General features: G+C 46.4%; 56 protein-coding genes and 1 tRNA gene (1 of these 57 only partly in view). 19 read left to right on the forward strand and 38 right to left on the reverse strand.

What is annotated here, in order from left to right:
• The 4 genes from ABF87_RS05575 to ABF87_RS05590 form a co-directional block, all read right to left on the reverse strand.
• Nucleotides 1–579, reverse strand: the 5' portion of a protein-coding gene (locus ABF87_RS05575; RefSeq protein WP_160828150.1) for an efflux RND transporter periplasmic adaptor subunit. It extends 921 nt beyond the left edge of the window; the window shows 579 of its 1500 coding nt (coding positions 1–579); it begins with the start codon at nt 577–579; the stop codon falls past the left edge of the window.
• A 29-nt stretch (nt 580–608) separates the two neighbouring features.
• Nucleotides 609–2033 carry a TolC family protein gene (locus ABF87_RS05580; protein ID WP_160828151.1) on the reverse strand — a complete coding sequence of 475 codons (1425 nt, stop codon included), beginning with the start codon at nt 2031–2033 and terminating at the stop codon, nt 609–611.
• 127 nt (nt 2034–2160) lie between these two features.
• Nucleotides 2161–2508, reverse strand: a complete 348-nt coding sequence (locus ABF87_RS05585; RefSeq protein ID WP_240143541.1) for a hypothetical protein — start codon at nt 2506–2508, stop codon at nt 2161–2163.
• A gap of 124 nt (nt 2509–2632) precedes the next feature.
• Complete coding sequence (locus ABF87_RS05590) at nt 2633–3223, reverse strand: Maf family nucleotide pyrophosphatase (RefSeq protein ID WP_160828153.1); 591 nt, start codon at nt 3221–3223, stop codon at nt 2633–2635.
• Nucleotides 3224–3291: 68 nt separating this feature from the next.
• Here ABF87_RS05590 and ABF87_RS05595 point away from each other — a divergent pair, with 68 nt between their 5' ends.
• The 10 genes from ABF87_RS05595 to ABF87_RS05640 all read left to right on the forward strand — a co-directional run bounded on the left by ABF87_RS05595 (nt 3292) and on the right by ABF87_RS05640 (nt 13106).
• Nucleotides 3292–3801, forward strand: coding sequence for a YceD family protein (locus ABF87_RS05595; RefSeq protein ID WP_160828154.1), 510 nt, complete (start codon nt 3292–3294; stop codon nt 3799–3801).
• Between the two features lie 18 nt (nt 3802–3819).
• A complete protein-coding gene (rpmF, locus tag ABF87_RS05600) occupies nt 3820–3999 on the forward strand; it encodes a 50S ribosomal protein L32 (RefSeq protein ID WP_090719637.1) in 180 nt (59 codons plus the stop codon).
• A 66-nt stretch (nt 4000–4065) separates the two neighbouring features.
• Nucleotides 4066–5106: a phosphate acyltransferase PlsX gene (gene plsX, locus ABF87_RS05605; RefSeq protein ID WP_160828155.1), complete on the forward strand. Its 1041-nt coding sequence runs from the start codon at nt 4066–4068 to the stop codon at nt 5104–5106.
• Nucleotides 5106–6062, forward strand: a complete 957-nt coding sequence (locus ABF87_RS05610; protein ID WP_160828156.1) for a beta-ketoacyl-ACP synthase III — start codon at nt 5106–5108, stop codon at nt 6060–6062. The genes plsX and ABF87_RS05610 overlap by 1 nt, the downstream gene beginning before the upstream one ends.
• Nucleotides 6063–6065: 3 nt before the next feature.
• Nucleotides 6066–7013: an ACP S-malonyltransferase gene (fabD, locus tag ABF87_RS05615; RefSeq protein WP_160828157.1), complete on the forward strand. Its 948-nt coding sequence runs from the start codon at nt 6066–6068 to the stop codon at nt 7011–7013.
• A 48-nt stretch (nt 7014–7061) separates the two neighbouring features.
• Nucleotides 7062–7802 (forward strand): 3-oxoacyl-ACP reductase FabG, encoded by a 741-nt coding sequence (gene fabG, locus ABF87_RS05620; RefSeq protein WP_160828158.1) that lies wholly within the window; start codon nt 7062–7064, stop codon nt 7800–7802.
• A gap of 139 nt (nt 7803–7941) precedes the next feature.
• Complete coding sequence (acpP, locus tag ABF87_RS05625) at nt 7942–8178, forward strand: acyl carrier protein (RefSeq protein WP_013967091.1); 237 nt, start codon at nt 7942–7944, stop codon at nt 8176–8178.
• 28 nt (nt 8179–8206) lie between these two features.
• Entirely contained in the window at nt 8207–9448 is a 1242-nt protein-coding gene (gene fabF / locus ABF87_RS05630; protein ID WP_160828159.1) for a beta-ketoacyl-ACP synthase II, read from the forward strand.
• A 17-nt stretch (nt 9449–9465) separates the two neighbouring features.
• Complete coding sequence (mltG, locus tag ABF87_RS05635) at nt 9466–10461, forward strand: endolytic transglycosylase MltG (RefSeq protein ID WP_160828160.1); 996 nt, start codon at nt 9466–9468, stop codon at nt 10459–10461.
• A gap of 47 nt (nt 10462–10508) precedes the next feature.
• A complete protein-coding gene (locus ABF87_RS05640; RefSeq protein ID WP_160828161.1) occupies nt 10509–13106 on the forward strand; it encodes a glycosyltransferase family 39 protein in 2598 nt (865 codons plus the stop codon).
• 134 nt (nt 13107–13240) lie between these two features.
• Here ABF87_RS05640 and ABF87_RS05645 read toward each other — a convergent pair whose 3' ends face one another.
• The 3 genes from ABF87_RS05645 to pgeF form a co-directional block, all read right to left on the reverse strand.
• Nucleotides 13241–13657 carry a DUF4019 domain-containing protein gene (locus tag ABF87_RS05645; protein WP_160828162.1) on the reverse strand — a complete coding sequence of 139 codons (417 nt, stop codon included), beginning with the start codon at nt 13655–13657 and terminating at the stop codon, nt 13241–13243.
• A 14-nt stretch (nt 13658–13671) separates the two neighbouring features.
• The gene (locus ABF87_RS05650) at nt 13672–14466 is read right to left on the reverse strand and encodes a ZIP family metal transporter (protein WP_160828163.1); all 795 of its coding nucleotides are present in this window, start codon (nt 14464–14466) and stop codon (nt 13672–13674) included.
• 75 nt (nt 14467–14541) lie between these two features.
• Complete coding sequence (gene pgeF, locus ABF87_RS05655; RefSeq protein ID WP_160828164.1) at nt 14542–15291, reverse strand: peptidoglycan editing factor PgeF; 750 nt, start codon at nt 15289–15291, stop codon at nt 14542–14544.
• A gap of 343 nt (nt 15292–15634) precedes the next feature.
• Between pgeF and ABF87_RS05660 the strand changes: the two genes are divergently transcribed.
• The 4 genes from ABF87_RS05660 to ABF87_RS05675 are packed head-to-tail and all read left to right on the forward strand — an operon-like array spanning nt 15635 to nt 20569.
• Complete coding sequence (locus ABF87_RS05660) at nt 15635–16786, forward strand: ankyrin repeat domain-containing protein (RefSeq protein WP_160828165.1); 1152 nt, start codon at nt 15635–15637, stop codon at nt 16784–16786.
• Nucleotides 16787–16842: 56 nt separating this feature from the next.
• Nucleotides 16843–17595 carry a glycerophosphodiester phosphodiesterase gene (locus tag ABF87_RS05665; protein ID WP_240143542.1) on the forward strand — a complete coding sequence of 251 codons (753 nt, stop codon included), beginning with the start codon at nt 16843–16845 and terminating at the stop codon, nt 17593–17595.
• A complete protein-coding gene (locus tag ABF87_RS05670) occupies nt 17592–19181 on the forward strand; it encodes a glycerol-3-phosphate dehydrogenase/oxidase (RefSeq protein WP_160828166.1) in 1590 nt (529 codons plus the stop codon). Before ABF87_RS05665 ends, ABF87_RS05670 begins: the two co-directional genes overlap by 4 nt.
• On the forward strand, nt 19166–20569 hold the full coding sequence (locus ABF87_RS05675; RefSeq protein WP_160828167.1) for an FGGY family carbohydrate kinase: 1404 nt from the start codon (nt 19166–19168) through the stop codon (nt 20567–20569). Before ABF87_RS05670 ends, ABF87_RS05675 begins: the two co-directional genes overlap by 16 nt.
• Nucleotides 20570–20849: 280 nt before the next feature.
• On the opposite strand, the gene ABF87_RS05680 is transcribed toward ABF87_RS05675, so the two are convergent.
• From ABF87_RS05680 to ABF87_RS05695, 4 genes are all read right to left on the reverse strand, one after another.
• Nucleotides 20850–21086, reverse strand: coding sequence for a thioredoxin family protein (locus ABF87_RS05680; protein WP_160828168.1), 237 nt, complete (start codon nt 21084–21086; stop codon nt 20850–20852).
• A gap of 1025 nt (nt 21087–22111) precedes the next feature.
• Complete coding sequence (locus tag ABF87_RS05685; protein ID WP_240143543.1) at nt 22112–23227, reverse strand: carotenoid 1,2-hydratase; 1116 nt, start codon at nt 23225–23227, stop codon at nt 22112–22114.
• Entirely contained in the window at nt 23227–25776 is a 2550-nt protein-coding gene (locus ABF87_RS05690; protein WP_160828169.1) for an ABC transporter permease, read from the reverse strand. Before ABF87_RS05690 ends, ABF87_RS05685 begins: the two co-directional genes overlap by 1 nt.
• Entirely contained in the window at nt 25773–26435 is a 663-nt protein-coding gene (locus ABF87_RS05695) for an ABC transporter ATP-binding protein (RefSeq protein ID WP_160828170.1), read from the reverse strand. The genes ABF87_RS05690 and ABF87_RS05695 overlap by 4 nt, the downstream gene beginning before the upstream one ends.
• 289 nt (nt 26436–26724) lie before the next feature.
• Here ABF87_RS05695 and ABF87_RS05700 point away from each other — a divergent pair, with 289 nt between their 5' ends.
• Nucleotides 26725–27006 carry a peptidylprolyl isomerase gene (locus ABF87_RS05700; RefSeq protein WP_160828171.1) on the forward strand — a complete coding sequence of 94 codons (282 nt, stop codon included), beginning with the start codon at nt 26725–26727 and terminating at the stop codon, nt 27004–27006.
• A gap of 313 nt (nt 27007–27319) precedes the next feature.
• On the opposite strand, the gene ABF87_RS05705 is transcribed toward ABF87_RS05700, so the two are convergent.
• On the reverse strand, nt 27320–27649 hold the full coding sequence (locus ABF87_RS05705) for a DUF4156 domain-containing protein (protein WP_160828172.1): 330 nt from the start codon (nt 27647–27649) through the stop codon (nt 27320–27322).
• An 85-nt stretch (nt 27650–27734) separates the two neighbouring features.
• On the opposite strand from ABF87_RS05705, the gene ABF87_RS05710 reads away from it, so the two are divergent.
• The gene (locus ABF87_RS05710) at nt 27735–29501 is read left to right on the forward strand and encodes an ABC transporter transmembrane domain-containing protein (RefSeq protein WP_160828173.1); all 1767 of its coding nucleotides are present in this window, start codon (nt 27735–27737) and stop codon (nt 29499–29501) included.
• On the opposite strand, the gene ABF87_RS05715 is transcribed toward ABF87_RS05710, so the two are convergent.
• The 5 genes from ABF87_RS05715 to ABF87_RS05740 form a co-directional block, all read right to left on the reverse strand.
• The gene (locus ABF87_RS05715) at nt 29486–30241 is read right to left on the reverse strand and encodes a phosphorylase (protein ID WP_160828174.1); all 756 of its coding nucleotides are present in this window, start codon (nt 30239–30241) and stop codon (nt 29486–29488) included. The two genes, ABF87_RS05710 and ABF87_RS05715, sit on opposite strands and share 16 nt — an antisense overlap.
• Nucleotides 30238–32235: a squalene--hopene cyclase gene (shc, locus tag ABF87_RS05720; protein WP_160828175.1), complete on the reverse strand. Its 1998-nt coding sequence runs from the start codon at nt 32233–32235 to the stop codon at nt 30238–30240. The genes ABF87_RS05715 and shc overlap by 4 nt, the downstream gene beginning before the upstream one ends.
• A gap of 146 nt (nt 32236–32381) precedes the next feature.
• Nucleotides 32382–33230, reverse strand: coding sequence for a VacJ family lipoprotein (locus ABF87_RS05725; RefSeq protein ID WP_160828176.1), 849 nt, complete (start codon nt 33228–33230; stop codon nt 32382–32384).
• A 62-nt stretch (nt 33231–33292) separates the two neighbouring features.
• Nucleotides 33293–33541 (reverse strand): hypothetical protein, encoded by a 249-nt coding sequence (locus tag ABF87_RS05730; protein ID WP_160828177.1) that lies wholly within the window; start codon nt 33539–33541, stop codon nt 33293–33295.
• A 510-nt stretch (nt 33542–34051) separates the two neighbouring features.
• Nucleotides 34052–34660, reverse strand: a complete 609-nt coding sequence (locus tag ABF87_RS05740; RefSeq protein WP_160828178.1) for a MotA/TolQ/ExbB proton channel family protein — start codon at nt 34658–34660, stop codon at nt 34052–34054.
• Between the two features lie 365 nt (nt 34661–35025).
• Here ABF87_RS05740 and xseA point away from each other — a divergent pair, with 365 nt between their 5' ends.
• Together xseA and ABF87_RS05750 are read left to right on the forward strand one after the other, a co-directional pair.
• Entirely contained in the window at nt 35026–36375 is a 1350-nt protein-coding gene (gene xseA / locus ABF87_RS05745; protein WP_160828179.1) for an exodeoxyribonuclease VII large subunit, read from the forward strand.
• Nucleotides 36376–36438: 63 nt separating this feature from the next.
• Nucleotides 36439–36831 (forward strand): DUF423 domain-containing protein, encoded by a 393-nt coding sequence (locus ABF87_RS05750; RefSeq protein ID WP_160828180.1) that lies wholly within the window; start codon nt 36439–36441, stop codon nt 36829–36831.
• Between the two features lie 105 nt (nt 36832–36936).
• On the opposite strand, the gene ABF87_RS05755 is transcribed toward ABF87_RS05750, so the two are convergent.
• Entirely contained in the window at nt 36937–37293 is a 357-nt protein-coding gene (locus ABF87_RS05755; RefSeq protein WP_240143544.1) for a hypothetical protein, read from the reverse strand.
• Nucleotides 37294–37440: 147 nt separating this feature from the next.
• Here ABF87_RS05755 and ABF87_RS05760 point away from each other — a divergent pair, with 147 nt between their 5' ends.
• Complete coding sequence (locus ABF87_RS05760; RefSeq protein ID WP_160828181.1) at nt 37441–37929, forward strand: disulfide bond formation protein B; 489 nt, start codon at nt 37441–37443, stop codon at nt 37927–37929.
• Nucleotides 37930–37939: 10 nt separating this feature from the next.
• Here ABF87_RS05760 and xerD read toward each other — a convergent pair whose 3' ends face one another.
• The 20 genes from xerD to tpiA all read right to left on the reverse strand — a co-directional run bounded on the left by xerD (nt 37940) and on the right by tpiA (nt 57643).
• Nucleotides 37940–38851: a site-specific tyrosine recombinase XerD gene (xerD, locus tag ABF87_RS05765; protein ID WP_160828182.1), complete on the reverse strand. Its 912-nt coding sequence runs from the start codon at nt 38849–38851 to the stop codon at nt 37940–37942.
• Entirely contained in the window at nt 38838–39341 is a 504-nt protein-coding gene (locus ABF87_RS05770; protein ID WP_160828183.1) for a methylated-DNA--[protein]-cysteine S-methyltransferase, read from the reverse strand. The genes xerD and ABF87_RS05770 overlap by 14 nt, the downstream gene beginning before the upstream one ends.
• A gap of 127 nt (nt 39342–39468) precedes the next feature.
• Nucleotides 39469–41379 carry a molecular chaperone HtpG gene (gene htpG / locus ABF87_RS05775; protein WP_160828184.1) on the reverse strand — a complete coding sequence of 637 codons (1911 nt, stop codon included), beginning with the start codon at nt 41377–41379 and terminating at the stop codon, nt 39469–39471.
• Between the two features lie 272 nt (nt 41380–41651).
• Nucleotides 41652–43097, reverse strand: a complete 1446-nt coding sequence (nuoN, locus tag ABF87_RS05780; RefSeq protein WP_160828185.1) for an NADH-quinone oxidoreductase subunit NuoN — start codon at nt 43095–43097, stop codon at nt 41652–41654.
• Between the two features lie 50 nt (nt 43098–43147).
• Nucleotides 43148–44632, reverse strand: coding sequence for an NADH-quinone oxidoreductase subunit M (locus ABF87_RS05785; RefSeq protein ID WP_160828186.1), 1485 nt, complete (start codon nt 44630–44632; stop codon nt 43148–43150).
• 82 nt (nt 44633–44714) lie between these two features.
• Nucleotides 44715–46655 (reverse strand): NADH-quinone oxidoreductase subunit L, encoded by a 1941-nt coding sequence (gene nuoL / locus ABF87_RS05790; protein WP_160828187.1) that lies wholly within the window; start codon nt 46653–46655, stop codon nt 44715–44717.
• Nucleotides 46656–46694: 39 nt separating this feature from the next.
• Nucleotides 46695–47000 (reverse strand): NADH-quinone oxidoreductase subunit NuoK, encoded by a 306-nt coding sequence (gene nuoK / locus ABF87_RS05795; protein ID WP_160828188.1) that lies wholly within the window; start codon nt 46998–47000, stop codon nt 46695–46697.
• A gap of 41 nt (nt 47001–47041) precedes the next feature.
• Entirely contained in the window at nt 47042–47647 is a 606-nt protein-coding gene (locus tag ABF87_RS05800) for an NADH-quinone oxidoreductase subunit J (RefSeq protein WP_160828189.1), read from the reverse strand.
• A gap of 19 nt (nt 47648–47666) precedes the next feature.
• Nucleotides 47667–48155 carry an NADH-quinone oxidoreductase subunit NuoI gene (gene nuoI / locus ABF87_RS05805; RefSeq protein ID WP_160828190.1) on the reverse strand — a complete coding sequence of 163 codons (489 nt, stop codon included), beginning with the start codon at nt 48153–48155 and terminating at the stop codon, nt 47667–47669.
• 6 nt (nt 48156–48161) lie between these two features.
• Nucleotides 48162–49259, reverse strand: a complete 1098-nt coding sequence (gene nuoH / locus ABF87_RS05810) for an NADH-quinone oxidoreductase subunit NuoH (RefSeq protein WP_160828191.1) — start codon at nt 49257–49259, stop codon at nt 48162–48164.
• A gap of 22 nt (nt 49260–49281) precedes the next feature.
• Complete coding sequence (nuoG, locus tag ABF87_RS05815; protein WP_160828192.1) at nt 49282–51693, reverse strand: NADH-quinone oxidoreductase subunit NuoG; 2412 nt, start codon at nt 51691–51693, stop codon at nt 49282–49284.
• Nucleotides 51694–51757: 64 nt separating this feature from the next.
• Nucleotides 51758–53035 (reverse strand): NADH-quinone oxidoreductase subunit NuoF, encoded by a 1278-nt coding sequence (nuoF, locus tag ABF87_RS05820; RefSeq protein WP_160828193.1) that lies wholly within the window; start codon nt 53033–53035, stop codon nt 51758–51760.
• Entirely contained in the window at nt 53032–53508 is a 477-nt protein-coding gene (gene nuoE, locus ABF87_RS05825; RefSeq protein ID WP_160828194.1) for an NADH-quinone oxidoreductase subunit NuoE, read from the reverse strand. The genes nuoF and nuoE overlap by 4 nt, the downstream gene beginning before the upstream one ends.
• A gap of 2 nt (nt 53509–53510) precedes the next feature.
• Nucleotides 53511–54764 (reverse strand): NADH-quinone oxidoreductase subunit D, encoded by a 1254-nt coding sequence (locus tag ABF87_RS05830; RefSeq protein WP_160828195.1) that lies wholly within the window; start codon nt 54762–54764, stop codon nt 53511–53513.
• Between the two features lie 52 nt (nt 54765–54816).
• A complete protein-coding gene (locus ABF87_RS05835) occupies nt 54817–55440 on the reverse strand; it encodes an NADH-quinone oxidoreductase subunit C (RefSeq protein ID WP_160828196.1) in 624 nt (207 codons plus the stop codon).
• A gap of 8 nt (nt 55441–55448) precedes the next feature.
• Nucleotides 55449–55925, reverse strand: a complete 477-nt coding sequence (locus tag ABF87_RS05840) for an NADH-quinone oxidoreductase subunit B (RefSeq protein WP_160828197.1) — start codon at nt 55923–55925, stop codon at nt 55449–55451.
• 4 nt (nt 55926–55929) lie between these two features.
• Nucleotides 55930–56286 (reverse strand): NADH-quinone oxidoreductase subunit A, encoded by a 357-nt coding sequence (locus ABF87_RS05845; protein WP_160828198.1) that lies wholly within the window; start codon nt 56284–56286, stop codon nt 55930–55932.
• 55 nt (nt 56287–56341) lie between these two features.
• A tRNA-Leu gene (locus ABF87_RS05850) sits at nt 56342–56426 on the reverse strand.
• Nucleotides 56427–56487: 61 nt separating this feature from the next.
• Nucleotides 56488–56868, reverse strand: coding sequence for a preprotein translocase subunit SecG (gene secG / locus ABF87_RS05855; protein ID WP_160828199.1), 381 nt, complete (start codon nt 56866–56868; stop codon nt 56488–56490).
• Nucleotides 56869–56884: 16 nt separating this feature from the next.
• Complete coding sequence (tpiA, locus tag ABF87_RS05860; RefSeq protein WP_160828200.1) at nt 56885–57643, reverse strand: triose-phosphate isomerase; 759 nt, start codon at nt 57641–57643, stop codon at nt 56885–56887.
• Between the last annotated feature and the right edge of the window lie 28 nt (nt 57644–57671).

The following is a 57671-nucleotide window of genomic DNA, read 5'->3' on the forward strand; positions in this document are numbered from 1 at the left end:
CTCATTGAAGATCACTTCTCCCGGCAATTTCAGTTTCGGCCTGATGATCGCCGGTCCCGCCGTCAGAAGTTCGATACCCATGCTTTTGAGCATGTCATCCGCGATCTCCACCCGGCCTTCGACCTGGCTATAGCTCCAGCGCAAGACCTTGCCCGCATGTTCAGCAGTGATGGCGATATCAAAGGAATGTGGTTCTTCCACAACATGATCCCCGAGCAGATAGTCTGCTTCCGGCACGAATTTGAATAGTTGCGCTGACGCGCCCAGGCGGGCTAACGTAATGGTCACCTTGCCTGCTGTCGGCGGCAATAACTTCCCCTTTTCATACAAAAAAATGCGGAACTGCGGTGGCACGCCTTTGTCAAAAATCGTCAGCTCCAGGCTGAAATCCTGATCAGTGAATAATCTACCGCCCCTTGGCCCAATATCGGCGTGGTTATCAGCCAATTTTTCATGGGCCGGGCCGTTCTCTGCATGTTCTTTCACCGCAGTAGGCTCATCTGATATCAAAATCAATCCACCCAACACGATCCCTATGCCGATCACGATCAGGATGGGCATCCTTTGCGTTTTATTCATAATTCGATCCTTAGCCTTTATCTCGCCACTCATGGCTGATGAATGTTGACGTCATGATGGGGTTCGCTGCTATCGATCGGCTCTGCGATCAGGCGTTCGATATCATTGATCAAACGCTGATAGTTAGCCAAAGCGCGCACATGCAGAAGTTGATTCTGAAACAGAATACGTTGCGCATCCAGCAGCTCGAGCAAGCCAAATTTACCCAACTCATAGCCTCTGCGGGTCACATTGAAAGCGCTCTTGGCGCCGGGCAGCACTTCGTCACGCAGGATATTGATTTCATTCCATACGGCCGACATCGTTTCATAGGACTGCGCAAGCTCCGTTTTTAGCCGCAACTCGGCAGCCATCCGTTCATCGACCGCTTTGTCCACGCGCTGATGGGCATCGGTCAGATTACCCTGGTTTCGATCGAATAGCGGCAATGGTATTTGCAGACCGGCCACGATGGTCGTCCCACCAAGTTGCGCGTGATGTACAGCGCCTGCGTTAACCGTCAGATTGGGTATGCGCCGTGTCTGCTCCACCTCCAGCAATGCTTTTCGTTGTTCGATATTTTTTATCGCGCGAAGCGCAATCGGATTATTCAGAACCCGTTCTTCCAGGGTTTGGAAATGAGGCGGGGCAATCGATGTCTCAAGATTCCCCAACGCTTTATTAAACTGCGGTGAAGAGCTGTTCCACAATAATGCCAGCCGTTTGCGGGCGCCCATCAAATCGCGCTGCGCTTGCTCCAGTTCGATACGCGTCGTCGATAGCCCTACTTTGACTCTCGTTTCCTCGATTGGCGCTACTTTTCCACCCTGCACGCGCTCCGTGACCGTATTGACTACGTTCTGCGCGACCTGTCTGGTTTCTTCAGCGAGGCGCAGCCGTTCCTGAGCAGCGAGAACTTCGGTGAAGACATTGGCAACCCGGAAAATGATGTCAATTCGTTTGATTTCATAGTCTTTGACAGCCAGCTCTTCACTCAGCAAAGCAGCATTCACGCGGGCAGCGCGTTTCCCACCGAGTTCTATCAATTGATAGATGCGGATGGTCGACAGCTGCTGCACCACTTCTTGAGCGACCGCGTGAGCTGAATTGACGTCGCCAGTCAATTTTTGGACATTCCCGGCATTCTCAACATTCAAATTCAATTCCGGGTTCTTGAGTAAGCCCGCTTGAACTGTTAACCCTTCCAATGCACGAATTTCTTTGGAAAAAGCAGCCAATTCCGGATTTCGCAATAAAGCAAGACTGACCGCATCCCGCAATGTCAGGTCACCCGTTTCATTCGCGGCTGTCTCAATTGAAGATTCTTTTATGCTGTGAGGCGAAACACTGAAAGAATCAGCGTTGGCAATAGATTGAAGGGGAAAGCTCACCCAAAAAACCAAACCCAGCAGCATAAGCTGCAACCTGAGCGCCACCCAATAGCAGAGCGCTATCCATAAGCCACCGAATGTCATAAATTTCTCCACAAACACACATACCTTTATCTACGCAAAGTGCAGTGGATCGTAAAAAATTGGAATACTCTGTTTTTTGCTCAGCTATGGATTACTACAATTCATCCACAATCCACATCATTATTCTTTAGCCAATAGCAAAGAGAATGCTTCGAGGAGGACGCAAAAGCAGATCAGGAATGGTTTCAGGGAAAAAAGAAAACACAAATACGGTCAAAACTTCCGCTGATTCCTGCGCAGAAATGAACGGGAGCGAATTGAAGAAAAAAGGTTGATATTGCCCCACGGAATGCAGGCATAAATGGGTCGCGGCATCGAGGTCAGCGCCATCCAAGGAAACATTGTTGCGATGGTATTCCAAATGAGCGGCGGGATCTGCCGGTAATACTTGGTGAATATGATCCAGTTCATGAGCAAATACCTCACCTCGAAAGGACAAGCTCAATCCATTCGTCAGAATGCTTACGACAAGCATCAGAATAATTGAATAGGCAGAATATTTTCTCATTGAACAGAAACAGAACATATAAACAGTGAAAGTCTCACTGACATGCAATAGTTTCACATTATTCTTCAATTTGCAATTGCCTGACTTCCATTCAGATAACGGTCACACCCTCATTCGCCAGCATATCGATCAAAGCGATGAGAGGTAAGCCAATCAGAGCATTGGGATCATTTCCTGTCATTCGTTCGATAAGAGCAATTCCCAATCCTTCAGATTTCGCGCTGCCAGCACAATGATAAGGTTGTTCCTTCTCCAAATAACGCTCGATCTGTTGGTGAGTCAACGGTCTGAATTTCACGCGATAAGGAACCAGGTGCGTCTGCAAACGGTCTGTAGCACTGTTGAGTAGACATATTGCGGTATAAAAAACGACTTCCTTATCCTGTATGAGCCGCAACTGCTCGGTTGCCTTCACATGATTCAACGGTTTGCCGAGGCGCTGATTGTCGAATACTGCGACCTGATCGGAACCGATGATTAAAGCCTGAGGATATGCTGCAGCCACCATTCTGGCTTTGGTCGCAGCCAATCGCATAGCGGTTTCCTCGGATGTCTCATGATCCAGAGAAGCTTCATCGATGTCGGGGCTCATCGTTTCAAATGGAATTTGCAAACGTTGCAGTAATTCTTTCCGGTAAATGGAACTGGATCCCAAGACGAGCTTCTGGGTATTTTCATTCATGGGTGTATTCAAGACTTCCTTCTTTATTTTTTGACACTTACAGGTAAAAAATATAACATGCGCGCCTTATGTCTGTGCGATTTGTGATAGACTCCCTCGATTTTGTGCGTAATGCGGGCATACATCATGGTAGAATCCCGGTGCTCGAGCTTGCGCGTTTGCATGATCTGCTGTTTGATAGAGAAGGTGAAGTGACATATCAGATTACGGGGTATTTTGATAAAAATAATAAACCGACTTTACATCTGGAAATTAAAGGCGAAATACATCTGTCTTGTCAACGCTGTCTTGATAAATTAATACACATCATTGATCTGCAAAATGACTTACACTTGGCTCGAAATGAGGTAGAACTTGATCAGAATGATGAAGAAGACACTAGCGATGCGATCATGGCATGCAACGATCTGGATGTCACGGATTTAATCGAAGAGGAAATTATTCTCGGTTTAGCAATTGCCTGTTGTCACCCTGAAGGTGAATGCACAATGCAGTACCACGATTCAACAAGCAGTTTAACGGATACATCACAATCAGCACACCCATTCGCACTATTGGCATCACTAAAAAAACATTAAGTTCAAGGAGTTAATCATATGGCAGTTCAACAAAATAAAAAATCACCTTCTAAACGCGGCATGCATCGCGCCCATGATTTTCTGACTAACCCTCCTCTCGCTATTGAACCGAGCACTGGAGAAGTACACCTACGTCACCATATTAGTCCCAACGGATATTATCGTGGCAAAAAAGTCATTAAAACCAAAAACGATTGACAATTCTTCCTATTGCTACAATCCGCACGCATTGTATAGCTTCTTTCTGTCACAAGAGCACCAAAATTGGACATTACCGTAGCAATAGATTGCATGGGCGGCGACCATGGTCCTCATGTCACTGTCCCATCCGCGCTGGAATACCTCCGACAAGACCCTGAAGCCAATCTCATCCTGGTCGGTATTCCCGATGCCATCGAAGCAGAATTACGCGCAGCGAATTCACAATTAGGCCCCAGAATTCGCTTGCATCCGGCCAGCGAGGTGGTCGGCATGGATGAATCCCCAGCCATGGCGCTACGGTGGAAAAAAAACTCATCCATGCGGATCTCGGTCAATCTGGTCAAGACCGGCGAAGCTCAAGCCTGCATCAGCGCAGGCAATACCGGCGCATTGCTGGCGACTTCCCGATTCGTATTGAAAACCATCCCTGGTGTCGATCGCCCTGCGCTTGCAGTGATATTACCAACACTCACCGGCCACACGTATGTGCTGGATCTGGGCGCCAATGTGGATTGCACGGCCGAGCATCTATTTCAGTTCGGGATCATGGGAGCATCCCTGGTATCGTCCGTAGAAAACAAGCCCTCTCCAAGCGTCGGATTGCTGAATATCGGTGAAGAAGAAATCAAAGGAAATGACATCGTCAAACAGGCAGCCGAATTGTTACGAAATAGCGGGCTTAATTTCTATGGCAATGTGGAAGGCAACGATATTTACCGAGGAACAACCGATGTCGTTGTCTGCGATGGTTTCGTAGGTAACATCACGCTCAAGACTTCAGAAGGCTTGGCACAAATGTTGGCCACTTATTTGCGCGAAGAGTTCAAACGTAATTTACTGACAAAATTGGCCGGCGTCATCGCAATGCCGGTCATTAATTCATTCAAGCACCGCGTTGATCATCGACGCTATAATGGAGCTAGTTTCCTAGGCTTGCGGGGAATCGTCATCAAGAGTCATGGTTCTGCCGACGCCTATGCATTTGGATTTGCCATCAAGCGCGCCGCTGATGAAGTGCGTGGCGGCATGTTGCGACGAATCAGTGAACGAGTAGCCGAATTTTCCCATCCTTCTCAAACTTCTCCACAGTCAATGGCAAAATAATGTATTCAAGAATCATCGGAACAGGCAGTTATCTACCTGAAAAAATACTCACGAACCATGATCTTGAAAACATGGTCGACACCAGCGATGAATGGATTCGCACGCGCACCGGTATCGTCGAGCGGCATATTGCCCGTGACGATCAGACGGCCAGCGATCTGGCATTGCATGCCAGCAAAAATGCCATGGAAGCCGCCGGAGTCACCAGTAAGGACATCGATCTGATTATTGTGGCCACGACCACGCCCGACATGGTTTTTCCCAGCACGGCGTGCATTCTGCAAGATAAGCTCGGCATAGAAAATTGTCCCGCATTCGATGTTCAGGCTGTTTGCAGCGGTTTTGTGTATGCATTGGCAACAGCCGACATGTTTGTCAGTTCGGGTAAATGCCGCAATGCATTAGTCGTAGGAAGTGAAATTTATTCCAAGATCATCGATTGGAGTGACCGCAGCACCTGTGTGCTGTTCGGCGATGGCGCCGGTGCAGTAGTGCTTTCACAAAGCGAGCAGCCTGGCATTTTGTCGTCACACCTTCACGCCAGCGGAAATTACAGCAAAGTGCTATCCGTTCCCGGCAGCATCAGCGGAGGTAAAGTCCAAGGTAATCCATATATCAATATGGAAGGTAATACTGTCTTCAAATTTGCAGTTAAAGTCCTGGAAGAAGTGGTCGAGGAAGCCATCGCTAAAAATAATATCCAAGCCAGTGACATTGATTGGCTAATTCCTCATCAAGCCAATATTCGCATCATTCGATCCACCGCCAAGAAACTGGGCATCCCGATGGACAAGGTCGTGGTAGCGGTCGATAAGCACGGCAACACGTCCGCAGCTTCGATTCCGTTGGCGCTGGATCTTGCGGTACGCGATGGACGCATTCATCCGGGTCAATTGGTTCTACTCGAGGGCGTCGGGGGCGGTTTTACATGGGGAGCAGTGCTGCTGCGCTGGTAAACAATGAACATTGCATGCGTATTTCCCGGGCAGGGATCTCAATCAATTGGAATGATGAATGGATATTCGGACTTTCCCATCATTCAACAGACTTTTCAGGAAGCAGCGGATGTCCTCGAGCAGGATTTCTGGTCTCTGGTCAGTTCCGGCGCTGCCGAGGATATCAATTCGACAGTAAACACGCAGCCGTTGATGCTGATTGCAGGCGTCGCGGTTTATCGAGCCTGGATCAGTTCGGGAGGAAAAAAACCAGCATTATTGGCTGGACACAGCCTCGGAGAATATACCGCTCTCGTCGCATCGGAAGCACTGAGTTTTGCCGATGCGTTGAAATTGGTACGTTTCCGAGCGCAGGCCATGCAGCAGGCAGTCCCTGACGGCGTGGGCGGAATGGCTGCAATATTGGGCCTGGAGGATAGTGTCGTGGAAGAGATATGCCATGAAGTGACAAGCTCAAGCAGCGGCGAATCTCTCGAAGCGGCCAATTTCAATTCTCCTGGGCAGATCGTCATTGCCGGACACAAAAACGCGATTCTACTCGGCATTGAATTGGCCAAGTCGAAAGGCGCAAAGCGCGCGCTCTTGTTACCGATGAGCATTCCTTCGCATTGTTCGCTCATGCAACCGGCAGCCGATCGTATGCGGCAACAATTGGAATCGATCTCATTGCAATCACCGCGTGTACCCATTCTGCACAATGTCGATGCGAAATCACATGCTGACGACACTGCAGCGCTTAAAGAAATCCTAATTCAGCAGCTTGTCAGCCCGGTGCGCTGGGTAGCAACTATCCAGGCATTCGCCGCTTCTGGCATCACCCATGTGATTGAATGCGGCCCCGGAAAGGTATTAATGGGACTGAACAAACGCATCGAACCGCAGCTGCATCATTCATCTTTAGCGGATAGTGAAGCGATTAAACAAACCATTGGCAATTTATCTGCACAATAACGACACGTTTTTTTACTATGCATCTGCATGGCTTATTCATGGAATAGCATGATGGAAAATAAAATAGCTTTAATTACAGGAGCCAGCCGAGGTATTGGGGAAGCCATTGCAATCAAGCTGGGACAATCTGGCGCTATCGTTATCGGTACGGCAACCACAGAACACGGCGTCAATGCCATTAACCACTATTTGCAGCAGGCCGGCCTATCAGGCATGGGGATACTTCTGAATGTCAATGATGCCGAGCAAATCAATACTGCTTTGCAAACCATTCGCGAGAAATTCGGCGATATCGAGATCCTAGTCAACAATGCCGGTATTACCCGAGACAACTTGTTGGTGCGCATGAAAGATGAGGAATGGGATGAGATTCTCGACACCAATCTCAGATCAGTTTTCCGGTTGAGTCGAATAGTGCTTCGCGCTATGATGAAAGCCCGTTACGGACGCATTATCAACATTTCTTCCGTGGTTGGGGTCATCGGAAACATTGGTCAAGCTAATTATGCAGCCGCCAAAGCCGGCATGTTTGGTTTCAGCAAATCATTGGCTCGTGAGGTAGGAAGCCGCAACATCACCGTCAATTGCGTTGCGCCGGGATTTATCGACACGGATATGACCCGCTCACTGACGAATGAACAGCAGCAAAGTTTGATTCAGCATGTTCCCTTGGGAAGACTGGGACTTCCCGAAGACATTGCCTCAGCCGTAGCTTTCTTAGCCTCTCCCGCAGCGGGTTATATCACTGGGGCCACCCTTCATGTGAATGGCGGAATGCACATGGATTGAAATAATTTTAAAAATGATTGGCTAAAATGCGAATAAAATAGAGAAAGCGGCTTGGATTGTATGGTTGCCTCAGTTTTGTTGGCATTTAAAATTTGATAGAATGAACGAGTTTTTCTTACCTGATAAGGAAGGTATCTAGATGGAAAATATAGAGCAGCGTATTAAAAAAATTGTTGCCGAGCAACTTGGTGTTAATGAAGCAGAGGTTAAGAATGAATCATCTTTCGTCAATGATCTGGGAGCAGACTCTCTCGATACAGTCGAACTGGTCATGGCATTAGAAGAAGAATTTGAATGTGAAATTCCAGATGAACAAGCAGAAAAAATAAATACTGTTCAAGAAGCCATCGATTACGTCACTGCCAATACAAACTAATCTTTTCTATTAAATAGTTGGAGTTATTTTGTCTAAACGCAGGGTCGTCATTACCGGGCTTGGAATTGTTTCGCCCGTTGGAAATTCCGTATCAAGTGCATGGGAAAATATTGTTTCAGGAAAATCGGGAATTACACGGATCACCCGTTTCGATGCATCCAATTTTTCTTCTCAAATTGCTGGTGAAGTAAAAGATTTCGATATTCACGATTATCTCTCGGTCAAAGAAGCCCGTCGTATGGACGTTTTCATCCATTATGGCATGGCGGCGAGCATTCAAGCCATTAAGGATGCCGGGATAGACGATATTACAATGCTCGCTTCAGAGCGGATCGGCGTTAATATTGGTTCAGGCATTGGCGGCTTGCCCATGATCGAAAATACCGATTCCGCTTATCATGCCGGTGGTCCCCGAAAGATATCGCCGTTTTTTATCCCTAGCACGATCATTAACATGATCGCAGGTAATTTATCCATCATGTATGGCTATAAAGGCCCTAATCTTGCCATCGTCACTGCGTGCACGACGGCCACTCACAGCATCGGCAGTTCGGCGCGTATGATCGAGTATGGTGATGCGGACATCATGGTATGCGGTGGAGCGGAATCTTGTGTCACCCCCTTGGCAATTGGCGGCTTTGCTGCCGCGAAAGCGCTTTCAGTCAACAATGATCATCCTGAAATAGCCAGTCGCCCGTGGGATAAAGATCGGGATGGCTTTGTGCTGGGAGAAGGCGCTGGCATTTTAGTGCTGGAAGAAATTGAGCATGCCAAAAAGCGCGGTGCTAACATTTATGCCGAATTGGCTGGTTTTGGAATGAGTGCCGATGCGTTTCATATGACCGCCCCTAGCGACGATGGCGAAGGAGCAGCGCGTTGCATGACCAATGCGCTTACCAATGCGGGCATTCATCCTTCAGAGGTTGAATATATCAATGCACATGGCACTTCGACTCCACTTGGCGATATCGCTGAAACCATCGCAGTCAAGCGGTGTTTTGGAGAGCATTCCAGTAAGCTTGCCGTCAATTCCACAAAATCGATGACAGGACATTTACTGGGTGCTGCTGGCGGCGTGGAGGCAGTATTTTCTGCCTTGGCCATTCATCATCAGGTGGCCCCGCCGACAATCAATCTGGTCAATCAGGATCCGCTTTGTGATCTGGACTATATTCCGAATACCGCCCGGGATATGACCATTAACGTGGCATTATCGAATTCCTTTGGATTTGGTGGTACCAACGGAACACTGGTTTTCCGTAAAGTATAAATTGATCATTTTGATGCATGCGTATCCTTATTCGTCTATTGTTTCTGGCAATATTCTCAGTCATCTTGCTGGTGGGATGGTTTTATCTCCATATCCACTCCAGCATCAGACTGACCACGACACCGTTCCAGTTTTCCATCTCCCCCGGTAGTAATCTTAAGCAAGTCTCTCAGCAACTCGAAGACGCCGGAGTCATTCACAGCAAATGGTCGCTTATCCTGCTGGCCCGTTACCTCGATCGAGAATCTGCCATTAAGGCAGGCGATTATCAACTTGACAGCACTCTGACCCAGATCGCCCTTCTCGATTACCTCACCAAGGGAGATGCCAAGCAAAATGCGATCCAATTCATCGAAGGATGGACTTTCAACCAACTCAAAAAAACCCTCCGGGCATATCCCAATATTCAACACGATATAGGCGAGTTGACTGAGCAGGAAATTTTGCATCAAATCGGCGCGACCGAAACCACTGCCGAAGGATTATTTTTTCCGGACACCTATTTCTTTATCAAGGGCGACAGCGATATTCATATTCTGCGGCGAGCTTACCAGGCCATGCAAACCCATTTGCAACATACCTGGCATTCACGTTCCGAAGGTTTACCCCTGGCAACACCGTATGAGGCACTGATTCTTGCTTCCATCATTGAAAAAGAAACCGGCACAGCAAGCGATCGCGCTGAAATTGCGGGAGTCTTCATCAATCGCCTACGCAAGGGAATGAAATTGCAAACGGATCCCACCATCATTTATGGATTGGGCGATCAGTTCGACGGCAATTTAAGGAAAAAAGATCTACTTGCAGACCAGGCATACAACACTTATACTCGCGCAGGTTTACCGCCCACTCCAATTGCTTTACCGAGCCTGGCTTCTATCCGCGCAGCACTTAATCCAGCCGAAACTGACGCGCTGTACTTCGTCGCAAAAGGAAATGGAGAATCCGAATTTTCGACCAACTTGGCTGATCACAATAAAGCAGTTGATAAATACCAAAAGCAACAAAAATAACATCATGCGGCTCATCATCACGACTCAACCTTAATCTGTGGAACTACATGACTCAATTTACCATCGTAGTGCCCACTCTCAACGAATCTGAAAATATAGATTTACTCTTAACCCGCCTATTTGCACTGGACGCTCCCAGAGATAATTTCGAGGTTATTGTTGTTGACGATGGCTCCAACGATGGCACAACTGACCAAGTGCGTGCCTGGGAAAAGCGGGCACCAGTCCGGTTGATCGAACGCAGCAGCAAACCGGATTTGACCGCTTCGATCTTGGCCGGTGTGGCCGCGGCCCACAGCGATGTCATCGTAGTGATGGACGCCGACCTCAGTCATCCGCCAGAACGCTTATCTGCCCTGGTTACTCCAGTCTTGAACGGCAATTTCGATGTCGCAGTTGGCAGCCGCTACGTGCCCGGTGGCAGCACGGAGAACTGGCCCCTGCATCGGCAACTATTGTCCCGCATAGGTGGGTGGATCGCGCGTCCAATCTGTGATGTCAACGATGCGACATCAGGTTTCTTTGCCTTTCGGCGGGAATTGGCAGCCGCTATCTCTGACAATGCCCATGGCTATAAGATCCTGCTCGAGCTGCTGATGGCACATCACGGCAAATTACGAGTCACCGAAATACCGATCTGCTTTCATGATCGTACTCATGGCACCTCCAAGTTATCCTTCTTTCACCAGCAAGCGTATATCCAGCGCCTGATCACACTGGCCGGCGGCACTGTCACCCTCAATACCGCCGGTCGTTTTGCCGTGGTGGGATTACTGGGTGTTCTCATCGACGCCATCGCTTTTCAATGGATGATCGCTCAGGATGCCGGACTGGCGTTGGCACATTGTGTCAGTTTCCTGGTTGCAGCTACCGCCAATTACATCCTGAATTCAAAATGGTCATTTCGGGCGCATCATGCCGGCTATCTTCAGTGGCACCAGTTCGGCCGTTTTCTAACGGTGGGCGTGCTTGCGTTGCTTCTGCGCGGCGGCGTACTGGCTTTATTGGTATATGTGTTGGATATCCCCCCGGTGCTGGCAATTTTTCCCGCCATTATCACCACGGCTGCAGTCAATTATCTTGGTTCAGCATTTTATGTTTTTCCCAACCAGAAGAATCTTCCCTCCACTGAAATTCGCTGGCGCATGGCGGCCATTGGCATTGTGCTGTTTGCGGTACTGCTACGCTTGGTTTACTTTGGGCTTGCGCAGCTCATTCCCGACGAAGCTTACTATTGGCAATATGCTCAGCACATGGATCTCAGCTTCTACGATCATCCCCCGATGGTCGCTTGGCTGATTTGGTTGGGTACTTCGTTGTTGGGTGACAATGAGTTCGGCGTCCGCATAGGCGCTATTCTGTGTGGGTTGATCACCATGGGGTATTTGTATGCGTTGGCGCAGAACCTCTACGACAAAACTACCGCCATGCGGGCGGTATTATTACTCGCCATTTTACCGGCCGGATTTGCTTCCGGCTTGTTGATGACACCGGATGCGCCATTAGCCGCTGCCTGGGCTGCGACACTGTACTATATGGAACGCGCATTAGTAGCGGGACAGCGCAATGCATGGCTGGGCATGGGAATAGCCTTCGGACTGGGGTTGCTCTCGAAATACACTTTGGGGTTACTCGGCATTGCCGCATTAATGTTCGTGATCATCGATTCCGTGGCACGGCAATGGATGAAACGTCCACATCCATATCTAGCCGCACTGCTGGCAGTGTCGCTGTTTTCACCAGTTATCATTTGGAACTACCAGCACGATTGGGTATCGTTTGCTTTCCAGTCCACGCGGGTTTTAGCCGATAACGATCAATTCGGCGTTCATCTGCTGATTTTACACATAATTATCTTACTGACACCCGTGGGCTTTATCGCAGCGCTCATGGCTCTGGTCACACGTCACGATCAGCCATCAGAACGGCAATTCGCTCAAAGACGTCGTCTGTTCGTACAGGTTTTCACCGGCATACCGCTCGTCATTTTTTTTGCCACCAGCGCCTTTGATGCCCCCCGCTTTCATTGGACGGGCCCACTTTGGCTCGCCTTATTGCCCACCTTGGCATGGATGATGGGTCAGACCGAGCAGATCGGCAATTTCGCCAAGCGAATTCAAGCCGCATGGCAACCGACGATCATCTCTTGCGTATTCGTTTATGCAGCAGTATTGCATTACGTGGTGCTGGGCATACCCGGCATACCTTATCAGCTATTCACCGAGCACTACTTCTGGCGCGAAACTGCCCGGGAGATTCGCCAAATCGTCGCCGACGTCAAAGAGCAGACCGGAGAAAATCCGATTGTCGTCGGAATGAGCAAATGGTCGGTTGCAAGCTCACTGTATTTTTATAGCCACGGCGAAGCGAAGCTTGATATACGCTCACGCAACTTGTTTGGCGACAGCGGCGCCATGTATGAATTCTGGTATCCTGACCGGATGCCGATCGACCGACCCATCATTCAGGTCAGCATGACCCGGAAACATATCGAAAAAACCCGGCGGGGCATTGATGTCAATCCCATGCTGATTCATCCGGGTGCAATTGAATCTCGGGTCATCGAACGCCATGGCAGGCCGGTACGGCGGGTCTACTATCGCATTTCCGAAGGATTCAAAGGCGTACCCGAAACCAAGACCTGAATGTCCTGGGAAGCGTTGAGAAAGCACCGTCAAGTTGAAGTAAAGTACGGTAAAGAAATGTGGTGTGCCCGGAACAAGGCATTTGAACCCGATTCCGATGCCGTATACATGATGTTTTCTGCGGTTTCCAAGGTTTATTTCATCGCATAATCGATCACTTGCCACGTTTCACCCGATGCCTTAGTCAGCGTAATGGTCTCCAACGCCAGGCTCTGTGGTGCGAACGTCGTATAAAATTGCAACACGATATATTCTCCGTCAGGAAAACCCGACAACGATGTTGTCGTACCCGCCGTTGCGATGTATCGGGCAGTCATTTCACCACGAGTCGCCCTAACGGCAGTCGTTGACTTCACCCACTCCGCCTGATTTATTTTTGACTTCAATAATGGCGCGGCCTGTTCCCAGCTTTCCGGATAGTTTCCAGCATCGACTCGAGCCAGCCAATCACGGGCACTGCGTTCAACTTGAGCCAGAATGGCTTTGTCATCCGCGTATACCACCGTTGCACATATCAGCAACCACCCCAGCAACCATAATTTTTTTATCATCTGAATAGCCTTTTCTAAGTATGCGTAAAAATATTTCCCATCAGCCAGATCGATGAAATACCCAGCAAAATGAGCGTCACCTGCTGAATAGTCGCATTGATTTCAGGACGCTTGTGCAAGCTGGGAATCAGATCCGACATTGCCACATAAATCATGCTGGCGGATGCGAGACTCAATAATGGTTGCACCAGGAAATTCATGCTGTGCAGCATGAAGTAGGCCAATACACCGCCGATCACCGTTGCGAAACTGGACAACATGTTCATCATTAATGCCATACGTCGCGTATAGCCTGAATTCAACAGAATGATGAAATCACCCGCTTCTTGAGGAATTTCGTGCGCGATGATCGCAATCGACGTCACGATGCCTAATTGCACATCAGCAATGAACGCGGCTGCAATCAGAATACCGTCCACGAAATTATGAAACGTATCGCCAACGATGACCATCATTCCGCTTCGACCATGGTCATGGGCATGGTTGTTTACTGTAACTGCAGTATGTGTTGGATCGTGCGCTTCGCAGTCCTCCAGATGGCAATGACGCCACAACACCAGCTTCTCCAGGATAAAAAATATCAAAATGCCGATCAATAACGTCATCGTGACTTGCGCCGGATTATCCGACAACTCGAATGCTTCCGGCAATGTATTCAGAAAAGCAGCACCCAGCAATGCGCCAATCGCGTAGGAAATTAATACCGAAAGCCACGTCACCTTCGCATTCAGTGACAATATTGCTGCGCACACTATGCTGAGTACTCCGCCCAGCAAACTAGCGGCAATAATCCAGGTAAGCGTTGACATAAACCTGTAAATGGAAAATAAAGGCCGGATTATACGCTGTTGCGGAACAATACATTAACAAGTTACCGATACTAACTATTCAAGCCATATCAACGCCGCCATGCGCCCGGTTTCACCGTCTCTGCGATAAGAAAAAAAGCGCTCGGAATCGCTGAAGGTACATACGTCTCCGCCATAGATTCTGGTAACGCCCTGCTTGACCAAACGTTGGCGAGCCAATAGGAAAATATCCGCCAGCCATTTCTGCTGTCCAGAATTACCGATCGCTATAAAAGCTTGTTCAGCTTGCGCATCCTGTCCTACGAAAGCATTATGGACATCAACGCCGACTTCAAAATACTTGGGGCCAATCGCAGGACCGAGCCAGGCCATCAGCTCGTCAGGCTTTTTCTCCATTGCAGCAATCAATCGTTCGATAACGCCGCCTGCCAATCCCCGCCAACCGGCATGTGCAACACCTACCGCGGTTCCTGAGGTATCACATAGAAATACCGGCAAACAGTCAGCCACCATGATGACGCAAACCGAACCTGATCTGCCACTGAACGCTGCGTCCCCTTCCGGAATCGTCGCGTGCGGAGCATCGACTGCCACCGGATGGGTGCCATGCACCTGTTTCAGCCATTGCGGCGCGGCTGGCAAATAACGGCGGAGCAAGGCACGGTTACGTTCGACATCCTGACAATCGTCATTGACATGCATCGCCACATTGAACGACGCGTAGGTCTTGTTGATCGAACCACTGACGCCGCCGATGCGCGTCGTGAATAACGATTTTACATTGCCGGGTGCCGGCCAATCAGGGATTATCCACTCATGATTCATAAAGTCTGCATCGCTGATGGGTTAGTTGAACCAGTCACGAAGGGAAAATCAGTCACTAAATGGTGCCACATTCGACTAATAGCGCCTTTAAACTGATATTTCTGGGTTAAAATGCTCGTTTGTAAATTTTCATTCGAAGGGTTAGCACATTGCGAGTGGCTTAGGAAAAACAGAAGACACGATGAACATGGCTATTCGTCACGATACATTCTCACTCAATGTTGATCTCAACAATTGTTCACCCGCTTACAGGATGATTGCTGATTCTCCCCTTGGCTTCCTTTCGATCAACAAATAACCCTTTCAAATTTCATAACTACAATATCAGAAACAGGTGTACTCAATGATTCATTTAAAAAACATAGCTAATTATATCCGCACTTTTCTCATCTTGACGATTTCTTCAGCCCTGCTGTGGGCTTCCCAGGTGTATGCCGATGATAATGATCTCCTCAAAGCGGCGTTTTCCGGTGAGATCTCGACCATTCAGCAATTATTGGAAAAAGGCACCAATGTAGACTATCAGAACGAAATGGGCTTTAGCGCATTAATCGTCGCTTCCCAATATGGCCATACCGATATCGTTAAATTCCTGCTCGAAAAAAACGCCACGATTGACCTGAAAAATGCGGGTGGCGCTACGGCGTTGATCATCGCCACAAAAAATGGCCATGCCGACATCGTCAATCTGTTATTGGAGAAAGGCGCTCAGTTCGACGCTCAGACCACGGATGGCATTACCGCATTGATGCTGGCGATCCAAAAAGGCCACGAGGCAATTGTCGATACGCTATTAGCCAAAGGTGCGAATATTCATCTGCAAACCAAGGAAAAACTGACCGCTCTGATCATCGCCGCACTCGAGGGTAGAGCAACCATCGTGGACAAGCTATTGGCGAAAAATGCGCAGGTCGATACGCAAGCGTCCGACAACACAACCGCGCTATACATGGCAGCAAGAAATGGCCATGCTGCAATCGTCGAGAAATTGCTGGCGCATAAAGCGGCCGTCGATTTACTCGCAATCAACGATACCACGCCGCTGTTCGTGGCCGCCCAGAATGGCCATACCGATATTGTCAAAGCATTGCTCGCCAAAGGCGCCAAAGTTGATTTGCAAGACAAGAATGGCGCCACTGCGCTGACACTGGCGGCCCTGATTGGCAACACCGATATTGTCGAATTGCTGATAAAACATGGCGCCAAAGTAGATCACAAAGCCACCAACGGGTTTACCGCACTGATACTGGCCGCCCAGAATGGGCATACCGCCACCATCGAATCCTTGCTGAAGAATGGCGCCACGATAGATCTGCAGAACGATGACGGCGTAACCGCGCTGATGTGGGCTGCATTGCATGATCATGCCGATGCGGTAAAAGCGTTATTGGCAAAAGGAGCTAACACCAAGCTCAAAAGCAAAACCGGCAAAACTGCCGCAGAGATAGCAAAAGATCCTGCTATCAAGGAAATACTGCAGGCAGCCTCGAACTAGCCTACCGCCATCCCCGTCAATTGTATGATATCGTTCACCATACATTCATTCCTAAAATGCCAGAGTTAATGCAGGATTCATTTCGACGCTGCCTGATATACGCTCATCGAGGCGCCAACACCGAAGCGATGGAAAATACCCGGGAGGCGTTTGATAAGGCCCTGCACTATGCCATCGATGGCATCGAGACGGATGTCCAGTTGACACGCGATGACATCCCGGTGCTCTGGCATGACCGGTTCCTCGACAAAATCGGTTTGAACAATAAACATATCGACGATTTTGATCATTACCAGCTTCAAAGCATGATCAACCCCGGATCGTCCGGGCAAGGCATCATGACTTTGCAAGACTTTCTCATCGCTTTCCGGCAGCGCTGCCGCTTATTGATCGAAATCAAGAATCGCGACTGGGAGCCGGTTTCGCGCCATGCGCTGAAAATGCAAAAAACACTCGATCTGATCGGCCGGGATCCCGATCAGCGCATCATAATATCTTCATTCAATTTGGCCAGTCTGGAATATGCGCATCAGCTTCAACCCGAATTTCCGTTGATTTACAACCTTGAGCCTGACCAGACAACCTCAGAAATTCGTCAGCTCTTGAAAACGCATGAATTCCTGCAGGGATTCTGTTTACCGATCGAAAGCTTGCAGCAGGAAGTCGTCGAGTTATTACGCGCACAGGCCAAACTCATTGGCGTTTATACCTGCAACAGTAATGCCGAAATCAACACAGCCCTGCAATTCGCGGTTGATATTCTGATCAGCGATGTGCCTCAAAAAGCGCTGATGATGCGCGATCCATGAAACGGAATTTTCCAGCATCGACTCATCAACAGGTTGATCTGCTGGTCTGTGGCGGCGGCATCTATGGTGCCTGGACTGCTTATGATGCCGCGCTGCGCGGCTTGAAGGTAATGATCGTCGAACAAGGTGACTGGGCCGGTGCGACCTCGTCGGCATCGAGCAAACTCATACACGGCGGCTTGCGCTACCTAGAGACCTATGATTTCAAGCTGGTCAGCAAGGCGCTGAAAGAACGGGAAATGTTATTGCGCACTGCTCCGCATCGCGTGTGGCCGCTGCGTTTCGGCGTACCGGTATATTCGCGTCAGCGTATCAACCGATTGCAACTCAAGTGCGGACTGATCATCTACGATTTTCTTGCCGGCGGCAGCCATCTACACAAGCATCATGCCTACCTCAGCCGGAAGCAATTTTCTGAGCATTTCGGCTTTCTGGCTGACAATACGCTTAAAGGCGGTTTTACCTATGGCGATGCTCAGACCGATGATGCACGATTGGTGCTTGAACTCATCGCCGGCGCTATGGATGTCGGTGCCTATTGCATCAATTACTGCAAGCTGACTCAATTGCTTGAAAGCAATGGTTCGGCCAGCGGCGCCATTATTCAAGACCAACTCTCCCAGACTGAGCAAATCATCCACGCCAAGCAAATCGTTTTCACGACCGGTCAATGGTTGGCCAACGATACGTACAGTCAGAATCTGTGCCGTCTTGCCAAGGGCGTTCATTTGATCATGCCGCCGGTTCTAAATGAAGAAGCCTTACTATTGACCGCACGCTCCGATGGCCGGGTGTTTTTTCTGATTCCATGGTATGGCTTGACTCTGCTGGGTACCACCGACACCGATTTCAACGGTGATGTTGAACACACCACGGTCGACGAATCCGATATCGACTATTTGCTGAGCGCCGTGAATGATTATCTGAAATCGCCATGGACTCGTTCGGATGTGATCGGTAGTTTTGCGGGCGTGCGGGTGTTCAAGCAATCAACTCTGGTTGACGTAGCCGATCCCCCGTCTGCGGTCAGTCGCGACTGGGAATTGAAATCTGCGCCGAACGGTGTTCATTACGCCATAGGCGGAAAAATCACTTCATCGCGCCCGGATGCTGCGCGTATTGTCGACGCTGTATGTGAAAAACTCGGCATTTCAACGTCCTGCGCAACCCAAGACCGGTTATTTCCGTGGGCGCCACCCGAGGATTTCCCAACCTGGTTCTCGCGCATGCACAACCGCGCCCTGCAACTGGGCATTGATGCTGAAAGCGCCCAGTGGCTATTGCGCCGCCACGGCGTACACAGCGAGAAAATTCTTAGCAATATTGCAACGGATGCCAATCTGACGCAACGGATCGTGCCGTCGTTGCCGTTCATTTATGCTGATTTGATGTATTGCGCAGCCGCTGAAATGGTGATCCATCTCGACGATCTATTACGCCGCCGATTGCCGATATTGATCCTGGCGAAATTGACCAGCGATCAACTGTTTCATATCGCTGAGCATGTAGCCGCTACTTTAAAATGGAATGACACTCGGTTACATCAGGAAATCGAACGCTGCCGCCGGCAATGGACCCTAGCGTAATTTCCGCCATCGCGCTCGACCTGGGCACCACGTCGATCAAGGCGGCCCTGAGGGATTATCATGGAGACCTGCACCATATTTCGGCCCAACCGGCGCCAGCCATCGATAATCGGAACGGATGTTATGAAAGCGACGCTCTGGATTATGCTAATCGCACAGAAGAGGTTCTGCAACAATGCGCGGCTCACCTACCCAACAAGCCGCCCCTGGGATTGTGCAGTCAACGCTCATCATTTTTGATCTGGGATAACATCAACGGCCAACCATTGACGCCATTGATTTCCTGGCAAGATAACAGAGGATCGCATTGCTGCGACCTCCTACAGAACGCGGAAGACGACATTCACGCGCTGACCGGTTTGCGTTTGACGCCATATTATTTTGCCCCCAAGCTCAACGTGCTGTTACAGGATCATCCAAACTGGCGCCAACAACTGGTCTCAGGAAGATGGCGCGCCGGAACGCTCGACACGTTCCTGATCTGGCGCTGGACACACGGCCAGCATTTTATTACCGACGCCTCAATGGCTGCGCGCACGTTGCTGATGGATATTCACCAACGGCAATGGTCGAACCGATTATGCAGTCTGTTCGATATTCCGATGAATGTCCTACCGCAGATCAAACCCTCAACCGCGTTGAATGTGCCATTCAATAACGGTTTCACGCTGCAATCGAGTGTTGGCGATCAATCTGCCGCACTCATCGCATGTGTTGCGGATAATTCCGATGAAGCTTTGATCAATTTGGGCACGGGCGGTTTCGTCATCCGCACCCTTGCGCCGCAAACAACGGCATTGAAGGGCTATCTCCAGACGCTCGTGTGCCAAGAAGGAAATGGCCCGGCCCGATTCGCCATCGAAGGCACGCTCAACTCCATCGCCATGGCTTTGGCGCCATATGCCGTCAAAGACTGTCATGCTGATCAGCTGGCCCGCACCGACATCTTCTGCATTGCCGAGCCAAGCGGGCTGGGCGCCCCATATTTCCGCAAAGAATGGGGAATTCATTTTTCTGAATCAACGGCAGCGCTGACGACACAACAGATTGCCGCCCTGATGCTGGAGGCGATTATTTTCCGGGTAGCCCGCATCCTAGAAGATTTCCACCATTCCGCACCACTATCCCAGGCTTATTTATCGGGCGGATTATCGGAATTGCCTTGCCTGCAATATGGCATCGCCCAGTGCGCGCCTTGCCCTATCGTTCATGTCACGCAAAAAGAAACCAGTCTGCAAGGCGCGGCGCTACTCGCTAGCCAGCACAGAATCAGATCTTCCCACGGCGGTGACGTCATTCCCGTCGCTGCTGGGAAAAACCCATTATTCGAAAAATATCAGCGCTGGAAAAATTGGTTCGATACATTATTGGAAGCACGGCATAATTAACCGATGTTAATAGGCTACTGCACAATCTTCTGCCCAATTCGTGGTAATGCAATAACATCTCGTCAGAAGATGAGGGGATTAAATGGATAAAAGCTGAATAAATGTGATTTCGAACAAAGCGATAAATTTATCACATTAGCTCTAAATAGTTGCGCATCTGAATGGCAACTGCGAATTAATTAGCGCTTCCCTGGGAAGGCTCTAATCTCTAGTGGAGGGGGAAATAATTCATTTAGTAGTGTGCGAAACAGAAATTCACACACTACGAAAATAGTAGAGCTTATTTCAAAGCTTCTATGCCTGCGCCGAAATTGATATGGTATGCAGCACCATCCATCACGAGCGCAGGAACAGATTTGACGCCTGCTTTTTCTGCTTCAGCCACTCGTGTTTTTTCATTTCCAAGGTGAACATATTCAACTTCATACTTAGCCGGATCAAGAGCATTCGCAACGTTTTGCTCTGCTTGAACGCAGACAGGGCATCCTGCATGATAAAAAATAGCTTTATTTGCCATAGTGTCTCCAATAGTTACTGTTAAAAAATAATACTAAACAGAGCCATAAATTATATTATTAATAGATTATTCTGCACAATGTTGAAGGGATGGCACAATTTCGATCAACTGATTGGAATATCAGAAAATTTCTATCAAAGCAGTATTTATTTCTTTAAGGATTTCCTGTGTTCTCTGTGTCATTCGAAGAAGCCAATCTCACTCATACATAAGAGGAATCAAAGTAAAGAAATCTTCAAATGAAACAATTAAATAAATACAGCGATCTGTATTCGCTTGCGTTAATCCATCGATTAAACAAATCTTTCAAATTGAAAAACTTATGATTGATCAACGGGAGCCTGGAAATCAAGAAAGGTTTTTTGGCTGGTCTAAGATCAAATGCCCATTTATCGTTAATTTCATCCGATGAATGGGCATTTATATTTGGTTTTGCAAATATATCAAATGCTTTGTCCTTTAATCACTGGATAAGTGATTGAAATAAATTTTGTTAACCTGCCAACGTTCTAGAACGTCATTAAACAAAACTCTGGACATAGAAATCTTTCATTTAGAAAACGCCGTAAATGATTGCTCCAATAACAATGAATACTGCTGTTGAAATGAAGAACAATCTTAAAACTTGTGCATCTGTTTCTCTTCTATTAATTTCGCTCATATTTTATCTCCTTATAGATGGATTTTTTAATTACCACTGACTTACTTAACTAAAGCCGATAAAATCGACCCCCTTTATTACACAATCGTTAAACTCCCCGATTGCGTTACCTCCCTGTTCCTTTAAGTGTCATCACATCCTTACCTAAGGAACTGAGTATATTTGTATATATGCCCCATCACATAACTACTCTCATGATTTAGCCAGTGAATTCTAACTCACATTTATCAACAATGAAAGTATTGAAATTAAGTATGCTTTATTTAATGGCAGTTATTACCGAATCATGCGAAGTATCTCTTATCAAACCGCCCAGCGGCAACAGCAAATCAGTTATGGATGGGGCTGCGGCCTGTCACTTATATCACAGGGCGAGGGGCCGGACGTAACCGGTCAACTCGAGATATCCTCGCCCGGCAGGTTGTTGATTCTTGGTCAGTGTTACCGCTCCTTCCCAATACACCGCGCCCGTCGATTGGCGCGAATCGAGTTCCTGATCATCCAGCATCGGCGTTAGGCGCCATTCAATGTCATCTGTGCGAATATGCATCGCAACGGGATACACGGCCTCGGTATGCGGTGATTTCCATGTACGCAGCGGAGTAAACTCCACCTGATCCGGATTGAAAAATCTCACCTCCCCGGAAGGATCACGCAGTGCCGCATAAGCCCATACTTTTCCGCCGTTCTTTCCGCGTATCTGGAAAGCCATCAAGGCTGATCCATCATCCAGGTTAGCGCCAACCCAATCCCAGCCATCGGCATCGCTATCCAAATAAGCGGTTGACCATTCATGATCCAGCCAAGCACTGCCATTGACGGCAACCGGCTTATTATTTCGAAAAACTGTTCCGGTTACCCGCAGATGCGGCTCGCTATAGTAATAGCTCGCTTGCTCCGGCTTAGGTCCTTTGCGGGAAAATCCTTCGTCCCCTTGCAACAGTACTGCTTGTGTCGGAGCCAATGACAGCTGCAAACCGAATTCATCCGCACGCATATCCACCTGATACCGCCCATTGTCCTCGCGCACCAGATACCAGTCATCCAGCTTCACATCGGTATTGCCCTGTTTGGCATAGGCCAAGCCAAACCCTTCACGCAAGGTCTTTTCCTGGTGCATCAATTTACCGGCGGAAGGGTCTGACAGCGCCAGATGCGCGATGATGAGATATTTTGCGGCAAAATGACTCGGATTATCATGATTCTGATCCGTTGCATAGCGAAAAAAAGTCACCTGAAAACCCAGCGGCTTGTTATCGCCGCTCTCCAACCATCCCGTAATATACCACCATTCAATCCGGAAATCCTGGTGCGCACCATAGTCATGCGGAAAGCTCAGATGATGATCAGGCACCACAGGCCTCAACCGGGTCATTGGCTCATCAGCCAGTGTTTCCATGCTCAAGAATGTTATCAGCAGCAGCCATGTCAGCATGAACTTTGCATACTCAAACTTGCCGCGTTTTTGAATCATCTTCATTACCAATCCTCCTTCACAGCACGTATCACCTGACCGGAAACCGCCTGCCGTCCAGCCATCAATGCCGTCAATGCTGCTGAAATCAACATGAGCAGAGCAACCGCCAACAACCAGCTCCATGGCACGTAAAGTTGCATTGTCCAGTGAAACGATTGTGGATTGACGATAAAAATCAGAATCAAGCTGATGCTCCACCCCAACACGAATCCGAGCGTAGTGCCCAGAGCGGTCAGCAAACCACCTTCAGCGGCCAGCATCGCCAGAATTTGCCTCCGTGTCATACCGACATGCCGCAGCATGCCAAACTCTTTCGCCCGCGCCAATGTTTGGGCCGAAAAACTGGCTCCTACACCCAACAGCCCGATGATCACCGCAACCGTTTCCAGCACATAAGTCACCGCAAAACTGCGATCAAAAATTTTTAAGCTCAGAGCCCGCATATCGCTCGATCGCGATATCTCCAGCGCGCTGCCAAAGTCTAATCGACGCATATCTTCAATGGCTGTATCCACAGTCATTCCATGCCGCAACCAGATTGCAGCTGTATTAATGCTCAAATCGCCGCTCAAACGCTGATAATCTGCTAGCTGAATTTGCACAGCACCGAACTGCCGACCGTAATCACGCCATATTCCGACTACCACAAACTCATGGAATGACGCACCCACTGGAAATTGAACCCTCTCCCCGACTCGATAGCCATATAAATCGACCATCGCCTCCGACACCCACATCGGCATGACACCCTCAGGCAGTGAACCTGATGCGATCACGTCATCCGTTAACGGCAGCGTGTTACGCGGATCATTGCCATCAATGGGACGGGCAAACAGGGTAATTTCAGGTCGACTGGCATCGAGAATCAATTGCTGAGTACGAAAGAGATCGACCCGTTCAATACCTGCTAATCCAGCAATGTCTTGTTGCTGTGTTACTTGAAAACCGCCCTGATCTCCTGTTGTCGCAACTCGCACATATAGATCAGCGGGCAATACCTGCCCCAGCCAATGATCAATCGACACTCTAAAACTCATCACCATGATCGCCATCGCGACCATCAAACTGAAGCTTGCTAAAATGCCTCCCAGCGCCATCGCAGCCTGGCTGGGCGCATTGGTCAAGCGTGCCAACACCAGCGCAGAAACAGCACCGATCTGATAGCGATGTAATCGGGCCGTCAAAAAGGAAAAGAAACCGGCCGTAAAACGCGGCATCAACGCGATGCCTCCAATCAACAGCAACATGATGGCTAGATAACCAAACACTGGCAATTCAAGGATGGGCGGCAATTGCGTGAACAAGAGTGCGCCACCCAGGCAAATCAATGCCGGCCAGGGCGAAGCCAACTTCTCTATGACTGCGTGCTCGCTACCGGCACGTAATGCCAACGCAGGTCTTGTGCGCGCTGCCTCCATCGCAGGGACAATGCTGCCGATCAACGTCACACACAATCCGATTCCAAAAAATAGCATTGCCGCGATGGGGTCAAAAAAAATACCGGGTTTGACCCCCGGGAAAAAACTGCTCCCCAGATTCCCATCGAGAAATTGTATCGCCATCACTGCAATCAGATACCCCAGACTCAACCCCAGCAACGACCCTAACGCACCGAGAAAAATTCCTTCGGTAATCATTTGCCGCAGCAATTGCACGCGGGTAACGCCCAGCACCCGTAATAGTGCAAATTGTTGACGCCGCCGGATAACCGACAGAGCCTGTGCGGAAAATACCAAGAACGCGCCGGTAAACAACGCCACCAAGGCCAGCATATTCAGATTGATGCGATAAGCTCGTGACATATTCTCGACTCGCAGTTCCTGATCCGCCGCTTCGGTAACCCAATAGGATGAACCGAGTTCTTCGGCCAGTCTTGCTTTGAATGCATGGTGATTGACACCTGGTTGCAGTTTCAATTCGATCCGCGACAATAACCCCAGCTGCTCAAAGCGCCATTGCATGGCGCCAATGTCCATCACGGCAAGCCGTTGCCCTGCTCGCGCCCGCACCAAACCTCCCGCCACGCGTAGCGTAAGGGTGTGCAATCCCGCGTAGACTTGCAGCTCATCATCCTGCTGAACCTGTAACCACTCCATCGCAGCCGGTGAAAGAAAAATCGTATCGCTTGCCAGCCGATCCAATGTTTTTCCCTGTGCTGGCAATCCCAGCAAATCCGGAGAAATCTGGGCCGCCCGGAACATATCGATCCCCAGAATTTTCAATTTCTGATCGCTCCGGATACTTTGCTTGCCCACTACCGCAACATCCAGTTCCAACATAGGGTTGGCGACTGCAACGTCTTTCTGATTTGCCAGCCAGGGATACAATGACTCGTCAAAGTATGCTTTACGGCCACGAACCTGCATATCCGCCTGTCCGGAAAGATGCTTGCTCGCGGCAGAAAATTCATTAAAGGCGGCGGTATTGATGAGGTGTATCGAATAGGCCATTGCTACCCCGATGGCGATAGCGATCAACGCCACCAACACTTGCGCAACATGCGCCCGCCACTCGCCGACCAATAACCAGCGGGATAATGATGCCGAGGTCATCGACGATGCTCTGGTTGAGCCTGAAACAAGCCATTCTTTGTCAAGTTCAGTACGATATCCGCGGTGCCGGCGGCTACATGAGAATGTGTCACGAGAATGCCCGTTGCACCATTAGCCTTAATTTCCGAGCGCATCAACTGAAGAATGTCATGCGCCGTATCCGGATCAAGATTACCGGTTGGTTCATCCGCCAGAACCAATGCAGGACGGTGGATCAATGCCCGGGCAATTGCAACCCGTTGCAGTTCGCCACCGGATAATTCGCGCGGAAAATGCTCACCGCGCCCCTGCAATCCGACATTGGCCAGCATCTGTTCGACCCGATCGGTCGACCTGTCATTCAGCAATAACGGTAGAGCAATATTCTGATGCACGGTTAAATGCGGTAACACATGAAACGCCTGAAATACAAAACCGAACTGCTCGCGCCGTAACCGTGTCGCAGCATCATCGTTCAACTGAGAAATGGCTACCCCGTTCACGCGAATATCTCCAGAATCCGGAGCATCCAGCCCTGCAATCAAATTCAACAGCGTGGATTTTCCCACCCCCGATTCGCCCATGATCGCAACATATTCGCCCGACCTCAGCATATGGCTTAGATTGGCCAGGACTTGGCGACCGGCGTAGGCTTTATTGACATTTATGAGCTCAAGCATGCGAGCACCGCCACCCTGTTGAAATTGAATTAATTTTTATCATTCTTAGCAACATCCAAAGTTTTACTCATTACTTCATCTCGAAGCAGTGCTTTTACAAGCGCACCAATCGTGCTTAAATGTAACACGTAACAGAAATAGATAGCTCTGGATACTCAAAGTTCGAGGCACTTCCCCAAAGAGCGCGTTCGATATCGTTGAGTCATCATCGATAACCCGCAGAATCCCCACTCGGCTGCATTGAGAATCCAGGCATATCCCAATAATTTCCATCTTGAAGGAGAGTCCTATGGCACGAGCTAGCGCACGGCATATTTTGGTAAAGACCGAAGAGCAATGTAATCAACTGAAAACTGACATCGAAAATGGCGCTGAATTTGCACAATTGGCCCAACAACACTCGCTGTGCCCTTCCGGGAAACAAGGCGGTGACCTGGGTGAATTTGGCCGAGGGCAAATGGTGAAAGAATTTGATACCGTCGTATTCAGCGCACCTGTAGGAGAAGTGCAAGGCCCGGTCAAAACGCAATTTGGCTATCATCTGGTTGAAGTAACCAAACGCAGCGATTGAACCCGAGCCTAAACCAAAGACTAAAGCGTACCGCGCTGACTCATTCTCAGGAATACAGGCCATTGAATTCAATTAACTTAAAGATAAAGATATCCTGAAAAAGGTAACGGGGGCGGGAGGGGAAATGGACAGGCTCAGAACGCGCAGTGATAAACGATCAATGAGCGTTTTGAGTCTGATTTGATCGCGCAGCGTGACTGAGCGCAGTAGTTTTTTAAAGTTTTTTTTATTGATTCTGACGCAGGACAGATGACACACTCGGATATGATCGACACCCTCAACCTCAAGCTTTTACTGGCAGCCTTCTTCGGATTCAATCACCGCGTTTGGATTGGAAGCATTGATAGACACCAAAACTTCGTCGACCATTAATGATCTCCGAAAGCGGAACTATGGTATCGCCTCCCATCAAACCTGCTTCATTGCGAGCAAGATCAGCAAGTTCACTCGCAACTTTTTCGGGATTCCGGTCAAAAATAATTTCGCTCACGACTTTGGTACTGACCGTTCCCAACTTCTTGCAGGACTCAACAGCATTCATCGACTGCACGAAACGAACACCCTCACCTTTTGCCGTCACCTTAACCCATGCGCAAGAAGCCAACAACACGCCGCAACCCACGACAATAATGAGTTTTTTCATACTAAACCTCATGATGAATCCATTAATGAAATCGCCTGCTCGCTCATGGCGATCTGATTATTCATTGTAACCCGATAATTCAATCATGATGGAATTTTCACCCAAGACAGCACCTCGCTGGCAAGCCATCAAGCGTGCCACCCAGTTTATCGCACCTTATCGGCGACAGGTTGTTTACAGTCTATTAGCGTTATCGTTTACAGCAATGATTACCCTATCGATCGGTCAAGGTATCCGGTTATTAATTGATCAGGGATTTGCGACACAATCCAAAGAACTGCTCAGTCAATATGTGCTGACTTTTTTAGGACTGGTGATTGCATTGGCGATGGGGACTTTTACGCGGTATTACTGGGTGACGTGGTTGGGCGAGCGCGTCATTGCCGATATTCGCCGCCAGGTTTTCAATCATTTGATTCATTTGCATCCGGGATTCTTCGAGGCAAACCGCAGCCTTGAAATCCAATCACGTTTGACGGCCGACATGACCTTGCTTCAAACCGTGATCGGATCGTCGGTTTCATTTGCCTTACGCAATTTAATCATGATGCTGGGCGGTATTGTTTGGTTATTCATCACCAATGCCAAACTGACCGCGCTGGTAACGGTGTCGGTGCCACTGGTGGTCATTCCCATCCTGGTATATGGTCGCCGGGTACGGCATTTGTCACGCCTGAGCCAGGATAGAATCGCCGCCGTTGGCGCCTATGTGGGTGAAATACTCGGCCAGATCAAAACCGTGCAAGCTTACAACCATCAATCCATCGATCAGCAGCAATTTCACGCTCAGGTAGAAGATGCCTTTGCCATCGCCAAACAACGCGCTACCCAACGGGCGTTGCTGATCACCATTGTCATTCTGCTGGTGCTGGGCGCGGTGGGTTTGATGCTCTGGGTGGGCGGCATGGATGTCATCGAAGGGCGCATCAGTGCGGGTGAACTCGCAGCTTTTGTATTCTATAGCGTCATTGTCGGTTCGGCGGTCGCTTCCATCTCTGAAGTCATCGGTGAACTACAACGTGCCGCGGGAGCCGCCGAGCGGACGATGGAATTATTGGATGCGCCGAATCTCATTCAATCCCGGCCCGATCCTCATCCTTTACCGCGCGTGATGGGAAACATTCATCTTGAACACGTATGCTTTGCTTATCCGTCTCGGCCGGAAACACTTGCCATCGACCACCTCACGCTGAAAATCCGTGCCGGAGAAACGCTGGCGCTCGTCGGTCCGTCGGGTGCCGGAAAATCAACTCTGTTTGATTTGCTGTTACGTTTTTTTGACTGCCAGTCCGGATCGATCCAATTGGAAGGCATCGATATCCGGAATCTCGACGTGATGACGCTACGCCGATGCTTTGCATTGGTATCGCAAAGTCCATCATTATTTCACGGCAGCATTCGCGACAATCTCCGTTATGGGCGCCCAGAAGCCACCGACGCGGAAATTGCAGCCGCGGCCGAGGCAGCCTATGCGCATGATTTTATTCGCAAGCTTCCGCAGGGCTATCACACATTATTGGGAGATACTGGATTGGGATTGTCAGGCGGACAAAAACAACGATTGACCATTGCCCGGGCTATCTTAACCAATGCGCCGATTCTGCTCCTGGATGAAGCAACCAGCGCGCTTGATGCTCACAGTGAACATTGGGTGCAACAAGCACTGCAGCAACTGATGCAAAACCGGACGACGCTAGTCATTGCCCATCGTCTGGCCACAGTGCAATCTGCCGATCGGATTGCTGTGCTCGATCACGGTCGTTTGGATGCGCTGGGAACACACGCGCAATTGCTGCAATCCAGTTCCCTGTATGCTCAATTGGCTGCGCTGCAATTTCAATCGATGGATTGATCGTGACTTTCTTCGACATGCTGATATGGAACGTAATCGCTGGCGAAGCTCAGACCCGTTTTCTGCACCACTTCAATCAGCGCGGCGCGCGCCACATGCATGCCCAGCGCAAGATGAATCAGGGTTTTGATCGGAATTGATCCATTCATGACTAATTTGATCAGTTGCACGATATCGGCGCTGCCATCGGGATATACCGCATCCATCAGCGCCTCCGGTGGAGAAAACTCGAGAGGATCGATAATGGCGCGAATGGCCAGAAACGAAATCCCCGCATCGGCCGCCACTTTTGCTACGGCTGCAGTTTCCATATCAGCAGCGCACGCACCGGTTGCTTCTCCTAAGGCGAGTTTTTCCTGACGGGTCGTCAAAGGTGCTTCGCAGGCAGCAAGAATTCCGCCTGCTACGGTCAAATGCTTTGACATAATGCCTTCCAACCGATTACGCCATTCCAGATCCACCGGCAGAATTTCATCGTCCTTGGTAATCGCTTCAGGCAATACTAAGTCCCCGGGAATCAAATTATTATCCACTGCGGCCGCAACACCGAAACTTACCAGCGCATTCACGCCATGATCACACAATTTCAGAGCAGCTCCTCGCGCGGCACTATGACCAATACTACTGAGGCATAATGAAGTGCGGGTGCCGATTTCCACCACCTGATACAGAGGAAAACGCCGATCCGCCAAGCACTTTGCTTCGGATCTCAGTGCTGAAACAACACCTATGATTTTCAATTAACAATCTCCCTTGTCAACGCACGATAACGCGCCAGCGCCCATACGGGGAAGAATTTTGAATAACCATGGTAACGCAAATAGAAAACGCGCGGGAAACCCGGTGCCGTAAACCAAGGTTCTTCCCATAGGTGATCACTCATTTGATGGGTCAATAAGTAATTGATTCCTTTGCGTACCGCTTCACTGTCAACTTCGCCTGACGCCATCAAGCCAAGCACGGCCCAGGCAGTTTGAAATGCCGTGCTGGTCTCGGCGAACTGTCCGGCAAGGCCAGTATCCAGATAAGAGTCGTTGGTTTCTCCCCATCCCCCATCGGCTCTTTGTACAGATTTCAACCATTTCACTGCGCGCTGCACGGAAATATGTTGTCGGTCGAATCCTGCCAGCCGCAAGGCTTCTAACACAGACCAGGTGCCATAGATATAATTCGTGCCCCAACGACCGAACCAAGCACCATTTTTTTCTTGTTCACGCAATAAAAAGCTAATGCCCCGCCATACTTCGCGCTGATGCTTGCCATATTTGCCCAGCAAACCGACACAGCGGGCGGTCACATCGCTGGTGGGGGGATCGATCAGTGCGCCGTGATCAGCAAAAGGAATTTCATTCAGATAGTGATATACATTATCGATGTCAAACGCAGCAAACCCACCATTTTTTGATTGCATGCCGGCTAGCCAATTGGCAGCACGCTCAAGCGCATAGGGATGAGGTTTCTCCTCGGCTTGCTCAAGCGCCCACGCCACGGCAGCCGTATCATCCAGGTCAGGATAATGTGGATTGGCATATTGAAACGCCCATCCACCACCTGGCAAATCAGGCCGCTTATCGCGCCAATCTCCAGGGGCATCCAAAACCTGTTGCTCAACCAACCAGTCCAATGCTTTGTAGACAGGTCTCTGATCCGTAGTGCAATCTTCCTGTAGCGCCAGACACGTCAGAACGGTATCCCATACCGGCGATGTGCACGGTTGACACCAAGCACGCTCTCCTTCATCAATCAGTAGACCTCGCAACGCATTGCGGCATTGCACCCTGCTCGGATGATCATAGGCGTAGCCCAATAAAGTCAACGCTTCATGAGCATTGACCATGGCCGGGAAAATAGCCCCAATGCCACATTCGCCATTCAATCGTTCGAGTATCCAACGTTCTGCCCGGCGAATCGAATATTGACGAATGGATTGAGGAAGATGAGGTTCAAATTTGGATAATAACCGCTCAACCAGCATAAAGCTGCGCTTGAGCAACGTGTCCGCCTTAGGAAAGTAATTTTTTTCCTCTTCCGGCGGCACGATAAATAACTCGCGTATGTTCACCTGGCGTGGGTTAATGGCCTTGGCCTTGAGCGTGCACAAAATGGACAACGGAATCATTACAGTACGCGACCAATACGAAACCTTACTGACATGAAAAGGAAACCAGCTCGGCAATAATACCAATTCTGAAGGCACCACCGGCACACCACGCCACGGGATTTGATCATACATTGCCAGCAACAAACGCGTGAATACATTAGCTTTCGCTGCTCCGCCATAGTGTAGAATGGCTTCCCGGGCGCGCACCATATGCGCGGCATCCGGCGAATCTCCGACTAGTTTCAGGGCATAATATGACTTGATCGTACAGCTAATATCAAATGCCCCGCCATAATACAATGGCCAGCCACCGTGACTCATATCTTGTTTATCGCGAATGAAACGCGCAATCTTATTCTCCAGAATCACATCGATTTCATCCATGAAATGCATCATCAAGATATATTCCGCTGGAATGGTACAATCCGCTTCGAGTGGAAAACACCAGTGACCATCAGGATTTTGCAACGCCAGTAACGCCCCTCTGGCTTGCGTGAATTTTTCTTCTAGCTCATGCCGATCGATTTCGTTACGCATCGAATCACGTGCTGTATCGGATGGCGGAGTTTCACGCTCGAAGGTGAAATCGTTGTGCTGTTGTGATATGTGAGATATTCCGTGAGAACCGTCCATATATTCCTAATTACTGTATCCGTCACAATTTTTAATCGGTATATAGATAGATATACCTCCCGTCCAGCTCCATCTCTATTTTATATAAAGATTTTTCTCTTCGGCTATTGCAAACTTACTCACAGCATATAGCCATCAAGTTCATATTACAATTTCTTTTCAGTCTTAGGCTTTGCTTTTATTTTTTCAGGCTCTTTCTCAAAAGGATTGTCTTGAAAAGGCTCATAATAAAGATCAAGAGGCAGGTTGCCATCATGAATCAAGAATTCGCGCTGTTGTATCGTAGCTTCGCGAACAAAAAGATAGGGATCGATTGCTGCCTCATCGCGAACGCGCATCGGGCCTGCCAGGCGTGCGCGTTTGTCGATGGCGCCCAGAATTGTCAGCGGTGCGGCAAAGTATGAGCCTACGACCAGACCGGCATAAAAAAGCACATTGGTAAAAATACCGACCGGAATATTGGTCACATCACGTTCACTACTGGGGCCCAAGAAGGGAATAAAAAGATAGGACCCGGGATTGACGCCCCACACACCTAGAGTTTGGCCGAAATCCTCATCATGTTTCTGTAAACCCATGTGTGTCGCCATATCGAACAACCCAAACATGCCGATCGTTGAATTGACAAAAAAACGAACCGTATCTTGAGCGCCCTGCTTCATTTTCCCTTGCAGAAAAGAGTTCAGTACCACATTCGGGTAGGACAGGTTATCGTAAAAATTTCCGATCGATCGCTGTGCAGCATTGGGCACATAGTCAATATAAGCATTCACGACGGGTTCGAATACTGCCCGATCCACCTTGTCGGTAAAATCATAGGAAGCACGATTGATTTTTTCATGCGGATCGACGGGATCTATCTCAGGATCGCTGTGCTTGGAGGTGGATGCACAGCCTTGAAAAAAAGAAATGCATAGGATAAATAAAAAAATAACTCCATAGTTACACTCTCTCACCGAACTTGCATTTCTCAAAATCTTGACACTCTCATTCATGTACCAATCAATAAACAGTCTTAAGCTTCTTAAATAATGGCAGACGCCGAATAATCAATCCACTATTCAATAACTAACCACTCAATCTCATCGACCAGCTCAATCCACACCGAATTCTGTGGACAGCCAAGCTTATTCACCGCTTTTGCGCTATCAAAATGCATCTCGTGCCGAGCCAACCGGACACCTGTCAATGACGCTCTAGGAAAACGATGCGTCACATAATCGGCTATAAATTCGGAAATAGCCCCTGTCATCAACGCAAGCCAATAAGGTATTGTCTTTTCGGCATCGCCAATTTTGAACGGCAATAAGGTCCAGGCATTTCTTTTAAGGTACGTTTCACGGTCGCATCAATCAATGGATCTGTACTGGCGCGTATTTGCGGATAAAACCGATTCGGTCGAAGTATACACTATAACTTCAATATCTTGCTGCTTTGCCACTTCAGCGAAAACTGTTTGCGTTCCTTCAAAGTTTATCCGGTGAAAATCACTCTTATTCGAAGTCCATAAATTAGGATTGGCCGCCAGATGATAAATTCGCTGAACCCTTTGAGAGCCTTAAGAGCGATATCAGCATCACAAATTGAACCGCGCACAACTTCCACATTCGAGCTTAAAGGCACATCCGGTAATTCCAGAACCCTGACCGTGCCCCCTTTTTCCTGCAAGAATTTAACGACATACTCGTAACTAAAGAACGCCGGTTGCTGATGATATCTCAAGTTAAGTATTAGAAATATTTCAGAAACAAAAAGAAATTCTTAGTTCAATCTGACTGACTCATGCTGCTGCATTATCGTTTATTAATGATCTACCTCAACTTTCTCGTTCACCATGTACAATTTCTATAAGCTTTAATGCTTGCAGCTCCATCTCAAGCACGAAACCATCAACTTTTGCCCGGAAATGGCGGTAAAAAATCATACTCGGAATCGCCACAAGAATGCCAAACGCAGCATTATAGAGCGCTACTGAGATTCCATACGCCAGTTGAGTGGGATTACTACCGGTTGGAGAATTCGATCCAAAAATTTCTATCATTCCTACCAACGTCCCGAACAATCCCATCAACGGACTCAGGGCCGCAATCGTTCCCAGCGTTGTTAAATAACGACTCAAGTCATACGCAACCAGGCGTCCCGATTCTTCAACCGACTCCTTCATCACCTCACGCGTACTTTTGATATTTTTGAGTCCAGCAGCAAGAACTTTTCCTAATGGCGAATGCTGCTGCAAGCGCGCTATCATCTCAGGATTTGTTCCTGTTCTTTTATACTCATTCAATACTTTAGGTAATAACTCCTTGGGAGAGATGACGCTTAAACGCAATGTCCACATGCGTTCAACAATGATACCCATAGCGACAATCGATGCAATGATGATGGGCCAGATTGGCCAGCCGGCAGCTTGAATCAATGATAACACGCGATAATCTCCTCACTCTGACAATGGATCAAGGTATTATAGAATTGTGACCTATGCATTACTGACGTGCGTATTTTATAACTAAGCTATCAATTTCGCATGTAATGTATCTTGATCGTGGATTTTCAGCAACAAGGGAGCAATTTTTTCTATCCACAATTTCTGTGGACAAGTTTGTTAATAAATTTAGAATTAACCCGGTAAGTTTGTAGATTCAAACAATTTTTTAAAGCTGATCATTTATTAATCTATCAATAAAGTTATTATAAAACAATTAATTAAAATCCTTCCCGATGAATTTTACCACTGAGTGTAATCAAACCTGAGGTCAATCTCATCCGTGTGAATTACTTCGATCTAATGCAATGAATTTGCTTTCAGTCTTACCTAACATCATTCATAAAATACTCACTGTCAGCGAGTTAAATCATACTGCCAAGCAACTTCTGGAGCAGAACGTTCCGCTACTCTGGATACAAGGGGAAATTTCAAATCTGAAATGTTACCCATCGGGGCATTGGTACTTTTCTCTTAAAGATGCCGCGGCTCAAGTTCGCTGCGTCCTTTTTAGCCATAAGAATCAATATATCGACTGGGAACCCAAAGATGGTATGCAAGTCGAGCTATTGGCGCTGGTGACCTTATATGAGCCACGCGGTGATTTTCAGCTCAATGTCGAAATTATGCGTCGAGCTGGGTTGGGGCAATTATTTGAAACCTTTGAAAAGCTTAAATCGAAGCTGGAAAAAGCCGGCTTATTCAATCCGGCCAATAAAAAACCCATCCCCGGCTTTCCCAAGCAAATTGGGGTGATTACGTCCCCCAATACCGCAGCCCTGCGGGACGTACTAGCGACATTAAAGCGACGTCAGCCATCACTACCCGTCATTATTTATCCAACATTGGTGCAGGGCAAATTATCGGCTGACAATATTGCCGATGCCATCCAACTCGCAAATATCCGGGCAGAATGCGATGTGCTGATCATTTGTCGCGGTGGTGGAAGTATTGAAGATTTATGGGCTTTCAATGAAGAAACCGTTGCGTTGGCTATCGCAGCGAGTGCCATTCCCATCATTTGCGGAGTGGGTCATGAAACCGACTTTACGATCGCCGATTTTGTCGCGGATCTTCGTGCACCCACACCTACTGGCGCTGCTGAGCTCGTTAGCAGGGACTATCGAGACTTGGCCGATCACTTGTATCGATTGCATCAGCGCATCAATCGCTCTGTCTTGCATCGTATCGAGTTGAGCATGCAACAAGCCGATATTATGTCGCATCGTCTGATTTATCCTGGTGATCGAATTCGCCGACAATCTCTGCAGTTGAATTATTTAAATGACCGGCTGATGAAAAACTGGAGACATCAGATCGAAAAGAACCACTGGAAGTTAATGGATTTCAACCGGCGTTTGATGGCTTCGAGTCTAGATATGATGAACCGGAGTTACGCTCACAATCAATTGAATGATCGTTTTCGCTTAATTATGTTCAGCTATCTCGAAAACCAGACTAACAAACTACGCTATTTGCATGCCCAACTTTCGCAGTTGAATCCTCAGTCAGTGCTGGCACGGGGATACAGCATCACCTTTTCCACTGAAAATGCAATCATTCGAGATAGCAAACAACTCCATCGCGGCGAGAGAATTCAGGTAAAATTCGCGCACGGCGCATGTGAAGCGGATATTACAAAACTTGATAAGTCTTAACCAACCTGTATTCACTTAGCATTTTTCTGTTTATACAATAAAACCACAAGGACAAGATCGTCGATGGCAAAAACTTTTTTAATACTGGGTGCATTCAACACCTTCTTATGCATTGCATTGGGGGCGTTTGGCGCTCATGGTTTAAAAAGCATGCTATCCACTGATATGATTGCGGTATACCATACTGGAGTGCAATATCATTTTTATCATGCATTCGGGATCTTGGTCATAGGCCTGCTGCTGTTACATTTCCCCAAATCCCGCCTTTTACCTATTTCTGGATGGTTTATGATGATTGGTATTATTTTATTCAGCTTCAGTCTTTACGCCTTAAGTTTGACTGGAACGCGCGGGTTTGGAATGATTACACCCTTTGGCGGCGTTTCATTTCTCAGCGCGTGGGGGTTATTAATCTACACCCTCTGGAAAGAAAAGGTGATTTCGCCGCAGTCGTAGCGGTATCCCATACTAGACTACCGCATTTTTATATGAATTCTTTTTATCACAAAACTTAGCAACAAACTAAATTATACGTAGGCAGAGCGAATGTTGAAGAAAACATTATTTATTTTTTCCTGCCATTTTGCGATGAGAAGCGGCCATTTCTTTATTACGTTCTACAGCTTTCATATATTTCCGCAATAACGCTTCATGATGAGAGTGAAAATCTTGACCTTCCCGCCCATAATATTCGCTATGCTCCTCATATTCTTGCAATAATTTTCTTTGTTCTTCAACTTTTGTATTCATTTCGTTAGCTTCTTTCTCATACATTTCAGCCAATCCGATATGATCAAATTTAGTTTTAGCTTGAGCCTCAGCTTTATCCATATTGCCCAAATCTGCGCTAATCGGTGCACTTAAAGCTAAAAAAATAAAAGCGATCGATACCGAAATAAATATTTTTGCTTGCATCATAGTCTCCTGATTACTTCGTTAAAAAAAGATAGTGCTGTTATTATAAATATTCAGCCATCTGACGAATTCATCATAGCAAATTGTCTAAGAAATCCACAAACTATTTATGGATAAGCACTGCATGAATTAACTGATGAGATAAACACCATGAGATTAATATATTTATTCATTCTGCTGAGCTGCATCGGTCTTCTAGGCTATGCGCAATATTTACAACAGGAGGAAGGATTGCTGCCTTGTCCTTTATGCGTAGCCCAACGAGTCGTTTATTGGTTATTAGGATTGACCGCATTGCTGGCGTTCATTCATAGCCCAGACATTTGGGGACGTCGGTTCTATGGCACATTGATGAGTGCCTTTGCGAGCGTAGGCGCAATCATCGCGACTCGGCACGCTTGGCTGATACGTTATCCGGAGTCCTTTGAATGTGGCATTAGTCCGGAAGAAGCCTTTCTGAATGCCTTACCTATCGCAGAGTGGTGGCCGGGAATGTTTGAGGCCAATGGTGATTGTGCCAGCATTGAGTGGAAATTTTTATCGCTTACAATCCCGGATTGGTCATTAATTGCTTTTATTAGCCTCGGCACTTTAGCGTTTTATACACTAGTCATAAAAAATAACGAGAAGACTTCTTAAATTCATGAACTCATCCGCGGGGATGATGCTTGGCATGAAGCTGTTTCAATCGTTCGCGAGCAATATGGGTATAAATCTGCGTAGTCGAAATATCTGCATGCCCTAACAGCAGCTGCACAACCCGTAAATCGGCTCCGTGATTCAACAAGTGCGTAGCAAAAGCATGCCGCAACGTATGCGGTGAAAGTTGCTTACTGATACCGACAATCTGTGCGTAGCGTTTGATGAGATACCAGAATGCTTGACGCGTCATTGCAGCGCCGCGCGTCGTTACAAATATTGTATCAGTGACGATCCCATTCAAAAGAGCGGGGCGGGCTCCTTTAGTATACCGGTTCAGCCACGCGAGAGACTCTTCTCCTAATGGCGCAAGGCGTTCTTTCCTGCCTTTGCCCATTACTCGCAAGACCCCCATATCCATCCCTACCTGAGAGTACTTCAGATTGATCAACTCAGAAACGCGCAACCCACTGGCATATAATACTTCCAGCATGGCACGATCGCGCAATCCAAGCGGATGCTTGAGATCAGGAGCGCTCAGTAATAAATCAACCTCTTTTTCTGTCAAACTTTCAGGCAAACTACGCATCAGCTTGGGGGTCTCAATGTTGAGACTGGGGTCGATGGTAATTTTTCCTTGCCGTAGTAAAAAACGATAAAATCGCTTTAAACTCGATAATTCACGGCTGGTGGTGCTGGCTTTGACCTTGTCAGAGACTCGGGACGCCAAAAATTCGAGCAAATCAGAGTGCGTCGCGTCCGTTAAAACTCGATCTTTCTGATTTCTCTTTTTTAACCATTCAGTAAATAGCCGCAAATCATTACGATAGCTGTCTAATGTATTGCGCGACAAGCCATCTTCCAACCATAATGCATCGGAAAATTCATCTAACAGATTCGCATCCAAATCAAGCACTCTCATGGCGCAACAACCATCGTTTAATTTCTAAAGGATTTCCATCACTAGCATTCATGAAACCTCCTAATCCGCCACTTTTCGAAATGACTCGATGGCAGGGTATGATGATAGGAAGTCTATTTGCCCCACACGCTCGACCCACCGCTCTCGGAGCAGAATGTAACTGAGCGGCAATCTCAGCATAACTAATCGTGCATCCACTAGAAACATTTTGAATAGCTTGCCACACTCGGCGTTGATGGGTAGTACCGCCAATATGCAAACTAAGGTCAAATTTGAATGTTGGCTCTACCAGATAAGCTTGCAATTGCCGGCAGACTTCTTTTGCGAGATAACCTTGTGGCGCCATTGGCTGCACATCCAGCGGCAAATAATCAATATCAGTCAACCAGTCTTCCTCGATAATGATTCCTAATACCGCAAATGGTGTAATCAATTTTGCCTGATAATTTCTTACTGATCCATCTGATTGATTACTCTTTGATTTATTCACTTTCGCTTACTCGACTGTCTACTCAGCATTGACATGCGAAACAAAAAGAAGTTTCAAGCTATCTCTGACTCTCCGCACCGCTGGATTTATATCGGAGCTTATTTTTTAAACTTGACGATTTTGTTATTCAGGACTTCAGCATTAGCAATTCATTGAGTCTTTTTACGAATGCAGCCGGATCTTCTAACTGTCCTCCCTCAGCAAGTAAAGCTTGATCGAAAATAATATGACTCCAATCTTCGAAATTATTCATTTCGGTTTTTAATCTCTGCATCATAGGATGATAAGGATTAATTTCCAGAATCGGTTTAGTATGAGTTATTTTTTGTCCTGCAGATTTCAACAACCGCTCGAGATTACCACCCATATCGAAGGTATCTGCGACCAAACAGGCAGGTGATTCTGTGAGTCGGAAGGTAATGCGCACATCCTTGACTTGCTCTTCAAGTACAGATTTCATCTTTTCGATCAATTCTTGATAGTCATTGATTTCTTTTTCACGCTGTTCTTTTTCTGCTTCATCCTCCAATCCTCCTAGATCAAGACCGCCTTTTGCTACAGATTGAAGTTGTTTGCCTTCAAATTCGGTAAGACTGCTCACGAGCCATTCATCAATGCGATCAGATAGCAACAATACCTCGATGCCTTTTTTACGGAAGACTTCCAAATGCGGGCTATTTTTAGCTGCCTTTAAGCTATCTGCCGTCACAAAGTAAATTTTGTTTTGCCCTTCCTTCATGCGTTGAACATATGTTTCTAATGAAACTTCAGGTTCATCGCCCTCACTGTAAGTCGTCACAAAGCGCAGCAATTTGGCGATTCGTTCTCGATTAGCATAATCTTCTCCTACGCCTTCTTTGAGTACCTGGCCAAACTCTCGATAAAAAATCTTGAACTTCTCATTATTCTCGCCGTTTTCACCTTTCGTTAAATCCTCAATCAATCCGAGCACTTTTTTAACGACACCGCCGCGAATTGTGTCAATATCCTTCGATTCTTGCAGGATTTCACGGGATACATTTAAAGGTAAGTTATTCGAATCGATCACCCCGCGAATGAAGCGTAAATAGTTAGGCAACAGCTTTTCCGCATCATCCATGATGAAGACACGCTGCACATATAATTTAATGCCATGGCGGTGCTCGCGGTCGAACAAGTCAAAAGGCGCCCGCGCCGGGATATACAACAACTGAATGTATTCTTGCTTACCTTCAACGCGCGCATGCAAGTAAGCTAATGGAGGTTCGAAATCATGCGCGACATGCTTATAAAATTCGTGATACTGATCTTCGGTAATGTCGCTTTTGGAGCGTGCCCATAGCGCATTCGCTTGATTTATCGTTTCATCTTCATCTGTAATCTTGTTTTTATTGTCTTCTTGCATCCATTCTTCTTTTTTCATCACGATGGGTAACGTGATGTGATCGGAATATTTGCGAATAATATTGCGTAGCCTCATTCCATTAAGAAACTCATCTTCATCATTGCGTAGATGCAAAATGATTTCGGTGCCGCGAATTGGCTTCTCTATAGTCTCTAGACTGTATTCACCCTCACCTGTTGACTCCCAGCGCACGCCATGGTCACTTGTTAAACCAGCGCGTCGAGTGTTTAAAGTCACTTTATCTGCGATAATAAATGCTGAATAAAAGCCAACACCGAATTGACCGATTAAATGAGCATCTTTTGCTTGATCCCCTGTTAAAGAATCAAAAAATTCACGTGTCCCAGATTTAGCTATAGTACCAATATGATCAATGACTTCCTGCCTTGACATACCGATGCCATTATCAGAAATAGTAATGGTACGCTCCTTATCATCATAACTTACTCGAATCTTAAGATCGGGGTCTGATTCGTATAAGGCTGAATCTGTCAAGCCCTCAAAACGAAGCTTGTCAGCAGCATCAGAAGCATTGGAAATAAGCTCACGCAGAAAAATTTCCTTATTGCTGTATAAAGAATGAATCATTAATTTTAACAACTGCTTAGCTTCAGTCTGGAAACTCAAGTGTTCTTTTGTTGTTTCAGTATGCACTTTTTACTCCTTAAAATTTTTGTTCTTTATATGAGGTACTTCCAGAAAAATTCAAGTAAATTGATCGGGATTCTCTCAATCGGCTGAATCCTTGAGGCTTCAATTACATTAAAAAATTGCGTCAAGCAAAAATGATTTAAAAGCTATTCACTGACTGCTTTGAATGAGTCATTTCGAAAATGCTAATAAAAAGAATACGCCTCATTGAATAATGAGGCCTGGATAAAAATATGGTTTAAATGAGAAATTCGTTACGAAAGATTCTAAATGAATTACATCGAATTTTGAATAGCGTACAGGCTAAGACCCATCAGTGCTTGAGGAAATATCCCCAGTGCAAGTACCGCAAAACCATTTGCACTCAAAAGAATCTTCGCATCGCTATTAGATACAATCGGTTCGTCAGTCTCAGGTTCATCAAAATACATCAATTTGATGATGCGTAGGTAATAAAAAGCACCAATCAATGAGAACAATACCGCCGCCACCGCTAATCCCACATAACCAGCATTCACTACCGCTTGAAGGACTGCAAATTTGGCGTAAAAACCAATCATTGGCGGAATGCCTGTCAATGAAAGCATTAATATCAGAGTGATAAATGCATACCAAGCATTTCTTTTGCTCAGCCCTTTGAAATCATCAATATTTTCTGCTTCAAATCCGCTACGACACAGCATCATGATGACAGCAAAAGTTCCCAACGTCATCAGAACATAAGCAATCACATAGAATAATGCGGAACTGTAGCCATTTGAATCAGCACTAATAAATCCCAACAGCAAGAAACCCATATGGGAAATTGTTGAATAGGCCAGCATACGCTTGATGTTTGACTGAGCAATGGCAGCAATATTACCTACTGCCATCGATAACACAGCCAGAATCACGAGCATGCCCTGCCAATCGGCAACCATTTCTCCCATTCCTTCCACCAATAATCGCATAACAAAGGCAAAGGCCGCCAGCTTAGGTGCAGATCCAATGAATAACGTTATCGCGGTAGGTGCGCCTTGATAGACATCAGGAGCCCACATATGAAATGGCGCAGCACTCAGCTTAAAAGCGATGCCGGCAACAATAAAGACCAATCCGACCACCAGCACTTCTTTGCTACTCGCTTCACTTTGGATGATTTGCGCAAGTTGAGAAACGTGTAATGTTCCAGTCGCACCATATACCATCGACATACCATATAACAAGAAACCTGAAGCTAGTGCTCCCAATACAAAAAACTTCATTGCTGCTTCGGTTGCAACCACCGAATCTCGTTGCAGGGCTACCAGCGCATACATCGAAAGTGAAAGTAACTCAAGTCCTATATACAATGTCAAGAAATGACTGGATGAAATCATGACCATCATTCCTAAGGTTGCAAACAATATCAGACTGAAGAATTCGCCTTTCAACATTCCCCGATCACTGATATAAGCATGAGAATAGATCAATACTGCAGAAACAGTGCCGTATACCATCAGCTTAAGAATATCCGCCATCGCATCATCAACGAACATACCAGAAAATGTTTCACTGACTTCTGTAGAAAATGATAAGAAGGTAAGCAACGCACAGCCCAATAATGTAATTTGTGTCAACAAATAGGCTACATAACGTCTGCCTTCTCCTGCGGACAGATCGGCCAGCATCACAATGCACACCATAATAAGCATGAAAATTTCGGAAGAAGCTGGTGCAAAATCAGGTGGTATAAAATTCATTACTTCTTAATCCTCGTCATCGGGGAAAAAATCATTCCAGAAAATTTTCATTACAATTTGCTATTGCTGACATGAGCCAATAATTGGTCAATGGTCGCATGCATTACTTCAGTAACAGGGTACGGATAGAGCCCCATCCATAGAACTGAAACCGCTAATATGGCTAAGATTGCAAATTCACGCTTTGATACATCACTCAGCTGCTCAACCGCCGGGCTAGCAACAGCTCCGAAAATAACTCTTTTATACATCCACAGCGTATAAGCCGCACCAAATATCAATGTCGTGGCAGCTAAAAATGCATACCAGAAATTAATTTGCATGCTACCCATGATGACCATAAATTCACCAACAAAGCCGCTGGTACCGGGTAAGCCTGCATTTGCCATCGCGAATAACATGAAAAAAGCAGCAAAGGCCGGCATTTTATTAACCACACCACCATAATCAGCAATTTGCCGAGAGTGTAATCGATCGTAAAGAACGCCTACACATAAAAACATCGCACCGGAAATGAAACCATGCGATATCATCTGTACCATTGCTCCTTCTATGCCTATAGCATTAAACAAGAAGAATCCCAAGGTAACAAACCCCATATGTGCCACAGATGAATAAGCAATCAGTTTTTTCATATCAGCTTGCATCAACGCGATCAGACCAATATATACAACAGCTATCAACGATAAAACGATCATCATGTCCGCCAAATAATGACTAGCATCAGGAGCAATAGGTAATGAAAATCTTAAGAATCCATATCCTCCTAATTTAAGCAGAATGGCAGCAAGTACAACTGATCCTCCTGTGGGCGCTTCAACGTGAGCATCCGGCAACCACGTATGTACAGGCCACATCGGGACTTTGACAGCAAAAGCTAACAAGAACGCAACAAAAATCAGAATTTGCGGTGTCAGCGGAATCGCAAGCTGATGATAATCCGCAATTGAGAAACTGCCGCCTGAAGTCTGATACAAATAAATGAAAGCTATCAGCATCAATAAAGAGCCGAGTAATGTATAGAGAAAGAATTTGATGGCTGCATATACGCGATTAGGTCCGCCCCAAATTCCGATAATCAGAAACATCGGAATCAGAGAAGCTTCCCAAAATACATAAAATAAAATGGCGTCCAGAGATGCAAAAACCCCATTGACTATGCCCGACATCAGTAAAAAAGCACCCATATACTGCGATACTCTTTCTTTAATCACTTCCCAACCGGCCACGATAACAAGTGGAGTAATAAAACAGTTTAGCAATATCAATGGCATTGATATGCCATCAATACCCAAATGATAGTTGACATTAAATCGCTCGAACCAAGCATGATTCTCGACAAATTGCATTATTCCACTCGCCGAATCAAAGTTGCCATACAGTGGAATAGCTACTATAAAACCAAGAATGGCTCCAGCCAGAGAGATAACGCGTGCAAGGTTTGCATTACGATCATTTCCAGTTGCAAATACGACAATACCAAACACGATTGGCAACCAAATAACTAAACTTAAAAGTGGGAATTCAAACGACATGCTTATTCCGTAATATTTATTGTAGTGCTTATTTTATTTAAGTAATTGATATATGCAGTAAATTTATTTAGTGAGAGAAAACTCAATAAAGCCAAAACGTCAAGATAATGAATATCCCGACAATCATCGTAAAGGCATAATGATAAATATAGCCCGTTTGATAGCGACGAACCAACGTAGCTGAAAACGCTACGGCACGGGCTGTGCCATTTACGAGAAAACCGTCAATTATTTTCATATCGCCAAATTTCCACAGTGCAGTGCCTAATGTTCGCGTACCCCCGGCGAATAACCATGAATACAACTCATCGATATAATATTTTCGATCTAGAAGATTATAGAGAAAACCCAAACGCAACTTTATCTTTTCAGGTATATCAGTTCTAACACAATATAAATACCACGCAGTAAAAATACCCGCTACCGATAACCAGAAAGGAGCAGTAGAAAGTGCGTGAATCATCATGCCAACAATGCCTGTAAATTCGGCACCCAATTTTTCGATGGCATTATGTTGAGGTGATACATGAATGACCTGATTAAAGTAATCTCCAAAAACAATCGGACCGATAAACCAACCGGCAGCGATGGTCGGTAGCGCTAAAATAACCAGTGGTAAGGTCACGACCCAAGGAGATTCGTGCAAATGGTCTTTGGTATGCTCATCCATTCGAGTTGTTCCATGAAATGTCATGAATATCAACCTGAAGGTATACAAAGCTGTCACAAAAACTGTAGTCAATACACAGAAATAGGCAAAACCGACGCCAGGTACATTGGCGTAGTGCACTGCTTCGATAATGGCATCCTTCGAAAAAAAGCCTGAAAAACCTGGTACCCCGGCACTGGCTAATGCGGCAATGAACATCGTTCCATAGGTAATCGGCATATAGCGCCGAAGCCCTCCCATTTTCTGCATGTTCTGCTCATGATGCATGGCAATAATGACCGACCCTGCTCCCAAAAATAGAACTGCTTTAAAAAAAGCATGCGTCATTAAATGAAATATTGCAGCTGAATAGGCAGACGCTCCCAATGCAACGGTCATGTAACCCAATTGCGATAAGGTAGAGTAGGCAACTACGCGCTTGATGTCATTCTGGACCACAGCTACCAGAGCCATAAACAATGTGGTTATGCCACCAATGATCAATATGACGGATAACGCTGTTTCAGAAAGTTCGAATAATGGCGACATGCGCGCCACCATGAAAATACCGGCGGTCACCATCGTTGCTGCATGGATGAGAGCAGAGATTGGCGTAGGGCCTTCCATTGAGTCAGGGAGCCATACATGCAGCGGAAATTGCGCTGACTTGCCCATTGCACCAATAAATAGCAAGATACAGATGACCGTAACAAGCAACCACGGTATTCCTGGAAAGACTGCTATCGTTTCATCGACTTTAGTCGGAGCTTGCTCGAAGACAGACACATAATCCAAAGTTCCAAAATACATCAGTACCAAAGCAATGCCTAAAAGGAAACCAAAATCACCCACCCGGTTTACCAGGAAAGCCTTCATATTGGCATAGATGGCAGTGGGACGGGTATACCAGAATCCGATCAATAAATACGATACCAAGCCTACAGCTTCCCAACCAAAAAATAATTGCAGGAAATTATTCGACATCACCAGCATCATCATCGAGAATGTGAATAAGGAGATGTAACTGAAAAATCGTTGGTAGCCTGCATCATCGTGCATATAACCAATGGTATAGATATGCACCATTAGAGAAACAAAGCTCACCACTACCATCATGGTTGCAGATAACTGATCGATTAGAAAACCTACTTCAAACCGAGTATCGCCTGATACCAACCACGTATAGACACTGCCATTAAAAACATTCCCATCCAATACATCGAAAAAAATAACCAGAGACGCCAGTAACGAAACTAACACGAGCGAGATCGTTACTCGATGACTCCATTCCCGCCCAATATAACGTCCAAATAAACCTGCTGTAAGCGCTCCCACCAGCGGTGCAAGTGGTACCAATAAATAAAGTGTTTGCATCTAATAGTTCTTTCTATCAGTTAGGTATTCTCTACTTGATCAACCCTTGAGTTTATCAAGATCATCAACGTTGATCGTTTGTTGATTACGGAATAATACGACCAGTATGGCCAAACCTATGGCTGATTCAGCGGCTGCCACAGTTAAAATGAAAAACACAAAAATCTGACCCGATATATCCTGCAAATAATGCGAAAAAGCCACAAAATTCATATTCACTGCCAACAACATCAGCTCAATGGACATTAATATGATAATGACATTTTTTCGATTTAGAAAAATACCGACAATACCAATCGCAAATAAAATTGCGCCAAGTACTAGATAATGAGATAACGTTACCAAGTTGATTCCCCTATTTTTCTCATCAATTAATCAACACGACATTATTCTTTTTTTTCTGATGGCATAGCCACGATTCGTATCCGATCTTGTTTTCTAACTTGAACCTGTTTGGATGGATTAAGAGATTTTTTATCCTCGCGATGACGCAGTGTCAATGCAATTGCCGCGACCATTGCGACCAGTAGTAATACAGCGGCTAATTCAAATGGATAGGCATACTCAGTATAAATCAGTCGGCCTAGCTCACGGGTGTTATTATAATCAATGCCTTGGGAACTTGGTTCGGGCATTTCTTCTAAACCGAAATACTTGCCCATAAGAACCATGGACATTTCTCCAACCAAGATCAGCGCGATAAGCGCTCCAAAAGGAAACCATTTCCAAAATCCTTCGCGTAATTGATCCAGATTAATGTCTAGCATCATTACTACAAACAAAAACAGTACCATTACCGCACCGACATAAACCAACACTAGCGCAATGGCGAGAAACTCCGCTTCTAACAATAACCATAACCCGGCACAACTTACAAAAGCGACAACCAACAATAATGCAGAATAGACTGGGTTACGGACAGTAATTACACCCAATGCCGATACAACTAATATCGCTGAAAAAAAATAAAATATGAGATCCTGAAAATTCATGTGTATTTACCAGCCAAATTCAACGATACCGCGCATCTGCTTCTCTATCTTTGGCAATTTGCTCTTCATAGCGATCACCAACAGCCAGAAGCATTTCTTTGGTATAAATAAAATCTTCTCTTTTCTCGCAGTGATATTCCAAAATTCGCGTCTCTACAATGGAATCCACAGGGCATGATTCTTCACAAAAACCACAAAAGATGCATTTACTGAGATCAATATCGTAACGAGTAGTGCGCCGTGTACCATCTTCGCGTTGCTCAGATTCAATGGTAATGGCCATGGCAGGACACACCGCTTCGCATAATTTGCAAGCGATACAACGCTCTTCCCCGTTGGGATAACGACGCAACGCATGCAGACCGCGGAAACGCGGCGACTGCGGCGTTTTTTCTTCAGGATAATGCACGGTTATTTTAGGCTTAAACATGTATTTCCCGGTTACCGCCATACCTTTCCATAACTCAAAAAGTAAAAAGGTACTAAAAAATTTTTTAATACGATTCATTGTCTTTTAAAACCATATGGTTAATGGAAATTCATCTCGTATTGATTCAGGTAATTGCATAATCAATCCCAAGAGAACAATCCATACAAGTGTAATAGGAATAAATATTTTCCAACCCAGTCTCATGATCTGATCATACCGATACCGCGGAAATGTCGCACGAAACCATAAGAAAAAGAATAAGATGAACATCATCTTAAGCAATAACCAGATAAAACCAGGTATTAGATTCAGTGGTGCTACATCAACAGGTGGCAGCCATCCGCCCAAGAACAGAATCGAAGTCAATGCCGCTACCAAGATCATATTGGAATATTCAGCCAAGAAGAAAACAGTGAATGCCATGCCTGAATAATCAACATGAAAGCCAGCAACAATCTCAGACTCACCTTCGGCCACATCGAATGGAGCCCGATTTGTTTCTGCAACGCCTGAAATCAGATACACCAAAAACATCGGAAAAAGAGGAATCAAATACCAATTCAGAAAGCTATCCCCTTGTTGCCCTTTAACGATATCTCCCAGATTGAGGCTTTGCGACATCATTAATACGCATACCAATGCAAATCCCATAGCCAATTCATAAGATACCACTTGAGCTGCCGAGCGCATCGCACCGAGAAAAGCATATTTAGAATTAGATGCCCAGCCTGCAATGATAATGCCGTATATGCCCATCGATGTCATCGCCAAAATATACAACAAACCGGCATTGATATCTGACAGCACCAATTCGGGAGAGAAAGGAATAACCGCCCACGCCGCCAGCGCCGGCATGAACGTAAGAATCGGCGCCAAAATAAATAATGTCTTATTAGCACCCGTGGGGATGACGATCTCTTTCATGATTGCTTTAACTGCATCAGCAATCGGCTGTCCCCAACCTCTCAACCACGAAATACCGAAAAAAGTTACCCTATTAGGTCCGACACGAGCTTGCATATACGCAATTATCTTGCGTTCAGCAAATGTCAGATAGGCAACGCCTAATAAGAGTGGAACGACAATCGCAAAGATTAATACTAAATTGGTCATCAATGAGAACAGCATCGAACCCCATTCTGTTCCAAATATCTGCACAAATTGTTGTTGTATATAGTCCATTAATAAATCCTAGCCTTTACCATTACAACCTTTCCACCTGAATCTCTCCGAACAGATCTCCTAACGCGGTTGTATTAGGATGTGCGCAAGGTATACGTACACAACCAGCAGGTAGTTTTTCATCACAAGCGATTTCAAGTTGCACCGATTCTGAGCCTTGCTTAATTCTTACAAGGGCTCCGGCAGCAACACCGAGGCGTTCCAGAACTGCAGATGAAACCCAAGCCTTCGGCGGTAACGCGTCCTGAGTTAATTGCAGTGACTCAGCGCGTCGGACAATTGGATCAGCCTGATAAATGGGTACTTCTCCAATGCGCTGCAGACGCTGTTGATCAGAGTCATCGACATTAAATTCAGAATTCGTCATTGAATTATTCAAATATTGACTAATGTCCATCCCCATCGGGAAGATTTCCTCCCGAATTTGCTCTGGCGTTTCATAATCAAACTTTTCAAGACCTAGTAAATTAGCCAAAACTCGCAAAATTTTCCAGGCCGGCCTGGCCTCGCCGAAGGGAGAAACAACACCATTGAAACTTTGAACACGACCTTCGGTGCTTACATAAGTACCTGATGTCTCAGTAAAAGGAGCGATAGGCAATAACACATCTGCATACGTTTCTGCATTTCCTTTGTAAATGCTCATGGACACGACAAATTCGCTGCTCTCCATGGTTTTCGTTGCTAGTTGAGAATTGTAGGCATCAAATTCAGGTTCTACATTCATCAAAATAAAAGCACGACATGCTTCATCAGCACTATCTTTGCCAAGACCCAGCATTTGCGCAGCATTCATTCCCGTCACTTCTCGATTTGATTGAATGGCTGTCGATAATCCTCTAGCATCAGGGATTGCGCCCACCCAATGAGCGCCAACGCTATTGGCAGCTTCGCCTAATAGGCCAAAATTCGCTCCAGTCACTTGCGCAAGCAAGCTCGTCAGAAGCATTATTCTTGAGTAGTCAGGATGATGTTGAGATAAATTACCCAAATAAATGGCTGCGGGAGAATTTTCGATCAAACTCGAAGCAATGCCGAATGCACTTGCGGTGTTCGATACATTAGTCGAGCTAACGAGATGCTGGATTTCTTTTGGCTGATCGTTTCCTTTGATCTCAACCGCTGCTTTGAGAATTTCCGCCAATATTTTAACCATCAAACTAGGAGCAACGATCGCTTTATTGGCAACCTTCGTCAGTAGATCATCATCAATTGGATTAATAATGTTCAACTGCATGCCATTTTTTACCGCTTGACGTAAGCGTTGTGCAATAAGAGGATGATCCTTCCGTAACGTACTGCCTACAATCAAGCAGGATTTCAATTGCGAAAGATCGGCAATGCTAGTTCCTAGCCATGGTATTCCCTGAGCATAGCTGTCGCCTCGAAAATCAGATTGGCGCAGACGATGATCAATGTTGCCGCTTCCCACGCCCCGCATTAATTTCTGCAGCAAATACAATTCCTCAGCGGTACTATGCGCAGACCCAAGCGCTCCGATGCTGCGAGCACCATATTTATGTTTAATGGCTTGCAAGGCATTTGCTGTAAACTCCAACGCTTCCTGCCATTCGCATTCCATCCATTGGCCATCGCGTTTTATCATCGGACGAGTCAATCGATCTTCGGAATTCAGTCCCTCGTAAGAAAAACGGTCCTTATCCGATAACCAACACTCATTGATCGCTTCGTTGTCCCGAGGGAGAACTCGCATAACTCGATTTTGCTTGACCTGCACCACCAGATTCGATCCTAGGCCGCAGTGCGGACTAATTGATTTTCTACGTGATAATTCCCAAGTGCGAGCTGAGTAACGAAATGGTTTACTAACCAACGCACCTACCGGACACAGGTCAATGACATTTCCAGATATCTCGGAATCTACTGTCTTTCCTACAAAGGAAAGTATTTCTGAATGCTCGCCACGCCCCGCCATTCCAAGCTCCATGATTCCTGCTATTTCTTGACCGAAACGCACACAGCGCGTGCAATGAATGCAGCGTGTCATATCGGTGGAGATCAAAGGGCCTAGATTCTTATTGACCACTACCCGTTTGGGCTCATCGTAACGAGACTCACTAGCACCATATCCTACGGCTAAGTCTTGTAATTGACATTCGCCGCCTTGGTCACAAATTGGACAATCAAGCGGATGGTTAATCAGCAAGAATTCCATCACACCTTTTTGTGCGGTGATTGCCTGCTGAGAATGCGTGAATACCTTCATCCCATCCATAACGGGAGTGGCACATGCTGGTAGTGGTTTAGGCGCTTTTTCGACTTGCACTAGGCACATGCGGCAATTTGCAGCAATGGATAATTTTTTGTGATAACAAAAATGCGGTATATATACCCCAATCTGCTTAGCACCATCCATAATGGTGCTCCCTTTGGGCACAGACACTGGCTTACCGTCGATTTCTATATTGATCATCGGTTAAATTCTTGGGTTAATCACGAATTGCAGAACTGACGTGTTTGTGTAATTAGCAAGGCATTCAAGCCATACATTTTTTTTGTTCGATATGGTAAACAAACTCGTCTCTAAAATGTTGAATCATCGCACGAACTGGCATTGCTGCCGCATCACCCAAGGCACAAATCGTTCGGCCTTGAATGTTGTCCGCTATATTATCTAAAAGATCAAGGTCTTCTGGTCGCCCTTTGCCATGCTCAATACGATTGACGATGCGATAAAGCCATCCAGTACCTTCACGACATGGAGTGCACTGCCCGCAGGATTCCTCGTAATAAAAATAGGATAACCTCTCCAATGCTCTTACCATGCAAGTCGTTTCATCCATGATGATGACAGCACCCGAACCTAACATAGATCCGGCTTTAGCAATGGAATCATAATCCATATCAGTCTGCATCATGATTTCACCAGGCAAAACGGGCATTGAAGATCCGCCTGGAATACATCCTTTTAGCTTCCTGCCACCACGCATTCCTCCGGCTAATTCCAGTAGTTCAGCAAACGGTGTTCCCAGCGGAATCTCATAATTACCTGGCTTATTGACATGACCTGAGACAGAGAAAATTTTTGTACCGCCATTGTTGGGTTTGCCAAGTTCGAGATATTTATCTCCGCCATTTCGAATAATCCAAGGAACCGACGCAAACGTTTCCGTATTGTTGATGGTGGTCGGTTTTCCATATAAACCAAAATTTGCCGGAAAGGGAGGCTTGAATCGTGGTTGCCCTTTCTTACCTTCAATGGATTCTAGGAGCGCAGTTTCTTCACCACAAATATATGCGCCATACCCATGATGATTATATAACTCAAAACTGAACGATGAACCGAGAATATCATTACCCAGATAGCCAGCTGCTCGCGCTTCTTCAACAGCTTCCTCCATTCGTTCATAGGTTTCCCATATCTCACCGTGAATATAATTGTAACCAGCTTTAACACCCATTGCATAAGCCGCAATAATCATACCTTCAATGAGCAAATGAGGATTAAACCGCATGATGTCTCGGTCTTTAAACGTTCCAGGTTCACCTTCATCTGAGTTACAGACGATGTACTTATCACCTTCGTAACCTTTAGGCATGAAGCTCCACTTCAGACCAGTAGGGAAACCCGCTCCGCCGCGACCACGCAATGCGGATTTCTTAACCTCTTCGATGATCTCTTCCGGTTTAATTTTTTTCGTAAGAATTTTTCTAAGCGCAGCATAACCTTCACGCTTTTCATAGCTTTTGAGGCGCCAGTTATCGGAATCAGATGGATTCACCCCATTCATTAATGTCTGCGGATACTGATTCATTTACTCAGTTCCTCCAACAATTGATCAATTTTCTCATTCGACATAAAACTGCACATACGCTTATTATTTACAAGAAATACAGGCGCATCCCCACAGGAACCGAAACATTCACCTTCTTTAAGCGTAAATTTACCATCGGGAGTAGTTTGATTGAATTCTATGCCTAGTTTCTGCTTTAGATAAGCTGCGCTTTCATTGCTCCCAGATAAAGCGCAGGGTAAGTTAGTACATACCGTAATCTTGTATTTGCCCACAGGCTCCAAATTATACATATTATAAAATGTAGCCACTTCATACACTGCAATAGCAGGCATCTCTAGATAGTCTGCAACAAAATTAATTGTCTCAGTCGCCAGCCAGCCTTTCTCATCTTGGGCTATGGCAAGCGCTGACATGACTGCCGATTGTTTCTGGTTAGGCGGATATTTAGCGATCTCTCGATCAATTTTTTTTAGGGATTCAGCACTTAACATCGTTATCTATCTATTTCACCAAATACAATATCCTGCGTACCAATGATCGCCACTACATCAGCAATCATATGTCCTTTTGACATCTCATCCAACGAAGCTAAATGCGCAAAACCCGGCGCACGAATTTTCAATCGGTAGGGCTTATTGGCTCCATTCGATACCAGATAGATTCCAAACTCACCTTTAGGATGCTCAACGGCTGCGTAAGTCTCACCAGCCGGCACGTGAAATCCTTCCGTGAACAATTTGAAATGATGGATCATTTCTTCCATATTCTGCTTCATATCCACTCGCGAGGGAGGAGCAACTTTATGATTGTCAGTAATTACAGGACCTGGATTATGACGCAACCATTCCACACATTGCTTTATGATTCTGTTTGACTGGCGAAACTCTTCCATGCGCACCAGATATCGATCATAGCAATCACCATTGACCCCTACGGGTATGTCGAAATCCATCCGATCATAAACTTCGTAGGGTTGCTTTTTTCTCAGATCCCATTCGACACCTGAACCGCGCAACATCGGGCCGGTAAAACCAAGTGCTTTGGCACGTTCAGGTGATACCACTCCGATATCAACCAACCGCTGCTTCCAAATCCTATTATCTGTCAATAACGTTTCATATTCATCAACATAATTAGGGAATCGATTGGTAAAATCTTCGATAAAATCGAGTAATGACCCTTCTCGATTGGTATTCCGCAAACGTGTTTGCTTTTCATTATGAATTTTTGAAGATTGGTATTGCGGCATGGTATCCGGTAAATCGCGATATACGCCACCCGGTCTATAATAGGCAGCATGCATTCTTGCGCCTGATACCGCCTCGTAGCAGTCCATCAAATCTTCCCGTTCTCGAAACGCATATAAAAACATGGTCATAGCCCCGACATCCAAGGCATGCGCACCGATCCACAGTAAATGATTCAGTATTCGCGTTATCTCATCAAACATCACACGAATATACTGCGCTCTCAGCGGCACTTCGACATTCAGCAACTTTTCAATCGCCATGACATACGCGTGCTCATTGACCATCATGGATACATAATCCAATCGATCCATATAAGGAACTGATTGAAGATATGTTTTGTTTTCCGCCAGCTTTTCGGTGGCACGATGCAATAATCCGATATGCGGATCTGCGCGTCTAACGACTTCCCCATCCAGCTCCAGTACCAATCGCAACACGCCATGGGCTGCAGGATGCTGGGGTCCAAAATTCATAGTGTAGTTTCGTATTTCAGCCATAGCTTACTTACATCAAAAAATACGTATAAAAATACAAAAGCAATTCAAAGGATTAGGATTCTAAATCCCCATAGTACTCTTCGCGAATCACGTGCGGAGTTATTTCTCGCGGCTCGATGGTTACAGGTTGATAAATGACACGCTTTTGATTTTCGTCATATCGCATTTCGATATAGCCTGTCAGCGGAAAATCTTTACGGAATGGATTTCCTATGAAACCATAGTCTGTCAATAATCTACGCAGATCGGGATGACCATCAAAAACGATACCATACAAATCAAATGCCTCGCGCTCAAACCAATTGGCAGCTGGCCATATCTCCGTTACTGAATCGACGACCGGATAATCATTATTATCTGCCAAAACACGGATACGTAATCTGTGGTTAAAGCTGACCGACAGCAAATGATAAATCACACCGAACCGTTTATCTCCCAAGCCATGCTTTGCTGCTAAATTCTCTCCGTATGTGGAATAATCAATTCCACATACATCAATCAGCGTATCAAAGCTAAACTCTGATTCATCCCGTAATAATTTGCTCACACTTAAAATATCCCGAGCGTGAATCCTAATCGTTAATTCGCCATATTGAATCTGTGAATTCACGATTTTATCGGCTAGGACAGTCTGAAGCTTTTCTGCCAGCTTTTCCTCTTGAATACTAGTAGACATGCTGATCTTTATCGCGCAATCGTATTGGTGCGGTTAATCTTATTCTGTAATTGGATGATGCCGTACAGCAAAGCTTCTGCTGTGGGCGGACAACCTGGAACATAAATATCTACCGGCACAATACGATCACAACCTCGTACGACCGAATATGAATAATGATAATACCCCCCTCCATTCGCGCACGATCCCATTGATATCACCCATCGTGGCTCAGCCATCTGATCATAGACTTTACGTAATGCAGGCGCCATTTTATTGCATAACGTACCCGCAACGATCATCACGTCGGATTGCCGAGGACTGGGTCTGAATACAATACCGAAACGGTCAAGATCATACCGCGATGCACCGGTCTCCATCATTTCTACCGCACAACAAGCCAATCCAAAAGTCATTGGCCACATGGATCCGGTCCGTCCCCAGTTAATGACCGAATCCAGACTCGTCGTAATAAAACCTTTCTCAAGCGTACCTTCAATACTCATAACATTAATCCCACTCCAGTGCTCCTTTCATCCACTCGTAAATAAATCCTACAACCAAAATGCCCAGGAACACCATCATTGCAACAAATCCGAACAATCCTATTTCATCGAGTACGATCGCCCACGGAAACAGGAATGCGATTTCCAAATCGAAAAGTATAAATAGAATCGCAACCAAATAATAACGTACATCGAACTTCATTCGCGCATCTTCGAACGCTTCAAAACCGCACTCGTAAGGTGACAGTTTTTCACTATCCGGGCGATTAGGAGCCAACAACCACCCCCCCAACATACAGGCCCCACCAACCAAAAAGCCCACTATCAGAAATAACAGAATTGGAAAATAATTTTCGAGCATAGTTTTATAAATACTTATCGCATTCTAAATTTTTAATATTTCTACTGAATCATTGTGGTGCCGACGGCGAGACTCGAACTCGCACAGCTTTCGCCACCGCCCCCTCAAGACGGCGTGTCTACCAATTCCACCACGTCGGCAGCAAGCTTATGTGCTTATCACCCGTAAATAAATCGAAAAATCATTTATTTCTTCGGATCACTACTCGGGAATTTGATCTGCTTTTGATTTACTCGAAATATCAGAATCATCAGTATCATTGCCGACGACTGGTTTTTTCTGCTGACCTACCGGAGCCACTGCAGATTCCTCAATCTGATCCATGATACTGGTCATACCTGTATCTTTAGTTTGATTTGCAGACAGATAAGTCAATCCCATACTTGTTGCAAAAAACAATGCAGCAGTCATACTCGTCGCACGACTCAAAAAATTAGCCGAACCACTTGCCCCAAACAGACTACCTGCCGACCCACTACCAAACGCAGCTCCCATATCCGCGCCTTTTCCATGTTGCAATAATACTAATATGATCAGTACAACCGCCAATAAAACATGTGCCGCCCAAACAAAGATCTCCAACGTACCACTCCAAAAATTAATTATTCAATGCACGACTTATTGCAATAAATTCGTCAGCAATCAATGATGCGCCGCCTATCAAGCCTCCATCAATATCTGGCATCGCAAATAACTCGGACGCATTATTGGCTTTTACGCTACCTCCATACAGAATGGTCAGCTCATCGGCTACATCCGCACTTTGAATCGCAATGCCTTGCCTAATAGACGCGTGTATGTCCTGAGCTTGCTGGGGCGAAGCAGTTTTTCCTGTACCGATGGCCCACACGGGTTCATAGGCTATAACTGCTTTGCTCAAGGAGTCAACACCCGCTTTCTCAGTGACCGCTCTTAATTGTTCCTGAATGACTTGTTCAGTGATACCCGCTTCTCGTTGTTCAAGTGTTTCTCCCACACACAAGATCGGTATCAGCTTGCCATGCTGAGCAGCAATGTATTTATCGGCAACGAGAGCGTTGCTTTCACCATATAGCATTCTACGTTCCGAATGTCCCACGATGACATAACTACATCCGAAATCATTCAGCATTGCCACAGAAACTTCCCCAGTATAGGCACCTTTGTCAAACTGACTTACATTCTGAGCACCCAATGCTATATTGGTATGTTGCAGCAAATTTTGTACGGATGACAAATAGGGGAAAGGTACGCATACTGCAAATTGTACATTAGCACGAAGCTCACTGAGGCTAGGAATAATTGCATTCAGTAACTGTTCATTCTCAGCTAAATTTCCGTGCATTTTCCAGTTACCTGCAACCATTTTTTTACGCATTTTTGCTTCCTACCTCAACGTCCCAAAA

The organism is Nitrosomonas sp. JL21, from assembly GCF_009833095.1.
GTDB lineage: Bacteria > Pseudomonadota > Gammaproteobacteria > Burkholderiales > Nitrosomonadaceae > Nitrosomonas.

Excerpts from the sequence above, each read along its gene's own strand:
- fabD (WP_160828157.1), top strand. The coding sequence starts at position 6,066 with ATGAACATTGCATGCGTATTTCCCGGGCAGGGATCTCAATCAATTGGA.
- ABF87_RS05685 (WP_240143543.1), bottom strand. The coding sequence starts at position 23,227 with ATGAAGATGATTCAAAAACGCGGCAAGTTTGAGTATGCAAAGTTCATG.
- ABF87_RS05680 (WP_160828168.1), bottom strand. The coding sequence starts at position 21,086 with ATGGCAAATAAAGCTATTTTTTATCATGCAGGATGCCCTGTCTGCGTT.
- mltG (WP_160828160.1), top strand. The coding sequence starts at position 9,466 with ATGCGTATCCTTATTCGTCTATTGTTTCTGGCAATATTCTCAGTCATC.
- ABF87_RS05760 (WP_160828181.1), top strand. The coding sequence starts at position 37,441 with ATGAGATTAATATATTTATTCATTCTGCTGAGCTGCATCGGTCTTCTA.
- ABF87_RS05700 (WP_160828171.1), top strand. The coding sequence starts at position 26,725 with ATGGCACGAGCTAGCGCACGGCATATTTTGGTAAAGACCGAAGAGCAA.
- ABF87_RS05645 (WP_160828162.1), bottom strand. The coding sequence starts at position 13,657 with ATGATAAAAAAATTATGGTTGCTGGGGTGGTTGCTGATATGTGCAACG.
- ABF87_RS05585 (WP_240143541.1), bottom strand. The coding sequence starts at position 2,508 with ATGCTTGTCGTAAGCATTCTGACGAATGGATTGAGCTTGTCCTTTCGA.
- ABF87_RS05665 (WP_240143542.1), top strand. The coding sequence starts at position 16,843 with ATGCCAGAGTTAATGCAGGATTCATTTCGACGCTGCCTGATATACGCT.
- ABF87_RS05840 (WP_160828197.1), bottom strand. The coding sequence starts at position 55,925 with ATGAGTATTGAAGGTACGCTTGAGAAAGGTTTTATTACGACGAGTCTG.
- xseA (WP_160828179.1), top strand. The coding sequence starts at position 35,026 with ATGAATTTGCTTTCAGTCTTACCTAACATCATTCATAAAATACTCACT.
- ABF87_RS05705 (WP_160828172.1), bottom strand. The coding sequence starts at position 27,649 with ATGAAAAAACTCATTATTGTCGTGGGTTGCGGCGTGTTGTTGGCTTCT.
- ABF87_RS05650 (WP_160828163.1), bottom strand. The coding sequence starts at position 14,466 with ATGTCAACGCTTACCTGGATTATTGCCGCTAGTTTGCTGGGCGGAGTA.
- ABF87_RS05755 (WP_240143544.1), bottom strand. The coding sequence starts at position 37,293 with ATGATGCAAGCAAAAATATTTATTTCGGTATCGATCGCTTTTATTTTT.
- ABF87_RS05670 (WP_160828166.1), top strand. The coding sequence starts at position 17,592 with ATGAAACGGAATTTTCCAGCATCGACTCATCAACAGGTTGATCTGCTG.
- ABF87_RS05710 (WP_160828173.1), top strand. The coding sequence starts at position 27,735 with ATGATGGAATTTTCACCCAAGACAGCACCTCGCTGGCAAGCCATCAAG.
- nuoG (WP_160828192.1), bottom strand. The coding sequence starts at position 51,693 with ATGATCAATATAGAAATCGACGGTAAGCCAGTGTCTGTGCCCAAAGGG.
- ABF87_RS05595 (WP_160828154.1), top strand. The coding sequence starts at position 3,292 with ATGTCTGTGCGATTTGTGATAGACTCCCTCGATTTTGTGCGTAATGCG.
- nuoF (WP_160828193.1), bottom strand. The coding sequence starts at position 53,035 with ATGAATCAGTATCCGCAGACATTAATGAATGGGGTGAATCCATCTGAT.
- ABF87_RS05835 (WP_160828196.1), bottom strand. The coding sequence starts at position 55,440 with ATGTCTACTAGTATTCAAGAGGAAAAGCTGGCAGAAAAGCTTCAGACT.
- shc (WP_160828175.1), bottom strand. The coding sequence starts at position 32,235 with ATGGACGGTTCTCACGGAATATCTCACATATCACAACAGCACAACGAT.
- ABF87_RS05640 (WP_160828161.1), top strand. The coding sequence starts at position 10,509 with ATGACTCAATTTACCATCGTAGTGCCCACTCTCAACGAATCTGAAAAT.
- ABF87_RS05800 (WP_160828189.1), bottom strand. The coding sequence starts at position 47,647 with ATGAATTTTCAGGATCTCATATTTTATTTTTTTTCAGCGATATTAGTT.
- ABF87_RS05690 (WP_160828169.1), bottom strand. The coding sequence starts at position 25,776 with ATGACCTCGGCATCATTATCCCGCTGGTTATTGGTCGGCGAGTGGCGG.
- nuoE (WP_160828194.1), bottom strand. The coding sequence starts at position 53,508 with ATGTTAAGTGCTGAATCCCTAAAAAAAATTGATCGAGAGATCGCTAAA.
- ABF87_RS05610 (WP_160828156.1), top strand. The coding sequence starts at position 5,106 with ATGTATTCAAGAATCATCGGAACAGGCAGTTATCTACCTGAAAAAATA.
- nuoL (WP_160828187.1), bottom strand. The coding sequence starts at position 46,655 with ATGCAAACACTTTATTTATTGGTACCACTTGCACCGCTGGTGGGAGCG.
- ABF87_RS05675 (WP_160828167.1), top strand. The coding sequence starts at position 19,166 with ATGGACCCTAGCGTAATTTCCGCCATCGCGCTCGACCTGGGCACCACG.
- ABF87_RS05695 (WP_160828170.1), bottom strand. The coding sequence starts at position 26,435 with ATGCTTGAGCTCATAAATGTCAATAAAGCCTACGCCGGTCGCCAAGTC.
- fabG (WP_160828158.1), top strand. The coding sequence starts at position 7,062 with ATGATGGAAAATAAAATAGCTTTAATTACAGGAGCCAGCCGAGGTATT.
- nuoH (WP_160828191.1), bottom strand. The coding sequence starts at position 49,259 with ATGGACTATATACAACAACAATTTGTGCAGATATTTGGAACAGAATGG.
- ABF87_RS05725 (WP_160828176.1), bottom strand. The coding sequence starts at position 33,230 with ATGAATGAGAGTGTCAAGATTTTGAGAAATGCAAGTTCGGTGAGAGAG.
- ABF87_RS05845 (WP_160828198.1), bottom strand. The coding sequence starts at position 56,286 with ATGCTCGAAAATTATTTTCCAATTCTGTTATTTCTGATAGTGGGCTTT.
- rpmF (WP_090719637.1), top strand. The coding sequence starts at position 3,820 with ATGGCAGTTCAACAAAATAAAAAATCACCTTCTAAACGCGGCATGCAT.
- ABF87_RS05750 (WP_160828180.1), top strand. The coding sequence starts at position 36,439 with ATGGCAAAAACTTTTTTAATACTGGGTGCATTCAACACCTTCTTATGC.
- acpP (WP_013967091.1), top strand. The coding sequence starts at position 7,942 with ATGGAAAATATAGAGCAGCGTATTAAAAAAATTGTTGCCGAGCAACTT.
- xerD (WP_160828182.1), bottom strand. The coding sequence starts at position 38,851 with ATGAGAGTGCTTGATTTGGATGCGAATCTGTTAGATGAATTTTCCGAT.
- ABF87_RS05580 (WP_160828151.1), bottom strand. The coding sequence starts at position 2,033 with ATGACATTCGGTGGCTTATGGATAGCGCTCTGCTATTGGGTGGCGCTC.
- nuoI (WP_160828190.1), bottom strand. The coding sequence starts at position 48,155 with ATGAATCGTATTAAAAAATTTTTTAGTACCTTTTTACTTTTTGAGTTA.
- ABF87_RS05830 (WP_160828195.1), bottom strand. The coding sequence starts at position 54,764 with ATGGCTGAAATACGAAACTACACTATGAATTTTGGACCCCAGCATCCT.
- tpiA (WP_160828200.1), bottom strand. The coding sequence starts at position 57,643 with ATGCGTAAAAAAATGGTTGCAGGTAACTGGAAAATGCACGGAAATTTA.
- nuoN (WP_160828185.1), bottom strand. The coding sequence starts at position 43,097 with ATGAATTTTATACCACCTGATTTTGCACCAGCTTCTTCCGAAATTTTC.
- ABF87_RS05785 (WP_160828186.1), bottom strand. The coding sequence starts at position 44,632 with ATGTCGTTTGAATTCCCACTTTTAAGTTTAGTTATTTGGTTGCCAATC.
- ABF87_RS05660 (WP_160828165.1), top strand. The coding sequence starts at position 15,635 with ATGATTCATTTAAAAAACATAGCTAATTATATCCGCACTTTTCTCATC.
- pgeF (WP_160828164.1), bottom strand. The coding sequence starts at position 15,291 with ATGAATCATGAGTGGATAATCCCTGATTGGCCGGCACCCGGCAATGTA.
- ABF87_RS05590 (WP_160828153.1), bottom strand. The coding sequence starts at position 3,223 with ATGAATGAAAATACCCAGAAGCTCGTCTTGGGATCCAGTTCCATTTAC.